This is a genomic window from Lysobacter koreensis (assembly GCF_042677045.1).
Taxonomy (GTDB): Bacteria; Pseudomonadota; Gammaproteobacteria; order Xanthomonadales; family Xanthomonadaceae; genus Lysobacter_K; species Lysobacter_K koreensis.
Genome location: NZ_JBHTIH010000004.1, coordinates 113,756 through 168,978, shown reverse-complemented (window position 1 = coordinate 168,978; position 55,223 = coordinate 113,756). Strand labels below are relative to the sequence as shown.

Below are 55,223 nucleotides of genomic sequence, written 5' to 3'. Positions count from 1 at the left end.
ACATGACGCCGAACACGATCGGCATCAGCTGCATCATCTTGGCCTGCATCGGGTCCATGCCGACCGCCGGGGTCAGCTTCTGGGTCGCCCACATCACCGCGACGTTGATCAGCGGCAGCACGAAGAACGGGTCGCGCGCGGTCAGGTCGGTAATCCAGCCGATCCACGGCGCGTGGCGCAGCTCGACCGACTCGGACAGCATCCAGTACAGCGCCAGGAACACCGGCATCTGCAGCAGCAGCGGGAAGCAACCGCCGACCGGGTTGATCTTCTCCTTCTTGTACAGCTCCATCATCGCCTGCTGGAACTTCTGCTTGTCGTCGCCGTAGCGCTCCTTGAGCTGGGCCAGGCGCGGCTGGAACTTGCGCATCTTCGCCATCGACTTGTACTGCGCGGCCGACAGCGGAAACATCAGGATCTTCAGGATCACCACCAGCCCGACGATCGCCCAGCCCCAGTTGCCGAGCAGGCCGTGCAGGCGCTCGAGCACCCAGAACAGGCCGTTGGCGATCGTGGCCATCACCGACCAGGTGCTGAAGTCGACCGCGCGGTCGAGTCCGGGCACGTTCTGCGCGTCGATCTGCTTGACCAGCTTGGGGCCGACCCACAGCCGCGCCTGGGTGCTCGCGGTCGCGCCGGGAGCGACGCTGACGCCGGGGCCGACTTCGCGGATCAGGTACTGGGTGCCGCCGGTGCCGGCCGGGGTCGCCAGCGAGAACGTGGTCGCGTCGTTCGCGGCGGGGATCCACGCCGCAAAGAAATGGTGCTGCAGCATCGCGATCCAGCCGCCGGTGGCCGGCTTGTCGAGCGTGCCGTCGTCGACGAAGTCGTCGAACTGTCGCTTCTCGTACTTGTCGGCCGCGCTGTACCACGCCGCGCCCTGGAAGCTGTACTGCTCGGCGCTCATCGGCCCGCTCTTGACCAGCGCACGCGGCACGCGGCTGAGCTGGCGGTAGACGAAGCCCTGCCACGGCGCGCTGCCGGCGTTGACGACCTCGTCGCGCACCTGCACCGCGTAGTCGCCGCGGTTGAAGGTGTAGCTGCGGCGGATGCTGACGCCGTTGGCACCGGTCCACACGAACGGCACCACCACACTGGCCGCGCCCGGGGCGAGCGTGAACTCGCGCTGGCTGCCCTCAAGCACGAACCCGGACTCGTGGCTCGGCGCGGCGCCGGCGTTGCTGACCCAGCCGCTCTGGGCGACGAAGTAGTTGGCCGGATCCGACGCCAGCAGGCGCACCGGCGCGCTGCCGGCGTCGGCGGTGCTCGGGTAACCGAGCAGGTCGGCCTGGCGCAGCTCGCCGCCATCCAGAGTGGCGCGCAACACGTCGGTGGTGACGGTGACCGCCGGCGTGGCGGTCGACGCGACGGTGGCGCCGGGGACGGCGGCGGACATCGCCGCCGGAACCGCGGGCACGCCCGAGGCGGTGGCCGGCACGGCGACGCTCGGCACCGTGCTGCCGGGCACGGCCGCGGCGCTCGCCACCGTCGGTGCAGGGGCGGCCTGCTCCTTGCCCCACTCCATCCACAGCAGGGTCGCCACCATCAGCCAGGCGAAGATCAGGAAGACACGGGTCTGGTTCATGGGCAGCAGGCAGGCTCGGCCGACGCGCGTTGGCGGCGTGGCATCAGGGGGACGGGGACGGCGACAGACACGGGTCGGCGACGGCGGGCATTGTGCCGGGCGCGGGGGGTGCGGGCAACGCGAATGCCCCGGCGCGGCGCAGCAGGGCCAGGAACGCGGCACGCAACTCCTCGCCGCTGCAACGCGACGCGCCCGGACGCGCTACCACGACGTAGTCACCGTCGGCCAGCGCATGCCGGTGGTGGCGGAAGCTGTCGCGCAGCACGCGCTTGATGCGGTTGCGACCGACCGCATGCGGGTCGACCTTGCGCGACACCGCCAGGCCCAGCCGCGGCGGCACGTCCACGGCCTGCCAATGCAAAGCCAGCACGGGCAGCGCCACGCGCCGGCCTTGCTTGAAGATGCGGTCGAAGTCCGAGCGCGCGCGAACCCGCGCGGTGCGCGGGAAGCGGGTCGAGTTCATCGGGAGCGAGCGGCCGCCGATCGCGGCCGCTGGGACGGGCAAGTGCCGCGCTTACGCGCAGAGGCGCTTGCGGCCCTTGGCACGACGACGGGCGAGGATCTTGCGGCCGTCGGCGGTCGCCATGCGGGCACGGAAACCGTGATCGCGCTTGCGCTTGAGGTTGCTGGGCTGGTAGGTGCGCTTGGTGGCCATGGTCCGGCTCTGTATGTACAGCGGAAAAGACCGCGGAGTCTAGCGACTTTGCCACGGAGCGGTCAACTGTGGCGTTGGATGGCCGCCCCTTCGCGGGCGGCGCGGGCGTGGTCGCTGTCCACGGCAGGCCCGAGTGCATGGGCTGGGTGGCGGTGATAGTCTGGCCGACCCCCGCACACTACGCGCGGCGCGATGCTCGCCATCGCGCCCGTCTCGTCCTTTGTCGGCACCACGTTAATGTCACTCCTTGAAGTAGCCGCACCTATGGACGCCTGGCCCCGCTGCCTCGAACGCCTTGAAGCCGAGTTCCCGGCCGAGGATGTTCACACCTGGCTCAAGCCGCTGCAGGCGACCCGCCGCGACACCACCACCGTGCTGTACGCGCCCAACGCGTTCGTGGTCGAACACGTGCGCGAACGCTACCTGGCGCGGATCCGCGAGCTGCTCGCGCACTTTGCCGGCAGCGACGACGTCAGCCTCGAGATCGGTTCGCTGCCGCGCGCCGCCGCGCCGGCGGCGGTGGCGGCAACGCCCGAGCGGCCCGCCGCGCCGCGCGCGATGACTCCGCTGGAGTCGTTCAACGGCCACCTCGACAGTCACTACACCTTCGACAACTTCGTCGAGGGCCGCAGTAACCAGCTCGGCCGCGCCGCCGCCTGGCAGGCCGCTCTCAAGCCCGGCGAGCGCGCGCACAACCCGTTGCTGCTGTACGGCGGCACCGGCCTGGGCAAGACCCACCTGATGTTCGCCGCCGGCAACGCGATGCGCGCCAACAACCCGGGCACGCGGGTGATGTACCTGCGTTCGGAGCAGTTCTTCAGCGCGATGATGAAGTCGCTGCAGGACAAGACCATGGACGCGTTCAAGCGCCAGTTCCAGCAGGTCGACGCGCTGCTGATCGACGACATCCAGTTCTTCGCCGGCAAGGACCGCACGCAGGAGGAGTTCTTCCACACCTTCAACGCGCTGTTCGACGGCAAGCAGCAGATCATCCTGACCTGCGACCGCTACCCGCGCGAGGTCGAGGGGCTCGAACCAAGATTGAAGTCGCGCCTGGCCTGGGGCCTGTCGGTGGCGATCGAGCCGCCGGACTTCGAGACCCGCGCCCAGATCGTGCTGGCCAAGGCCAGCGAGCGCGGCGCGGCGATCCCTGAGGAGGTCGCGTTCCTGCTCGCCAAGAAGATGCGCAGCAACGTGCGCGACCTGGAGGGGGCGCTCAACACCCTCACCGCGCGCGCCAACTTCACCGGCCGGCCGATCACCGTCGAGTTCGCCCAGGAGACGCTGCGCGACCTGCTGCGCTCGCAGCAGCAGTCGATCTCCATCCCCAACATCCAGAAGACCGTGGCAGACTACTACGGCCTGCAGATCAAGGACTTGTTGTCGAAACGGCGGACCCGCTCGCTCGCCCGTCCGCGCCAGATGGCCATGGCGCTGACCAAGGAACTGACCGAGCACAGCCTGCCCGAAATCGGCGACGCGTTTGCCGGGCGTGACCACACCACGGTGTTGCACGCCTGCCGGCAGATCCGCACGTTGATGGAAACCGACGGCAAGCTGCGCGAAGACTGGGACAAGCTGATCCGCAAGCTCAGCGAGTGACGGCCCGCCCCGAAACCCCGTGGACGAGTCGCGTACAAGCTGTGGACAAGTGCAGGTCGCGGTTTGCGCCCAAAAGTTGTCCACAAGTTGTAGGGCCGTCACCGGCGCACTTGTACAAGGCTTGGCGGTGGCGAAAAACGTAGTTGAATCAGCGGCTTGCTTGGGTTTTCCCGGGTTTTCGCCGACACCATCACCACCAAGATTTAGATTTATCCAACTCTTTAGTACTGGGGATCGGGGATGCGCTTCAGCCTGCAACGCGAAGTTTTTCTCAAGCCGCTCGCGCAAGTCGTCAACGTCGTCGAACGGCGCCAGACCTTGCCGGTGCTGGCCAACCTGCTGGTCCAGGTCAAAGACGGGCAGCTGTCGCTGACCGGCACCGACCTCGAGGTGGAGATGGTCTCGCGCATCGCCGTCGACGACGCCAAGGACGGGGAAACCACGATCCCGGCGCGGAAACTATTCGACATCGTTCGCGCCCTGCCCGACGGCAGCAAGATCTCGGTCAGCCAGACCGCCGAGAAGGTCACGGTGCAGGCCGGGCGCTCTCGCTTCACCCTGTCCAGCCTGCCGGCCAACGACTTCCCCTCGATCGACGAGATGGAAGCGACCGAGCGGGTGCAGGTGCCCGAGGCCGCGCTCAAGGAGCTGATCGAACGCACCGCGTTCGCGATGGCGCAGCAGGACGTGCGCTACTACCTCAACGGCCTGCTGTTCGACCTGCGCGAGACCAGCCTGCGCTGCGTGGCCACCGACGGCCACCGCCTGGCCTTATGCGAGACGCCCTACGAGGGCGGCGGCCAGACCAAGCGCCAGATCATCGTGCCGCGCAAGGGCGTGTCCGAACTGCAGCGCCTGCTCGAGGGCGGCGACCGCGAGATCGAGATCGAGATGGGCCGCGGCCACATCCGGGTCAAGCGCGACGACGTCACCTTCACCAGCAAGCTTATCGACGGCCGCTTCCCGGACTACGAGGCGGTGATCCCGATCGGCGCCGACAAGGAAGTGCGAATCGAGCGCGAGGTGCTGCGGGCGTCGCTGCAACGCGCGGCGATCCTGTCCAACGAGAAGTACCGCGGCGTGCGCATCGAGGTCTCGCCGGGCCAGCTCAAGATCAGCGCGCACAACCCGGAGCAGGAAGAGGCACAGGAGGAAGTCGAGGCCGAGACCAAGGTCGACGACCTGGCCGTCGGCTTCAACGTCAACTACCTGCTCGAGGCCCTGGGGGCGCTGCGCGGCGAGCACATCGTGCTGGCGCTGCGCGACGCCAACTCGTCGGCGCTGGTGCGCGAGGCCGCCAACGACCGCTGCCGGCACGTGGTGATGCCGCTGCGGCTTTGACGCGGGCGCCTGCGCTATCCGGATCCGCTTTGTTCCACGTGGAACCTCAGAACCAGTGTGACGACACGCCCGGCCTGCCCGGGCGTGTCCATTTCCGGCCCTGAGCCATGCACGTGACCCGCCTCGAGATCCGCAACCTGCGCCGCTTCGCGGACGTCAGCCTGGCGCCAGCACCCGGTCTGAACCTGATCACCGGCGACAACGGCGCGGGCAAGACCAGCGTGCTCGAAGCCCTGCACCTGATGGCCTACGGGCGCAGCTTCCGCGCCCGCGTGCGCGACGGGCTGGTGCGGGCGGGTGCGGAGGCGCTGGAGGTCTTCGTGGAGTGGCAGGAGACGCCCCAGCCACCCCGCCCCGGCGATGCGGCCACGACCGATGGCGCGGTCCAGCATGCGCTGGTGCGCAAGGCTGGCCTGCGCCACAGCGGCCGGGAATGGGCGGGTAGGCTCGACGGCGCGCCGGTCGCGCATCTGGGCGAGCTCTGCGCGGCGCTGGCCGTGGTGAGCTTCGAACCGGGCAGCCATGCGTTGATCACCGGCGGTGGGGAGTCGCGGCGGCGCTACCTCGACTGGGGTTTGTTCCACGTGGAACCAGACTTCCTGCCGCTGTGGCGGCGCTACGCTCGGGCGCTGAAGCAGCGCAACGCCCTGCTCAAGGCGCGTTCCCGCGACGCCCAGCTCGACGCCTGGGATCACGAGCTGGCCCAGGCCGGCGAGCCCCTGAGCCAGCGCCGCCAGCTGTACCTGGAGGCGTTGCAGCCGCGCTTCGCGGCGCTCGCGGCCGAACTCGCGCCTATGCTCGGCAATACCGCACTCGAGTACCTGCCGGGCTGGCGGCGCGAGGAGCTGCCGCTGGCCGACGCCCTGCTGCTGGCCCGCGACCGCGACCTGCAGCTGGGCTACACCTCGGTGGGCCCGCACCGTGCCGACTGGAAGGTCGAGTTCTCGCAGGTGCCGGGCCGGGACGCGCTCTCGCGCGGACAGGCCAAGCTGGCGGCGCTCTCGGCCCTGCTCGCCCAGGCCGAGCACCACGCCGCGGTCCGCCGGCAGTGGCCGGTGATCGCGCTCGACGACCTGGCGTCGGAGCTCGACCGCCACCACCAACAGCGGGTGCTCGCACGGCTGCTGGCCAGCGGCGCGCAGGCGCTGATCACCGGCACCGAGGCTCCCCCGGGTCTGCTCGACCTCGGGGTAGCGATCCACAGGTTCCACGTGGAACATGCCGAGCTGCGGGACCTCAACCGAGCGGACTGATCCCCCGTCTGCGCATTCCCGACCGCGCGCGACCGCGAGCATCGGTGAAGGGCCATAGAACCCCGCCGCGACGCCATCGCCCCGGGTCTGGCCGAGACCGGTCGCGCCGACCGCCCTGCTATACTTCGCGCACGTATATCTAATGTGTCATGACGCGCCCGGCCCCGCCGTTGCCGCGTCGCTGGAGCCTGTTGCCGCATGACCCCGAACGATCAGCACGCTGAGCACGATCCCTCGCAAGACGTCGCGTCCGTTGCCCCTTCCAGCCAGACCTACGACTCGACCAGGATCACCGTCCTGCGCGGGCTCGAGGCCGTGCGCAAGCGCCCGGGCATGTACATCGGCGACGTCCACGACGGCACCGGCCTGCACCACATGGTGTTCGAGGTGGTCGACAACGCGATCGACGAGGCCCTCGCCGGCCACGCCGACGACGTGGTGGTGACCCTGCACGAGGACGGCTCGGTGTCGTCCTGGGACAACGGCCGCGGCATCCCGGTCGACATCCACAAGGAAGAAGGCGTGTCCGCGGCCGAGGTGATCCTCACCGTGCTGCACGCCGGCGGCAAGTTCGACGACAACAGCTACAAGGTTTCCGGCGGCCTGCACGGCGTCGGTGTGTCGGTGGTCAACGCGCTTTCCGAGCACCTGTGGCTCGACATCTGGCGCGACGGCCACCACCACCAGCAGGAGTACGCGCTCGGCGAGCCGCTCTATCCGCTGAAGACGCTCGAGGCCTCCGACAAGCGCGGCACCCTGTTGCGCTTCAAGCCGGCGGTCGGGATCTTCACCGACGTCGAGTTCCATTACGACATCCTCGCCAAGCGCCTGCGCGAGCTGTCGTTCCTGAATTCCGGGGTCAAGATCACCCTGGTCGACGAGCGCGGCGAAGGCAAGCGCGACGTGTTCCAGTACGAGGGCGGCATCCGCTCGTTCGTCGAACACCTCGCCCAGCTCAAGACCCCGCTGCACCCGAACGTCATCTCGGTCACGGGTGAGATGAACGGCATCACCGTCGACGTCGCGATGCAGTGGACCGATTCCTACCAGGAAACGATGTTCTGCTTCACCAACAACATCCCGCAGAAGGACGGCGGCACCCACCTGATCGGCTTCCGCGCCGCGCTCACCCGCACCCTCAGCAACTACATCGAGCAGAACGGCATCGCCAAGCAGGCCAAGGTCGCGCTGTCCGGCGACGACATGCGCGAGGGCATGATCGCGGTGCTGTCGGTCAAGGTGCCGGATCCGAGCTTCTCCAGCCAGACCAAGGAAAAGCTGGTCAGTTCCGAGGTTCGCCCGGTCGTTGAGCACACGTTCGGTGCACGTTTGGAGGAGTTCCTGCAAGAACACCCGAACGAAGCCCGCGCCATCGCCGGCAAGATCGTCGACGCCGCGCGCGCCCGCGAGGCCGCGCGCAAGGCCCGTGACCTGACCCGGCGCAAGGGCGCGCTCGACATCGCCGGCCTGCCCGGCAAGCTCGCCGACTGCCAGGAAAAAGACCCGGCCAAGTCCGAGCTGTTCATCGTCGAGGGCGACTCCGCCGGTGGCTCCGCCAAGCAGGGCCGCAACCGCAAGACCCAGGCGATCCTCCCGCTCAAGGGCAAGATCCTCAACGTCGAGCGCGCACGCTTCGACCGCATGCTGGCCAGCGCCGAGGTCGGCACGCTGATCACCGCGCTGGGCACCGGCATCGGCAAGGACGAGTACAACCCGGACAAGCTGCGCTACCACCGCATCATCCTGATGACCGACGCCGACGTCGACGGCTCGCACATCCGCACCCTGCTGCTGACGTTCTTCTACCGGCAGATGCCGGAGCTGATCGAGCGCGGCCACATCTACATCGGCCTGCCGCCGCTGTACAAGATCAAGCAGGGCAAGACCGAGCTGTACCTCAAGGACGATGCCGCGCTCGACGTCTACCTCGCCGGCAACGCGGTCGAAGGCGCCTCGCTGATCCCGGCGCAGGACGAACCGCCGATCACCGGGCTGGCACTGGAGAAGCTGCTGCTGGTGTTCGCCGGCGCGCGCGACACCATCGCCCGCAACGCGCACCGCTACGACCCGAACGTGCTCGAGGCGCTGATCGACTTCAGCCCGCTCGACGGCGCGCACCTGGCGCAGAACATCGACGAGCGCCACGAACTGGACGCGCTTGAGAGACGCCTCAACCGCACCGGATTGGGCAAGCCGCGCTACAAGCTGCAGCTGCAGCCGGCGACCGAAGCGCGCGGCGCGGCGCTGATCGTCACCCGCGATCACATGGGCACCCAGCTGATCCAGGTCTTGCCGCTGGCCGCGTTCGAAGGCGGCGAGTTGCGCGCGCTGCGCGAAGCGGCATCGCAGCTGCACGGCCTGGTCCGCGAAGGCGCGCAGATCGTGCGTGGTAATCGCGCGCAGCCGATCGACAGCTTCGCGCAGGCGCAGGCGTGGCTGCTCGAGGAGGCCAAGAAGGGCCGCCAGATCCAGCGCTTCAAGGGCCTGGGCGAGATGAACCCCGAGCAGCTGTGGGACACCACGGTGAATCCGGAAACCCGGCGCCTGCTGCAGGTGCGGATCGAGGACGCGGTCGCCGCCGACCAGATCTTCAGCACGCTGATGGGCGACGTGGTCGAACCGCGCCGCGAGTTCATCGAGGACAACGCGCTCAAGGTCGCCAACCTCGACGTCTGATCGCCCGCCGATGGCGATCGATCCGGCGATCGACCGCGGCCTGTCGCGGCCAATCGGTGCGCACGCCGCCGCCGCCGCGCCCACCCGGCCGTCGCGTCTGGCCGCCGCATTGCTCGGCTTCGCCGCCGATGCGCTGCTGCTGGGACTGCTGACCGCGGCGCTCGCGTTCCTCGGGTTGGCGCCGCTGCTCGCCAGGCGGGTCGACTTGGACGCGCACCTGCTGGCGGTCATGAGCCTCAGCTTCGTCGCGATGGCGGTCGCGGCCTGGCCGTTGTGGCAGCGGTCGCGCCGGCACGCGGCGGTGCAGCCGCTGATGGCGTTGCGACCGAGCTTGGGCCTGGCGGTCGTGGTCGGGCTGGCCACGTTCGCCGTCAACGCGTTGCGCAGCTGGCTGGAGCCGCAGCTGGTCGGCGAGGTGCCGGAACCGAGCAACGTCGCGCCGATCCTTGCCGCGCTCGCCTCGCAGCCGTGGCCGGCGATGGCGGTGTTCGTGCTGCTCGGGCCGTGGGTCGAGGAACTGCTGCTGCGGCGGGTGCTGCTCGGGCGCATGTTGGCGCGCGGCTGGCCGTGGCTGGGGGTGCTGTTGACCACCAGCGTGTTCGCCTGGCTGCACGAGCCGCTGCCGCGTGCCGACCTCGTGACCGGCCAGTGGTTGTGGCTGCTGTCGGGCTACTGGCTGATGGGGGCGCTGTTCGCGTGGGTGTATTGGCGCACCCGGCGCCTGTCGGCGGCGTTTGCCGCGCACGCGATCAACAACGCGCTCGCCTGCGGCGTGCTGCTGGTGACACCGGGGTGATCGTGGCGAACCAACCGGCGGCGGCTGAACGGCTGGCCGGCCTTTGTCCCACCGTGACCGGGAAATTGACGAAGCGTTAATCCCCGCCCGGCTACAACCGCGGTAACGAACATGAATCGGGGATCCACCATGAAGCCACTGCTGCTCGCCTTGTCGATCGCGACCCTGGTCGCCGCCTGCGCCACCACCACCTCCCCGACCGGGCGCACCCAGCGCGTCGGCGCGGTCTCGCAGGAGCAACTCAACCAGCTTGGCGCGCAGGCGTTTACGCAGGCCAAGGCACAAAACCGGCAGAGCACCGACGCCCGCCAGAGCGGCTACGTGCGCTGCGTGGTCAACGCGATCACCCGCGAGCTGCCCTCCGGCTGGCAGGCGCAGTGGGAAACCGCGCTGTTCGCCGACGCCTCGCCCAACGCGTTCGCGCTGCCGGGCGGCAAGGTCGGCGTCAACACCGGCATCTTCACTGTCGCCAAGACCCAGGACCAGCTCGCGGCGGTGATCGCGCACGAGATCGGCCACGTCGTCTCGCGCCACCACGACGAGCGCGTGACCCGGCAGATGGGCGCACAGGCCGGCCTCGGCATCGTCGGTGCGATCGTCGGCTCGGCCTACGGCCAGGGCGCGGCCAACGCGACCAGCCAGCTCGGCGGCGCCGCGGTGCAGGCGGCGTTCCTGCTGCCCAACAACCGCACCCAGGAAACCGAGGCCGACGTGGTCGGCCAGCAGCTGATGGCCAGTGCCGGCTTCGATCCGCAGCAGGCGGTCAACCTGTGGGAGAACATGATCGCCGCCAGCAGCAGCCGTGCACCGCAGTTCCTGTCCACCCACCCGGACCCGCGCGCGCGCATCGCCGAACTGCGCGGCCGTGCCGGCGCGTTGGCGCCGACCTACCAGCGCGCGCGCGCCAGCGGGCGCACGCCCAATTGCGGGTAAACACGATTGGGCGGTTGAGCGCAACCCGGTTTCGCCGGCCCCGGCGTTTCTGTTAGCGTGACCGCCCCGTCCGGCCCAGCGCCATCCCCCGTTGTCTTTCTAGTACGCCGGCAGCGTCCCGCACCTGCCGTCGGCTCGTACCGGTAACCCGAGGTGATCCGATGAAGCATTCCATGACCCGCCGCAACGTGCTGGCCGCCACCGTTGCCACCGTGCTCGCGTTCGGCGTCCTGGCCCAGGCCCACGCGCAGTCCGCCCAGGACCGTGCGCAGGCGCGTCGCGATCGCCAGGCCCAGAAGGGCGAGTCCAAGCAGGAGACCGCCAAGGTCGCCGACCAGTACCCGGACGCGACTCGCCAGTCGCCCGACGCCAAGGCGTCGGCCAAGGTCACGCCCAAGCTCAAGAAGATGATGGACCTGTACGACGCCGACAAAGGCGCCGAGGCGCGCGCCATTGCCGACGAGATCATCGCCAACGCCGCGGCCAACGCCTACGACCACGCCTTCGCCGCGCAGATCGGCGCGCAGATCGCCTACGACGCCGACGACACCGCCGCGGCCATGGCGTATCTCAACAAGGCGCTCGAGTTCAACGGCCTCGACAACAACGGCCACTTCGGCGCGATGCTGATGCTGGGCCAACTGCAGCTGCAGGAAGACCAGTACCCGCAATCGCTGGCGACCTTCGACCGCTTCTTCGCCGAGACCAAGAGCAGCAAGCCCGAGCACCTGGTGCTCAAGGGCAACGCGCTGTACCGCATGGACCGCTTCCCGGAAGCGGCCGCGGTGCTCAAGCAGGCGATCGACGCTTCTCCCGAGCCCAAGGCCGACTGGCAGCAGCTGCTGATGGCGGCGTACGCCGAGGGCGGCCAGGGCGCCGAGGCGGCCAAGATGGCCGAGGCCGTCGCCGCCAAGAACCCGACCGACAAGCGCGCGCAGACCAACCTGGCCGTGGTCTACCTGCAGAACGACATGTACGACAAGGCCGCCGCGGTGCTGGAGAAGCTGCGCGCCGCCGGCCAGTTCACCGAGGACAAGGACTACCGCCAGCTGTACTCGACCTACCTCAACCTGGACGGCAAGGAGAAGCAGGCCGCCACGGTGATCAACGAGGGCCTCGAGAAGGGCGTGATCAAGCCCGACTTCCAGACCTACCTCGCGCTCGCGCAGTCGTACTATTTCTCCGAGCAGGTCGCCCCGGCGATCGACGCCTACAAGAAGGCGGCCCCGCTGGCGCCCGATGGTGAGACCTATCTCAACCTGGCCCGCGTGCTGTGGCAGGAAGACCGGGTTCCGGAGGCCAAGGAAGCGGCCAAGCAGGCCATCGCCAAGGGCGTGAAGAAACCCGACGACGCCAAGAAGATCATCGCGTTGCCCGGCAAGTAACCGGCAGCACGGAAATGGCATTGAAATGCCAACCCGCGCGTGGAACGAAGCGCGGGGATTGGTATATGCTAGGAGGTTCACGCCGCTGTAATAGCGGTATGAACCGAAACGACGGCCCCGTGGCGCCCTGGCGTCCGGAATACACTTCCCGAGCTGACGGCGCATGACGCAAGACCTCGAAATCCACGCAAAACAAGACGACCGCGACGCAGGTCTGAACTGGGCACGCATTGCCGGTATCACCGCCGCGATCGCCGTGCACGTCGCGGCGCTGTTGCTGCTGCTCGCGCCGATGGCGCCGCCGGCGACCGACAAGGCGGAGGAAGACGTCACCATCGTCAACCTGATCAAGCCGCCGCCGCCGCCGCCACCCCCACCGCCGCCGCCGCCGGACGAGCCCAAGCCGCTCACTCCGCCGAAGACCCTGGTGCCGCCGCAGCCGACCCCGTTGCCGCCGCCGCCGGAAGATCCGCCGATCCTGGTGGACGACCCGACCCCGGTCGACGTCCCCGCGCCGCCGCCGGCGCCGCCGGCGCCGCCGAGCACGGTCAGCGACATTGGCTCCAGCGTCGACGCGTCGTCCAAGCGCATGAACCCGCCGAAGTACCCGCCGACCGAGCTGCGCCAGGGCGTGGGCGGCACGGTGACGCTGGTCATCAGCATCGACGGCCAGGGCAACGTGCTGGACGTGCAGGTCGAGAAATCCAGTCGCAATCGCGCCCTTGACCGCGCCGCGATGGACGCGGCCCGCAAGTGGCGGTTCAATCCGGAGATGCGCGGCGGTGTCGGCGTTGCCAGCCGCGTCCGCGTCCCGGTCGTATTTACCCCGCAGTGATCGGCATTACGGGGTTGTTGTAGGCACCACGTTCCTAACTATTCCTTTCCACGACATCAAAGGTAAGCGTCATGCTGCAGGAAACCACCACCGCTGCTGCGGCCGGAGGCAACAACGCCGAAGCACTCAACCAGATGAGCTTTGCCCATCTGTTGCAGAACTTCGACTTTGTGGGCTGGGTCGTGTTCATCACCCTCGCGCTGATGTCGATCCTCTCGGTCTACTGGATCGTCATCAACTTCATCAAGAACATGCGTCTGCGCGGTACCTCGGACCGTGTCATCGGCACGTTCTGGGAAACCCCGAACGCGCAGGACGCGATCCGTTACATGGAAGAGCAGTCGCGCGCCGAGCCGTTCTCCAAGATCGCGCTTGACGCCGCCCAGGCCGCGGCCCACCACCAGCGCCACGAAGGTTCGCGCCTGGTCGAGTCGCTGAACCGCTCCGAGTTCGTGGACCGCGCCCTGCGCCAGGCCGTGACCCGCGAAAGCATGCGCCTGGAAAGCGGCCTGACCGTGCTCGCCACCGTCGGTTCGACCGCGCCGTTCGTCGGCCTGCTCGGCACCGTGTGGGGCATCTACCACGCGCTGATCAAGATCGGTGCGACCGGCCAGGCGTCGATCGACGCGGTTGCCGGCCCGGTGGGCGAGGCGCTGATCATGACCGCGATCGGCCTGTTCGTGGCCATCCCGGCGGTGCTCGCGTACAACTTCTTCATCCGCCTGAACCGCGTGACGAACAACAAGTTCGACACCTTCGCGCACGACCTGCACGACTTCTTCGCCACCGGCGCCCGCGTCGGCGAGCTGCCCGCGAAGCGCTAAGTACCAACGTCTTCACTTCTTTGCAGTTGGAGTTCCACGATGGCCTTCAGTTCAGGCAATGAAAGCGGCGGCCCGATGGCCGAGATCAACGTCACGCCGTTGGTGGACGTGATGCTGGTGCTGCTGATCATCTTCATGATCACCGCGCCGTTGATGTCGCATAAGGTCAAGGTCGAATTGCCCGAAGCCAATCTGGACAAGCGCGAGGAGAAGGCGCCGCCGGTGCCGCCAATCACTTTGGCGGTCACCGAGGACGGCAAGCTGTACTGGAACGACGAGGCGATCACCAACGAGCTGCTCGAGAGCCGTCTGGCGATCGAGGCACAGAAGACGCCACAGCCGCAGGTCAACGTTCGCGGCGACAAGACGACCAAGTACCGGATCGTCAATGACGTGGTGAAGATCGCCCAGGCCCAGGGCATGCGCAAGGTTGGCTTCGTCGCGATCCGCGACCGGTCAGAGTAATCCGGAGACTTACGTCATGGCTTTCAGTTCCAACTCCAGCGGCGGACCGATGTCCGACATGAACGTCACGCCGCTGGTCGACGTGATGCTCGTGCTGCTGATCATCTTCATGGTCACCGCGCCGACCCTGTCGTACCCGATCGACGTCAACCTGCCGCAGCGCTCGGTCAATCCGCCGCCGCAGCTGAAAGAACCGCCGCCGCCGATCCGGCTGCGGATCGATGCCTCGGGCCAAGTGTTCTGGAATGACACGCCGCAGCCGATGACGGCGATCCAGAACATGATGGAAGTCGAGGTCAACCGCGACCCGACCAACCAGCCGATGCTCGAGATCGACACCAGCAACGACGCCGACTACGGCCTGCTTGCCAAGGTACTGGCGCATGCCAAGAACGCGCAGATGGAAAAGATCGGGTTCGTCCAGGCGGACTGAACCCGGTCGACGCTTACCGTCGTGATGTCTTGAAGCGCCGCCTCCGGGCGGCGTTTTTTTGTGCGCGTACGCTCAAGCGATTGCGGGCGGCTCGCCGACGGGCGTAGCGTGGACTCGGGCAGCCCGCCCGCCAGGAGGTGCACATGGCCGTCGTCTCCGCGTTTTCCGAACCCCCGTCCGAACGCCGTGGCGATCATGCCATCGCCCAGATCAACATCACCCCGCTGATCGACGTGATGCTGGTGTTGTTGATCATCTTCATGGTCGCCACGCCGATCCTGAGCACCCGCCTCGACCTGCGGCTGCCGCAGCCCGGCCCCGATACCGGCCAGAAGCCGCCGCCGCGCCTGACCCTGGAGGTGCTGGCCGGTGATAGCTACCGCCTGGCGGGGCAGGCGTTGCGCCGCGATGAGCTGCAGCCGGCACTGGACGCCCAGGCCGCGCGTGTGCCCACGGCGATACTGGAGATCGCCGCCTCCGGTGACGCTGATTACCAGGGTTTCGCGCGGGCGCTGTCGGCGGCGCGCAACAGCGGGATCGAGCACGTCGCGCTGGCGCCCTGAACCGGCCAGCGTTTGGCCGCAGGCGCTTGGCAACCGGGCTCGCTGTCGGCCGCGGCTGTCGCGGCGGCGCGCGCAGCCGCCAGTGCCGGGCCAGTGCCGGGCCGGGTCGTCGAAGGCGCGGCACTGGCGCAGGTTAGCCTGTCGCGCCGCCGAGGATCGCCAGGTAACGGCGAACGGTCTGGTCGAGCCCCGCGTACAGCGCCTCGCTGATCAGCGCGTGGCCGATCGAGACTTCGAGCACGGCCGGTACCGCCGCCAGGAACGCGCCGAGGTTGTGCTGGCTGAGGTCGTGGCCGGCGTTGATGCCGAGCCCGGCCGCCTGCGCGCGCCGCGCGATTGCGGCGAAGCGGGCGAGCATCGGCTCGGCGTTGCCGGCGGCGAAGGCCTCGGCGTACGGGCCGGTGTAGAGCTCGAGGCGGTCGGCGCCGGTGGCGGCGGCGCGCTCGATGCTGCGCTCGTGATCGAGCGTTGGGTCGCCATGGGCGTCGGCGAACAGGCTGACCCGGCAGCCCAGTTCCTTGAGCCGTGCGACCAGCGGCCGCAGCGCGGCGCCGTCGCGGGCGAAATCGAAGCCGTGGTCGGAGGTGAGCTGGCCGTCGCCGTCGGGCACGAGGGTGGCCTGCGCCGGGCGTGCGAGCTCGCACAACGCCAGGAAGCCCGGGTAGCCGGGGCGGGGCGGGGCGAACGGGTTGCCCTCCAGGTTGAACTCCACGCCGCGCGCGCGGGTCAACGCCGCCAGCGCGTGGACGTCGTCGGCGCGGATGTGGCGCGCATCGGGACGCGGGTGCACGGTGATGCCGTGCGCACCGGCGTCGAGGCAGGCCTGCGCGGCGCGAACCACGTCGGGCTCGCGCTCGCCGCGCGAGTTGCGCAGCACCGCGATCTTGTTGACGTTGACGCTGAGGACGGTCATCGCCACAGCTTAATGCGCGGCGCGAGTTCTGTAGAGCCGGGCGGACGCGACCGCGGTTGCTTGCCCCGATCCAAGCTTGGGCGGAGCTTTGCAGGCAATCCGAGCAGGCTCGGATCTACAACACAATCCGGTCAGCGCTGGGGTTCGCCCTGCGCGGGGGACGCGGCGGCGAGTCGGCGCGCCTCGGCCTGCTCGCGCAGCCGCTGCATCTCCGCCGGGTCGAGCATCATCGCTTCGCTGCGGCTGCTGCTGTCGACGCGGCTCGCGAGCAGGGCCATCACCCAGGCCAGCATCAGCGCGAACGCGACCAGCAGGCAGACCACGAGCAACGCCACCGAGGTGGTCTTGAAGGCGACCGCGAGCGCGGCCAGGGCCAGCAACAGGTAGAGCCAGGGCATCGCGATCGCTCCTAGGACGGGCGCGAAAAGTGTAGCCGCAGATCGGCGGGGGCAGGATCCGGCCACGCCGCGCAGGCGACCGCCGGTCTGCCTGCGGCCGCGCCGCGCCGGCTCACAGCAACGGCGACACCAGCCGCGCCAGCGCCTCGGGCAGGCGCGAGCGCCACAGCGGCCGGGCGCGGTCGTCGCGGATGCGCGGCGCGTGCGCGCATTCGCGCTGGATCAGCTCGGCCAGCGCGGCCACCAGCGCCGCGTCGCGGAACAGCACCGAGACCTCGAAGTTGAGGCGGAAGCTGCGGTGGTCGAAGTTGGCGCTGCCGACGATCGCCAGGTCGTCGTCGCACAGCAGCGCCTTGCTGTGCAGCAGGCGCGGGCCGTATTCGTGGATCCGGACGCCGGCCGCGAGCAGGTCGTCGAAGTACGAGCGCGCGGCGTAGGTGACCAGCTTGCTGTCGCTCATCTTGGGCACGAGCAGGCGCACGTCGAGGCCGCCGAGCGCGGCCGAGGTCAGCGCCATCATCGCCGCCTCCCCGGGCACGAAGTACGGCGTCACCAACCACACCCGCCGGCGCGCGGCGTGGATCGCGCCGACGTGCAGGCGGTGGATCGCCTCCCACGGCGAATCCGGCCCGGAGACCAGCACCTGCGCCGGCACCGGCCCGGGCTGCGGCGCCCGATGCGGCAGTGCCAGCGGCGGCTGCCCGGTCGCGTAGGCCCAGTCCTCGATGAACACCAGTTGCAGCGCGCCCACAATGTCGCCTTCCAAGCGCAGGTGCAGGTCGCGGTAGGCATCGCCGCGCAGGCGCTCGTCCTCCTCGTCGGTGATGTTGATGCCGCCGGTGAACGCGACCGCGCCGTCGATCACCACGATCTTGCGGTGGGTGCGCAGGTTCAGCCACGGCCGCTTCCAGAACCAGCGCAGCCGCATCGGGTGGAACCACGCGACCTCGCCGCCGGCGTCGAGCAGCGGCTGCAGGAAGCGCTGCTTGGTCGGGCCGGAGCCGACCGCATCGAGCAGCAGGCGCACCTTGACCCCGGCGCGCGCGCGTTCGACCAGCGCGTCGCGCAACGCGGTGCCGGTGCGGTCGGGCAGGTAGATGTAGTACTCCAGGTGGACGTGCTCGCGCGCCTGCGCGACCGCGGCCAGCAGCGCGGTGTACTTGGCGGCGCCGTCGATCAGCAGGTCGGCGCGGGTCGCGGTGGTCGGCGGCAGGCCGGTGGTCGCCTGGCCGATCTTCGCCAGCTCGATCGCCTCGGGGCTGGGCAGGTAGCCGTGCGGCGGGGGTGGCAGCGCCGCGCGCGAGCGGGTGCGGCGCAGGCGCTGGCGCTCGATCCGCTGCGGACCCAGGAAGAAGTAAATCAGGAAGCCCAGGTAGGGCAGTGCGGCCAGGCTGATCAGCCAGCTCAGGGTCGCGGCCGGCTCGCGCTTCTGCAGCGCGATCCACCCACCCAGCCACAGCAGGTAGCCCAGCCAGCCCAGCGTGAGGTACAGGCCGATGTGCGGGATCGTGGCCACGGCCTGCCACAGGTCTTGCAACGCGTCGCGCATGCGGGTTCCAGGGTTTAGTTCAGTCGCGTCGTCGCGGATGCTGCGACGCCCCGCGGCTAGCCTAGGGCGCATGGCCGATTCGAGCAAAGACGACGCACGCAAGGCGCAGGCGCCGATCAAGGGCCGCGGCGCCGCTTCCCTCGTGCCGGGCCGCTACGCCAAGTCGATCGCGGTCGGTGTCGACGACGGCTGGGGCTCGGTCTACGAGGACCTCGTTGATGCGCCACGGCCGCAGACCCAGGTCACGCAGGAACGCGCGCGCAGCGTGATCAGCCGCAACGACTCCCCGGACATCGGCTTCAGCCAGTCGCTCAACCCGTACCGCGGCTGCGAGCATGGCTGCGTCTACTGTTTCGCGCGGCCGTCGCACGCCTACCTGGACCTGTCGCCAGGGCTCGACTTCGAGACCCGCCTCTACGCCAAGACCAACGCCGCCGAACGCCTGCGCCACGAGCTGGCCAAGCCCGGCTACGTGCCGTCGCCGATCGCGTTGGGCATCAACACCGACGCCTACCAGCCGATCGAGCGCCGCTACCGGGTCACCCGCGAGGTGCTCGAGGTGCTGGCCGAATGCCGGCACCCGGTCAGCCTGATCACCAAGAGCGCGCTGATCGAGCGCGACCTCGACCTGCTCGGCGCGATGGCGCGCGAGCGGCTGGTGACGGTGTACTTCTCGGTGACCACGCTCGACAACCATCTGGCCGCGCGGATGGAGCCGCGCGCTACCGCGCCGCACGGCAAGCTGCGCGCGATGCGCGCGCTCAGCGACGCCGGGGTGCCGGTCGGGGTGATGGTGGCGCCGGTGGTACCGATGATCACCGACGCCGAGATCGAGCACATCCTCGCGTCCGCGTACGAACACGGCGCGCGCGCCGCCGGCTACGTGCTGCTGCGGCTGCCGCACGAGCTCAAGCAGGTCTGGCGCGAGTGGCTGGAACTGCACTATCCCGAGCGCGCTGCGCATGTGATGAGCCTGATCCGGCAGATGCGCGGCGGCAAGGACTACGACAGCGCTTTCGGCACGCGCATGCGCGGGCAGGGGCCGTTCGCGCAGCTGATCGAGCAGCGCTTCCGCAAGGCGCACCAGCGCCTGGGTTATGGGCGGCTGCCGCCGCTGGATACGAGCCGGTTCGTGGCGCCGCGCAAGCCGTCGCCGCAGGGCGATCTGTTCTGATCGCGCTTTCGCTTTCGCTTTCGCTTTCGTTTTTGCCTTTGCCTTTGCCTTTGCCTTTGCGCCTGTTGCTGTGGACCTTGATCCCGCAACCCCAACCTCAAGAAAGACTTAAGTCGCTGGATCCCCGCCTTCGCGGGGATGACGAGCAAGAACAACTGCGACCGCAGCGGCAACGGCAGCAACAAGCGCGATGGCAACCGCGCTTTCATGGCGGTGTGCTTGCTGTGGGTCATGCCAAAAAAAGCCCGGCCTGAGCCGGGCTTCTCGTTTCGCGATCGCGGCCGCGTCAGCCGGAGATCGCCAGTTTTTCCTGGTGGTAGCGGCGCACCGCCGCGAACCACAGCACCGCGGCCAGGCCGAAGCCGGCCGCCAGGTAGATGCCCCAGGTCTGGGCGTCGATCGCCTCGCCGCGGATCACCTTGAGCAGCAGCTGGTTCTGCGCCAGGAACGGCACCGCGAACTGCCACAGCTGGGTCTTGATCGGGTTCACCAGCAGCACGAAGGTCGGCAGCATCGGCAGCAGCATCAGCCAGGTCATGTGGCTCTGCGCCTCCTTCATGCTTTTCGCCGACGCGGCCAGGTAGGTCAGCAGCGAGGTGCCGATGAACACCATCGGCAGCAGCACCAGCAGCATCTTGCCGATCGCAACGAAGCTGACATCGAGCATTGCCCCGGCGCTGGTCGCCATCTGCGCACTGAGCTTGAATGCCAGCAAAGTCAGCAGCAGCGACAGCAATCCCAACGAGCAGGCCGCAGCGATCTTGCCGCTGACGATCGCGCCGCGCGTGGCCGGGGTCGCCAACAGCGGCTCCAGCGATTGCCGTTCGCGCTCGCCGGCGGTGGCATCGAGGATCAGGTACGCGCCGCCGATGAACGAGGTCAGGATCAGCAGGTAAGGCAGCAGCACCGCGAGCAGCTGGCCGCGCTTGGCGTCCTCGGTGGCGAGGTCGCGGTTGCCGAGGTTGACCGCGCGCGTGACCGACGGGTCGATGCCGCGCGCCATCAGCCGCAGCGCCCCGACCTGGTCGCGGTAGGCGGTGAGCGCGGCGCGCAGGCGCGCGCTCGGGATCTCGGCGTTGCGGCGGGTGCTGTCCTGCACGACCTGGATCAGCGCCGGCCGGCCGGCACGCCAGTCCTTCGCATAGTCGGCGTCGATCTGCAGGGCCACGTCGATGTCCTGGCGCGCGATCGCGGCATCCAGGTCGGCCGGTGGCTTGGTCGCGACGATGCCGTGGGTGGCCAGGAACGCGACCAGGTTCGGCGCGCGTTCGGCGCCGATCACCGGCACTTCGAGCACCTTGTCGAGCTGGGTCTTCTGGCGGTTCTCGGCCAGCGCGCCCATGCCGAGCATCAGCACCGGGTACAGGATCGGACCGAGCAACAAGGCAAGTGCGAGCGTGCGACGGTCGCGCGAGACGTCGAGCAGTTCCTTGCGCATCACCGCCCACAGCGCGGCGAAGACGTTGCTCTTGTGGTGGGTGGAAGTCATGCGTGCAGGCCCTCCTCGGAACCGATCGCCTGGACGAAGGCGTCCTCGAGGTTGTCCTCGCCGAAGCGCGCGCGCAGTTCGTCGGCGCTGCCGGCGGCGACCACCTGGCCCTTGGCGATGATGACGATGCGGTCACACAGCGCGGCGACCTCCTGCATGATGTGGCTGGAGAAGATCACGCAGCGGCCCTCGTCGCGCAGTTGCTTGAGGAAGCCGCGCATCGCGCGCGTGGTCATCACGTCCAGGCCGTTGGTGGGCTCGTCGAGGATCACGTTCTTCGGGTCGTGCACCAGCGCACGCGCGATCGCGGTCTTGGTGCGCTGGCCTTGCGAGAAGCCCTCGGTCTGACGGTCGAGGATCTCGCCCATGTCCAGCGCCGCCGACAGCGCCTGCGTGCGCTGCGCGATGGTGGCCTTCGACAGGCCGTGCAGTTCGCCGAAGTAGGTGATGTTCTCGCGCGCGGTCAGGCGCTTGTAGACGCCGCGCGCATCGGGCAGCACGCCCAACGCGCGCCGCACCGCGGCCGGGTCGCGCGCGGCATCGATGCCGTCGACCAGCACCTGGCCGCTGTCGGGCTTCATCAGCGTGTAGAGCATGCGCAGCGTGGTGGTCTTGCCGGCGCCGTTGGGGCCGAGCAGGCCGGTGATCTGGCCGTCGCGGGCCTCGAAATCGACGCCATCGACCGCCTTGACGGTGCCGGTCTTGGTCTTGAAGGCCTTGTGCAGGTCTTGTGCGGTGATCATGGGTGGGGGCTCGAGAAGAGGCGGGAACAGAGGATAGGGAACAGGGAAGCAAAAGCCGGAAGCGAGGGAATCGGGTCGGGACGCAATCGCGCTATTGCGGTTGCTTCCCTGTGCCCTGTTCCCAGTTCCCGCTGTTGCTTCCTCACGGTTCCCAGCCGTTGAAGGTGGTGAACGGCGGCACGTAGCCGATCGCGTCGAGGCACTTGGTATCGAGCGCCTTGGCGTCGGCCGCTTCGATGAACTGGCCGACCAGCTTGGGCATGCAGCCCACGCCGAGCACGTTGTGGCCCTGGCCATCGAGCACCAGGTGGCGGCCCTTGGGCAGGCCCTTGAGCACGCGCTCGCCGTAGGCGGGCGGGGTGACCGGATCGATCTCGCCCGACACCAGCAGCGCCGGCACCGGCGACTGCAGCGGTGTGGTGAAGTTCTTCGCGCGCGTGCCGGTCGGCCACGACTTGCACGCGGCGAAGAACGCGTCGCCCATGGCGCTGCCGAGCACGGTGTCGGCGTCGGCCGGATCGGCGCGGTAGCGGTCCGCGTCCTCGGCGCAGATCACCGACCACTGCATGCCGCGGGTCATCTGCTCGCCGACCTCCTGGTTCATCATCTGCGCCAGCGACATCAGCGACGCGTAGCGGCCGTGCTCAGCCTCGTCGAGCACCAGCGGCAGCAACGCGGCCATCTGCGGCATGTACGAGAACAGGTGGGTCAGGCCGACCACGGTGTCGGCGTTGAGCGTGTCGCGCTTGCTCGCGCCGGTGGCGGGGTCGCGGTACTCGACCTCGACCGGCGCAGTCTCCAGGCGGGTCTTGAGCGTGCGCAGCTGCGCACGCAAGTCGGTGGGGAAGCGCGCCTTGCAGCTGGGCAGCGCCTGGCATTGCTGTACCTGCAGGCGCAGTGCGCGTTCGAACGTGCGCGCGAACTCGCCACCGACCACCAGGTCGTTGGGCGCCACGCCATCGAGCACGATCGCGCGGGTGTGCGCCGGGTAGCGCGCCGCGTACTGCTGGGCGACGCGGGTGCCGTACGACACGCCGATCAGGTTGACCTGCTCCGCGCCGAGCGCGGCACGGATTGCGTCGAGGTCGGCGATCGCCTCGCCGGTGGTGTAGAAGCGCGGGTCGGCCTTGCCAGCCAGGCCTTGCGCGCACTGCGCGGCGAACGTGGCGACCGCGCTGGCATCGGCGTCGTCGGCGATCGTTAGCGCCTTGCCGGTCGCGTCCTGGCAATCGAGCGGGTTGGACTTGCCGGTGCCGCGCTGGTCGACGAACACCACGTCGCGCTGCTTGAGCACGTCGCGCAGCGGGCCGGCCACCGTGCCGGCCAGTTGCGCGGCGGCCTGGCCGGGACCGCCGGCGAGGAACAGCACCGGGTCGGCGGTCGCGCCGCCCTTGTCGGTGGCCGGCAGCCAGGCCAGGTTCAAGGCGATCTTGCGACCGTTCGGTGCGGCGCGGTTCTCGGGCACGGCGAACGTCGCGCAGTGCGCATCGATCGCCGCGGCCGCGCCGGGGCTGGTCAGCGAGCACGGCGCGAACGCGATCTGGCCGAACTGGCGGGTCACCGCGGGAGCGGCCGTGGCTTTCTTGTCCGCGGGCTTGCTGTCGCAACCAGCCAGCAGCGCGGCCGCGGCAAGGGCCGCGGTCAATAGTCGGGTCGTGCGCATGGGTCCCTTTGCGTCCTGAGGCGTATCGCCTTCAAGGATGACAGACGCAGGCGGCGCGGAAAATGTGACCGATGGCGGCGGCGCTGTGCGCTGGCGAGCCGCGGGCGACGACCTTCGCGGCGGGCGCAACGCGCGCCGCGTGGCCGGCGATGCGCGATCGCCTACTTGCTGCTGACGTACTTCTCGCGGCGAATCTGCGGCACCGCCAGCCCGTGGCCCTTGAGCGCCTCGAAGCAGGCGTCGACCATGTTCGGGTTGCCGCACAGGTAGGCGATGTCGCCCTCGGCGCTGGGCGCGAACTCGTCGATGAACTGCTGCACGTAGCCGTGGCGCACGTCGGCGTGCGCGTGCGCCGATCCGGCCGCCGGCAACTCGCGCGAGAAGCACGGCACGAAGCGGAAGTTCGGATGGGCGTCGGCGAACGCGCGGAACTCGTCGCCGTACAGCAGCTCGACCGGGGTTCGCGCGCCGAACAGCAACACGACTTCGATATTGCGGTCGCGAATCAATGCTTCGAGCTGCGGCAGCATCGCGCGGTACGGGGTCACGCCGGTGCCGGTGCCGATCAGCAGGTAGCGCCGGTTGGCATCGGCCGGCATCAGGCAGAAGCGCCCGAACGGCCCGCTCGCGTCGATCGTGCCGCCATCGCCGAGGCCTTCGAACAACGCTGTGGCCGCGCCGCCGGCGACGTAGCTGACCGCGATCTCGACCGCCTCGCCAGGACCCATCGCGTGGTCGTGGATGGTCGCCAGCGAGTAGCTGCGCTTGGTCGGGGTGCCGTCGGCGTAGTGGAAGTGCACCTGGATGAACTGGCCGGGGATGTAGTCCAGCGGCTGCCCGTCGTCGCGCACGAACGCGTAGTGGCCGACCGTGGGCGCCAGCATGCGGCGCGATACGAGCTTCAGGGGGAAGTGCTGGATGGCCACGCGGAACCTGGGAACACGGCGTGGCCAGAGCGTCGCCACGGGGCCGCCTATACTACCGGCAATCGCCGCGCGGCTCGCGGCGCAGGCCTTCCAGATGACCCAGAACCAGGCGGTTTCGACCGCTGCACCGGCGCTGTCGGTGCGCGATTTGCGCAAGACCTACGACAACCGCGTGGAGGCGCTCAAGGGCGTGTCGCTCGACGTCGCGCCCGGCGATTTCTTCGCCCTGCTCGGTCCCAACGGCGCCGGCAAGTCGACCCTGATCGGCATCGTCAGCTCGCTGGTCAACCTCAGCGCCGGCTCGGTGAGCATCTTCGGCACCGACCTGGTCGCCGACCGCAGCGCCGCGATGCGCCTGATCGGGCTGGTGCCGCAGGAACTGAACTTCAACATGTTCGAGAAGCCGCTCGACATCCTCACCAACTACGCCGGCTTCTACGGCGTGCCGCGCGCCGAGGCGGTGCTCCGCGCGGAGGAAGAACTCAAGCGCGCGCAGCTGTGGGACAAGGCGCAGATGATGAGCCGCACGCTGTCGGGCGGCATGAAGCGGCGACTGATGATCGCGCGCGCGATGATGACGCGGCCACGCCTGCTGATCCTCGACGAGCCCACCGCCGGCGTCGACATCGAGATCCGCCGCGGCATGTGGAAGACGCTCAAGGAGATCAACGCCGCCGGCACCACGATCATCCTCACCACCCACTACCTCGAGGAAGCCGAGAGCCTGTGCCGCAACCTGGCGATCATCGACCGCGGCCGCATCGTCCAGCAGGGACCGATGAAGGCGCTGCTGGCGATGCTCGACATCGAGGGCTTCGTGCTCGACATCGACGGCACCCTGCCGGCGACGCTGCCGCGGATCGAGGGCACCACGCTCGTCGCCAGCGACGACCACACCCTCGACCTGGAGATGCCGCGCGCGATGGACCTCAACCGCGTGTTCGCCACCTTGGGCGACGCCGGCATCCGCGTGCGCTCGATGCGCACCAAGTCCAACCGCCTGGAGGAACTGTTCGTGCGCCTGACCGGCGAGAACGCGGACAAGGGCCCGCTCGGCAACGACGTCCCCGCCGCCCCGGAGCAGGTCGCATGAGCACCGCCCACCCGCCCGCCGCGCGCAGCGACGCGCAACGCAACCTGGTCGCGCTGGGCACGATCGTGCGCCGCGAGATCAACCGCATCCTGCGCATCTGGGGCCAGACCCTGGTGCCGCCGGCGATCACCATGACCCTGTACTTCCTGATCTTCGGTGGCCTGATCGGCTCGCGGATCGGCGACATGGGCGGCTACAGCTACATGGAGTTCATCGTCCCGGGCCTGGTGATGATGAGCGTGATCCAGAACAGCTACGGCAACATCTCCTCGAGTTTCTTCGGCGCCAAGTTCGGCCGCCACGTCGAGGAGCTGCTGGTCAGCCCGATGCCGAACTGGGTGATCCTGACCGGCTATGTCGCCGGAGCGGTGCTGCGCGGGCTGATGGTCGGCGCGATCGTGCTGTGCATCGCGATGCTGTTCACCAAGGTCCGGGTGCCGCACCCGCTGGTGACGTTCACCACGGTGCTTTTGGGGGCGACGATCTTCGCCCTGGCCGGCTTCGTCAACGCGGTCTATGCCAAGAAGTTCGACGACATCGCGATCGTCCCGACCTTCATCCTGACCCCGCTGACCTACCTGGGGGGCGTGTTCTATTCGGTCAAGCTGCTGCCCGACTGGGCCGAGGCGGCGACCCACGCCAACCCGGTGTTCTACATGGTCAACGCGTTCCGCTATGGCCTGCTCGGCACCAGCGACGTGCCGGTCGCGGTCGCGTACGCGCTGATGCTCGGCTTCGTGGTCGTGCTGGCAGCGCTGGGGCTGTGGCTGCTCAAGCGGGGGGTCGGGTTGCGCAGCTGAAACAGGCAGGCCGCCCGGAAAATCCAATTGCCGGCCCCGGCACTTGTACCGAAGTAAGTTTTGCGTTATCTGGCGAGAACACCGTGACGGTGTGGCCAGTTCGTTAACTGATTCGGTTCAGGGAGAAGGGGCATGTCGAGCACTCGCTTGGTCGGGCCGTCGTTCCGTCGCCGCCCGCTGATGTTGGGAATCGTGTTGGTCCTGGCCGCGCCGGCCTACGCACAGCAGGCGCCGCAACCGCCTCCTGCTGAGGACAGCCCGCAAACCGCCGAGCAGGCGACCGATCTGGACGCGATCGTCGTCACCGGTTCACGCATCCGCCGCGCCGGCTTCGACACCCTGGAGCCGGCGACCGTGGTCACGCGCGAGTACATCGACGAACGCGGCATCACCAATGTCGCCGATGCGCTCAACGAGATTCCCGGCTTCGGTGTCGGCGTGACGCCGGAGGGGGCGCAGTCGGGCTTTGGCGTCGGCGTCAACTTCGTCAACCGCTTCGGCCTGGGCAGCAACCGCACGCTGACCCTGGTCAACGGCCGCCGCTTCGTTTCCAGCAATGCCCCCAGCCTGTTTGGTCCCGGCGCTCCGGGCATCCAGGTCGACCTCAATGCGATTCCGACCGCGATGGTCGAGCGCGTGGAGAACCTCGCCATCGGCGGCGCCCCGACCTACGGCGCCGACGCCATCGCCGGCGTGGTCAACGTGATCCTGCGCAAGGACTACGAGGGCGTGGAATTCGGCACCAGCTACGGCGTGACCGAGGAGGGCGACAACCACCGCTACAACGCGTTTGCAGTGATTGGCAGCAATTTTGGCGAGGACGACCGCGGCAACGTGACGTTCTCGCTGTCCTTCGACAATGTCGACGGCGTGCTGCAGAAAGACCGCGACTTCTTCGCCGCCGGCTTCTTCAACGCCACCAATCCGACGGCCGGCCAGCTGGCGCAGTTTCCGGGGCGCACGCCGGGCAACGACGGCCGCTTCAACCCGAACGTTCCCTTCAACACGCCCACCGCCGGCGACGGCATCCCCAACGGCGTGCTGATCACCAACCGCCGCATCTGGACCACCCCGTTCGGCGGCCTGATCTCGCCGATCTCCGGCCCGTTCGCGCCGGGATCGTCCAACCTGCGGCCCGGCGGCTTCGGCCCCGGCGGCAACACCGTCCTGGCCTTCGACCCGGGCGGCAACCTGGTGCCCTACAACCCCGGCAGCACGTTCTCGGCGGTCGACGCCAGCGGTGGCGATGGCCTGGACCTGGTCGAGGCCGGCCAGATCACCTCGGACCTGGAGCGGATGTCGTTCCTGACCACCGCGCGCTGGGGCCTGACCGACGCGGTCGACCTGTTCTTCGAGGGGCAGTTCTATTCGGCCGAGAGCAAGGAACTGGTGGCCCAGTACGCGTTCAATTCGCCGTTGTTCGGTGGTCTGAGCGGCCAGATTCGATTCCCCAGCACCTACCCGACGCTGACCGACCAGGCGCGTGCCACGCTGGCGGGGTTGGGCGTTACCGCGTTTAACCTGTCGCGGGCCTCGCGCGACCTGGTGACCAACAACGGCAGCGGCACCACCGAGCTGGGACGCGCGGTGGTCGGCCTGGAAGGCGACTTCGAGCTCGCCGACCGCGTGTTCTATTGGGAAGCGTCGGCCAACTACGGCCGCAGCGATGCGAAGTCCTACGGCACCTCGCTGGTCCAGCAGAACTTCATCAACTCGCTCAACGTGGTGCGCAACGCGAGCGGCCAGGTGGTGTGCGCGGGCGTGCCGATCCCGGGGCTGGTGATTCCCGGCGGCAACACGCCGCGGCCGGACCCCAACTGCGTGCCGCTGGACCTGTTCGGTGAAGGCCGGCCCAGTGCCGCCGCCCGGCAGTACGTGACGCGGACCACACAGACCCAGGCATTGCTCGAACAGGAGGTCTACAACGTCAACCTGTCGAGCACGCTGTTCGACCTGTGGAGCGGTCCGCTGCTCTACAACATCGGTTACGAGCACCGCAAGGAAAGCGGCCTGTTCGACCCGGACGATTTCCTGGAGGCGGGCCTGGGCCGCTCGGTGCCGATCACGCCGCTGCGCGGCAGCTACAAGACCGACGAGTTCTTCGGCGAGTTCATCTTCCCGCTGGTCAACCCCGATGCCGACCTGCCGCTGCTGAAGAAGCTCGACCTGATCGGCAAGTACCGCTCGGTCGACAACACCATCAACGGCAAGGCCGACATCTACACCTATGGCCTGCAGTTCAAGCCGATCAACGACCTGGAGCTGCGCGGCAACTTCACCCGCTCGATCCGCGCGCCGGCGATCACCGAACTGTTCCTGCCGCAGGCGACGTCGTTCCAGATCGTCACCGGAGACCCCTGCGATTCTCGCTTCATCAGCGGCGGCCCGAACCCGACCGCGCGCGCGCGCAATTGCCAGGCGTTCTTAGGCTTCTACGGCCTGAGCACGTTCACCTCCAATGCCGCTGGCGCCACGATCCAGGGCGTTTCCGGCGGCAATCCCAACCTGCAGAACGAGTCCGCCGATTCGTTGACCTACGGCTTCACCTGGGCGCCATCGTTCCTGGAAGGCCTGACGGTCGCGGCCGACTACTACAAGATCGAGATCGAGGACGTCATCACCAGCCTGCTCGCATCGCAACTCGCGTCGGCCTGCTTCGACAACGAAGACTTCAACGCCGCCGACGTGCCCAATGCCAACGCGTTCTGCAGCCAGATCGTCCGCAACGCGCCGGGCAGCGCGGCCCCGGGCCAGGCCACCACGTTCACCAGCGGCTTCGTCAACGGCAAGTTCTTCGACATGGAGGCGTACTCGGCGGAAGTCCGCTACGCGTTCGATACCGACCGGTTTGGCCGCTTCGCCGTCGGTTTTTCCGGCTACTTCCCGAAGGAGCTGACCATCGATGCGACCGGCGTCAGCCCGAATCCGGCCGTGGGCGAGATCGGCACCTCGGAACGGCAGTACCAGTTCAGCGGCGCCTGGGAGGGTCGCAAGCTGGGGCTGAACCTGTCGGCCAACTACCAGAGCAGCGCCGCCTTCAATGTGCAGGACACGCCGGAGACCCGGGACATCCCCCGCGTCGACAGCTACTGGCTGCTCAATGGCGGCGCCAGCTACAAGTTCAGCGACCAGATGATGGTGCGGCTGGCGATCAGCAACCTGCTCGACGAGGAGCCGCCGTTCCCCGGCTTCGGCGCCGGCATAGGTGTCTACGACATCCTCGGCCGACGCTATAACCTCGCGTTCGAGTGGAAGTACTGAGCGCTCGCTGAGCCGTGGCTGGACCAGGCCCCGGTGCCAGGCACCGGGGCCTTCTTGTGTCTGGGCGGCATGCCCGGGCGCGCGGCTGGAGTGCGAGCACGGCACCGTCGCGTATGCAGCGTTCGGGCGGTCCCGGGCGACCGCGCGCGGCGCGCGCTGGCGACCCGGATGCGCGCGCTGGGCCGGTGGTAATCGTGGCGCGGGTTTCCGCTACCGCAGGGGGAGTCGACCCGATTCCCTCCGGAGCCCCCGCAATGAACGCCAAGATCCTGATCCTCGCCCTGGCCGGCGCCCTCCCGCTGGCCGCCTTCGCCACCCAATCGTCGGCGGAATCGACCACGATCCTGATCGATTGCGCCAACCCGACCCTGCCCAGCCAGCAGCAGGTCGCGCGGCTGACCGGCCACGACAACCTCGGCCAGGTCTACAACGCGCGCTCGCGGTTGATGGTCAACAGCCAGCGGCTGTGCCAGCGCGGTGTCGACGAAGTCCACCTGGTGCTGGCGCCGGCGCGCGAGGCGCGACGGACCGAGCGCCCGGAGCGGCGGCTCGCCGGTCGTTGAGGCGCGCCGACTGGCGCCGTCCGGGCGGTTCGCCTGGAGGCGGCGCCGGTGTATTCAGCCGGGTTGCGCGCGCCGCAGCCGGGCGCTGGTCGCGCGCACCAGCACCCACGCCAGCAACGGGCAGGCCAGCAGCAGCGCGCCCGCGAACATGCTGACGCCGGTGGAACCGGCGTGGCGGAGCAGGAACGGCGATCCCCACGCGATCCCCAGCAACAGCGGCCCGACCAGCGCCGCCGACCAGAACGCCGGCCACGCGCCACTGCCGTGCCGCGCCGGGGCCACGCCCCAGGCCAGGCCGTGCACCGCGCCAAGGGTCACCGCCAGGAATGGCAGCCCGTTCTGCAGCAGGTCCAGCGAGACCACGTCGAGCATTGCCAGCAGCCGGCCCTGCAGCGGCAGCAGGCCGATGCAGGCCGCGAACCCGACCACTACGCCAAACGCGCGCCGCGCCCGGATCGACCATCCCTGCGGCAACGGCCCGCGGCCGCCGAGCCGCCAGGCCAGCAGCAGCCCGAGCGCCGCCACCAGCAGCATCTGCAGCACCGACACGAACGGCAACCACGCCATCGCCAGGCGCGTGCTGTCCGGGTGCGCGGCGACCCACGCCTGCAGCGCCCAGCCGCGCGCCAACGACAGCGCGAACGAGCCGGCGTAGAACACCAGCGCCGCGGCCACCAGCGCCAGCGCGAACCGGCGCGGGCTGCCGCGGCGCGCGACCAGGCTGGTGGCCAGCGCGACGTTGATCGCGACCAGCAGGCCGACCCCGCAGAACCAGCCCAGCCATTGCCCGACCGTCTGCACCGCGGTCATGCCGGTGGTCGGCGTCAGCGCGCCGACCACGACCGCGGTCAGCAGCGAGATCGCCAGCAGGCAGGCGCCTAGCGCGAGCGGAAACGCGGCCGGCGGGCGCGCTGCGGCGACGGGCGGTGTGGCAACGGTGGAGGCGCTCATGCGTTGGGCTCGGGCAGGCGGAAGAACGCGCGGGTGGTCGCGGTGCAGGCGGCCGCGGTCACCGCGACGTCCTCGCCGCGGTCGCGCGCGAGCTCGGCGACGATGTGCGCCAGGTACATCGGCTCGTTGCGGCGGTGCGAGGGCGCCGGTTTCACCGTGCGCGGCAGCAGGTACGGCGCATCGGTCTCGATCATCAGCCGGTTCGCCGGAATGTGTTTCACCAGCTCGCGCAGGTGCTGGCCGCGGCGTTCGTCGCACAGCCAGCCGGTGATGCCGATGTGCCAGTCCTGGTCGAGGCAGTCGAACAGCTCCGCGCGCGTGCCGGTGAAGCAGTGCACCACCGCCGGGCCGAGGCGGCCGTCGAAATTGCGCAGCATCGACACGAAGTCGGCGTGCGCGTCGCGCTGGTGCAGGAACAGCGGCTTGCGCGTGTCGACCGCGATCTGCAGCTGCAGTTCGAACGCGCGCCGCTGTGCCGGTCGCGGCGAGAAATCGCGGAAGTAGTCCAGCCCGCATTCGCCGACCGCGACCACCTCGGCATGCGCGTGCAGCTCGCGCAGCTCGGCGTCGCATTCGGCGGTGTACTCGCTGGCGTGGTGCGGGTGCACGCCGGCGGTCGCGAACAGCTCGCCGGGGTGCTGCTGGGCGAGCTTGAGCGCTTGGGGCGAATGCTCGCGGCTGGCGCCGGTGACCACCATCTGCACCACGCCGGCGTCGCGGCCGCGCTGCAGCACCGCGTCGCGGTCGGGGTCGAAGGAGTCGTGGGTGAGGTTCGCCCCGATATCGATTAATTGCATGTCCGACATCATCAAGCAGTGTCCAGGTGGGCGGGTGTCACGGCGCGCTGCGGCGCGTTGAGCTACTCGGCATGCGAGTGCCGTCGCGGCGCGCCGGAAGTCTAGCAATCCCGTCGCTGGCGCCCTTGTCCCCCTAGGGGACTGCCTTCGGGGCGTCCCCCAAGAGGACTCGCTGCGCAGCGTAGGAGCGGCTTCAGCCGCGAGCTCTGAGGCCCTCGCCGGCAACTGCAACCGCAACCGCTCGCGGCCGAAGCCGCTCCTACGTCGGCCGGTTTGCGGCGCCGCGTATCCTGCCCGCGTGCAATCCCCGACCTTCCCCATCGACGACCTGCTGCCGCAAATCCACGCCAGCCTCGCCGTGCACCCGCGGCTGGTGCTGGAGGCGCCACCGGGCGCCGGCAAGACCACCCAGGTACCGCCGGCGCTGCTCGACGCGCCGTGGCTGCAGGGCCGCCGGATCGTGATGCTCGAGCCGCGCCGGGTCGCCACGCGCGCGGCCGCGACGTTCATGGCCGCGCAACGCGGCGAGCAACCGGGCGCGACGGTCGGCTACCGGATCCGCTTCGAGAACAAGGTCTCCAATGCGACCCGGATCGAGGTCGTCACCGAGGGCATCCTCACCCGCATGATCCAGGACGACCCGACCCTGGAAGGCGTCGGCGCGTTGCTGTTCGACGAGTTCCACGAACGCCATTTGGCCGCTGACCTCGGCCTGGCGCTCGCGCTCGACGTGCAGGCCAGCGTGCGCGACGACCTGCGGATCGTGGTGATGTCGGCGACCCTCGATGGCGAGCGGCTGGCGACGTTCCTCGACGCGCCGCGATTGAGCAGCGCCGGACGCAGTTACCCGGTGTCGATCGCGCACTTCCCCGCGCGTCGCGACGAGAAGCTCGAGCAGCAGACGCGGCGCGCGGTCGAGCACGCGCTGGCCAGCCATCCTGGCGACGTGCTGGTGTTCCTGCCGGGCCAGCGCGAGATCGCGCGCGCCCAGGCGGCGCTCGCCGCCGCCGCCGATGTCGACGTCGACGTCGACGTGCTGCAGTTGCATGGCGAGCTGCCGGTCGAGCAGCAGGCACGCGTGCTGCAACCCGACCCCGACGGCCGCCGTCGGGTGGTGCTGGCGACCAACGTCGCCGAGTCCAGCGTGACCCTGCCCGGCGTGCGCGTGGTGATCGATGCCGGGCTCGCGCGCGAGCCGCGCTACGACCCCAACAGCGGCTTCGCGCGTCTGGACGTGGTCGCGATCGCGCAGGCCTCGGCCGACCAGCGCGCCGGCCGCGCCGGGCGCGTCGCCGAAGGCTGGACCTACCGGCTGTGGCCGCAGTCGCAACGGCTGGAGCCGCAGCGCCGGCCCGAGATCGCCCAGGTCGAACTGGCCGGGCTGGCGCTGGAGCTGGCCGCATGGGGCGATGCGAACCTGCGCTTCGTCGACGCGCCACCGCCGGGCGCGCTGGCCGCCGCGCGCGAACTGCTGCAACGGCTCGGCGCGCTCGACGGCAGCGCGCCCGACGACGGCCGGATCACGGCGCTGGGCCGGCGCATGCTCGCGCTCGGCACCCACCCGCGGCTGGCAGCGATGCTGCTCGCTCCGAGCGACGTCGGCGAACGCGCGCTGGCCTGCGACTTGGCCGCGCTGGTCGAGGCCCGCGATCCGCTGCGACAAGGCGGCGATGCGCTTGCCGCGCGCTGGCAGGCGCTCGCCGCGTTCCGCGCCGGCCGCGCGCCGGTCGACGCTACGCGTTCGGCGCTGGCCGCGATCGACCAGGCCGCGAAACAGTGGCGGCGCCGGTTGCGCATCGACGCCGCGCCGCCGGGCAGCGTGCCCGCGCACGCGCTCGGCGACCTGCTGCTGCACGCGTTCCCAGACCGCATCGCGCGCCAGCACCCGACCGACGCGCAGCGCTACCAGCTCGCCAACGGCCGCAGCGCGCGGCTGTTCGACGACAGCGCGTTGTACGGCGAGCCATGGCTGGTGATCAACGAACTGCGCGACGACCCGCGCGATGCGCGCGTTCTGCGCGCCGCGCCGCTCGACGAGGCGCGACTGCAGCGCGAGTTCCGGCAGCGCTTCGTCAGCGAGGACCGGGTGCTCTGGGATGCGGCCACGCGCGGAATCTCGGCCGTGCGCGAACGCCGTTACGACCGGATCGTGCTCGAGTCCCGGCCGCTGGCGAAACCCGATCCGGCGCGCTACGCCGACGCGCTGCTCGATGCGGTGCGCCAGCTCGGACTCGACGCCTTGCCATGGAGCGAATCGTTGTCGCAGTGGCGCGCGCGCGTGCGCAGCCTGCGCGCGTGGCTGCCGGAACTCGCGCACGGCGACGCCGCGCTGCCGGACCTGTCCGACGCCGCCCTGCTGGCGACGCTGGAGCAGTGGCTCAAGCCGGCGCTGGCGGGCAAGACCCGGCTCGACGCGCTCGGCGAGGACGCGCTGAGCGAGGCGCTAAAGGCGCCGCTGGCCTGGGCCGCGCGGCAGCAGGTCGACGCGCTCGCGCCAACGCGCATCACGGTGCCGTCGGGGATGGAGCGGCGCATCGCGTACGGCTTCGATGACCCCGCCGGCAGCGCAAACGCGCCGGTGCTCGCGGTCAAGCTGCAGGAGCTGTTCGGGCTGGCCGACACGCCGCGGATCGCCAATGGCCGGGTGCCGCTGACGCTGCACCTGCTGTCGCCAGGCGGCAAGCCACTGCAGATCACCGGCGACCTGCGCGGCTTCTGGGATCGCACCTACCCGGAGGTCAGGAAGGAGATGAAGGGGCGGTATCCGAAGCATCCGTGGCCCGACGATCCGTGGTCGGCGACCGCCACGCATCGCGCCAAGCCGCGCGGTACGTGAGATTCGATTCCGTGCCGGTAACGTCGCCCGCGGCGGCGGTGATAGTGGACGGCGGCGATGGGTGCCACCTGGCGCGGTCGGCGACGGCGACTCACCGCGCCAAGCCACGCGGGACTTAGTGTCGCCGCTGCGCTGTCCAGCCCGTTATTCGCGCGCCCGGCGTTCGCCACGATCGGCGCGTTTGCGTTCGGGATGACAAACTTGCATTTCCTTTCGCGCCTAGCCGCCGCATGTCGCCCTCCCCGCTGACCGACCCCGAGTTCCTGCCGTTCAAGCTCGACCTCGTCGGCCGCCGCGTGCTGTGGCTGCGGCTGACCGCCGTGCAGCGACGCGAGGCGGCGTTCCTCGACGACCGCGCGTTACCGGCCAACGTCGACGGTGGCTGGCTGCCGCTGGACACGTGGCTCGCCACGCCCGCGGCCGTCGCGTCGCCGGCCGCGGCGATCTTCCATATCGGCCATTGCGGTTCGACCCTGCTCAGTCGCGTGCTCGACGCCTGGCCGCAGGTGCAGGGCCTGCGCGAGCCGCTGCCGCTGCGCACCCTGGCCGAGGCCTGGCCAGCGCTGGCGCAACCCGAATCGCGGCTGTCGCCGGATGAAGCCGGACGCCTGCTGCAGGCGGCGTGGACGCGCTGGTCGCAGCCGCTGCCGCCGGCGACACGCAGCGTGGTCAAGGCCACCAGCAGCTGCAACGGCCTGATCGCGCCGCTGCTGGAGAGCCAGCCGGGCATGCGCGCGGTGCTGCTCGACATACCGCTGCGGCCGTACCTGGCGACCCTGCTGAAATCGCCCGGCTCGGTGCTCGACGCGGCGAGCGCCGCGGGCGAGCGCCTGCGCGACCTGCAAGCGCGCGGCATCGGCGAGGACCTCGCGCTCCACGGCCTGTCGCTGCCGCAGCAGTGCGCGCTGGGCTGGCTGGCCGAGCGCCTGCGTTTCGACGCGCTGGCGGGTGGCGAGCACGCCGCGCGCGTGCTGCGGGTGGATTTCGAGGCGCTGCTCGCGCAGCCCGAGGCCACCTTGCACGCGATCGCCGCGCATTTTGTGCTGGCGCCGGGCGGCGTGCCTGCGGCGCTGGCCGCACCTGCCTGGGGCCGCTACTCCAAGGCGCAGGCGCACGATTACGGCCGCGACGACCGTGCCCATGATTTGGCGCTCGCGGCGGAGCGGCATCGCGACGAAATCGCGCAAGGGGTCGCGCTGGTCGAATCGTTGCTGCAGCGGCATCCGGCGCTGCGCGCGATCACCGGATGACCAAGCTCTTGTAGTGCCGAGCCTGCTCGGCACGCTCCTCGTATGTGGATGACGGTGCCGAGCGGGCTCGGCACTACAAGGGCCCCGGTATCGGCACCTTAGCTCCTCGAGCGCGGACGGAAGGTGCCGAGCAAGCTCGGCACTACAACGACGGCTGGCCGCTACCGGCTAGGTATCGGCCCACATCCGAAACAGGTTGGTTTTCAGCGATTCCAGCAATACCTGCAGGCGCGGGTCGATCGTGCTCGGACCGCCATGGGCGGCGAGCGCGCGCGCCTCTTCCAGTTGGATCAGCAGCTCGCGGCGGCCGCTGTCGGCGACCCAGCTCTGCAGCCAGGTGATCGCGGCGAGGCGCACGCCGCGCGTGACCGGGGTGACGCGGTGGATCGTGGTCGACGGGTACAGGATCGCGTTGCCGGCTTCGAGCTTGTACGCCAGCTCCTGCGCGCCGAGCTGGATCGTCAGCTCGCCGCCGTCGTAGTCGGCCGGCGGGTTGAGGAAGATCGTGCACGACAGGTCGCTGCGCATCGGCGGCGTCGACGGGAACAGCGCCTCGTCGACGTGCCAGCCGTAGTTCATGCCCGGCTCGTAGCGCACCACGGTCGTGCGCGCCATCTGCCGCGGCTGCGCGAACACGCGCAGCTCGGCGTGCCGCACCAGCGCGTCGCGCGCGATCTGGGCGATGCGCGCGTTGGCCGGGTCTTCCTGCGGCGCCTGCAGGTTGAGTTTGATGGTGGAATCGGGATTGGTCGCGCGGCCGTCGCCGAAGCGCACCTGCGGCAGCAGTTCGCGCACCGCTTGCAGGTCGGCGGCGCCCAGCACGTTCGGCAGCACTCGGATCATGGCGGTGGCGACGCTTCGGGGATGGTGGCGGCCATGATCGGCATTCAGCCGCGAGCCGGCAACCGCTCACGCGTTGTCAACGGCGCCGCGTCGACACTGGACGCCAGTTCCGTCCCCCAGGATTTACCACGATGAGCAAGTTGACGTCCCTGCCCGAGCGCGCGCTGGAGCTGGCCAACCAGGTCGGCGACGGCCTCAAGCACGTGGTCCCGCATGCCGGCAAATGGCTCGAGACCGGCGCCAAGTTCGGCGTGCTCAAGAGCGGCGTGCGCGTCGCCGGCATGTTCGTGCGCCGCAACCCGGCGATCGCGGTGGCCACGGCCGCCGGTGCCGGGCTGCTGTGGTACGCGGCACGCCGCAAGGCCAAGCAGGCGCAGAACGGCGGCGCGATCGAAGGCAGCGCCAAGCGCGTCGATGCGCGTCGCGGCGATGCCACCGCCACCCGCCGCAAGTCCACCACCGCGCGCAAGCGCAGCAGCACGCGCAGCAACGGCGACAGCGCCGATTGATCGGCCGTCGCTTTGCGGTCGCGGAGAAGGCAGCGGGCAGCGGGCAGCACGCAGCACCGCTGCGGCTGGGACAGTCGAAGGATTCTGGCTCGTCGTTCCTGCGAACGCAGGAACCCACCGACTTTATGTCACCCGGTGAAGTCGTTGCATCGCCGCTTGCGCGGGGCAGACGGAATCAGGCTTGCGGCAACTCGATCACGAACCGCGAGCCACCGCTCCGGCGCGCCTCGTACCACAGCTGGCCGCCGGCGTTGACCACGATCTGCTTGGCCAGCGACAGGCCCAGGCCGGTCGACACGCCGTCGTCGACCGGGTTCTCGTGCAGGCGCACGAACGGCTTGAACAACTCGCGCTGACGGCCCGGCGGAATACCCGGGCCGCGATCGGCGACCACCAGCTGCCAGAACCCCGGCGCCCCGCTGCGCGCGGCCAGCGTCAGCTCGCCGCCGGGCGCGTACTTCATCGCGTTGGTGATCAGGTTCTCGCTGACCTGGCGCAGCACGCGCTCGTCGATCGCGACGCGCGCCGGGGTCGACGGCCGCGACAGCTCGATGCGGATCCCGCACGCGTCCAGCTGCATCTCGTAGCGGTGTACCAGCCAGTCCAGGGTCTCGCCCAGATCGGCCGAGGTCGCGGCGCGCCCGGCGGCCTGGCCGGCGCGGCTTTCCAGATAGTGGCGGATGTAGCCGACCGCGTCGGTCGCGCTCTCGTAGATCATTTCCAGGTAGCGCGGCACGCGGTCGGGCTTGCAGGCGCCGGTGCGTAGCATGTCGCTGGCGAACAGCACGCTGCTCAGCGGGTTCTTGAGGTCGTGCGCGACCAGGTTGACCAGCTCCTCGCGCTCGCGCGCGACCCGCTCGAGGCGGTCGCGGGTCAGCTTGAGGCCGATGTGCGCGTTGACGCGCGCGAGCAGTTCCTCGGGCAGGAACGGTTTGGTCACGTAATCGACCACGCCGGCGTCGAACGCGCGCAGCAGCATGTCGCGGTCGTGCGCGGCGGTCACGAACACCACCGGCGCGCGCAAGGGGATGTCGTGCGTGCGCAGCGCCTGCAGCACCTCGAAACCGTCCATCCCCGGCATCATCATGTCGAGCAGAATCAGGTCGGGCGGCAGCTGCGCGTACTGCGCCAGCGCCTCCTCGCCGGTCGCGGCGATCACCACTTCGTAACCCTGCCGCGACAGCAGCATGCTGACCACGCGCAGGTTCGCCGGCTGGTCGTCGACGACGAGAATGCGACCCGAGCTGGTCGTGGCGGTGGGCATGGCTTGGAAACGTTTCCCGCAGCGTGAGGACCCCGCCGTGTAGCCGCGGGCCGATTCGCAGCAACTTAACAGAAAGACGCGAGCATGAATGCGGGCCGCGCGCGCGTAGATGAACGGTTTATCTCACAGATTTTCGAGAATACCGCCGGGTCAGGGCGCGACCAGCCGCCACGCCCCCGGCGCGAGGCCATCCACGCGCACGCCCCCGATTGCCACCCGCACCAGACGCAAGGTCGGCAGGCCCACCGCCGCGGTCATGCGCCGTACCTGGCGGTTGCGCCCCTCGCCCAGGGTCAGCTGCAGCCACGCGTCGGGCACGGTCTTGCGGAAGCGCACCGGCGGATCGCGCGGCCACAACGCCGGCGCGGCGATGCGCGCGGCGTCGGTCGGCCGGGTCGGGCCGTCGTTGAGTACGACACCGCACCGCAACGCCGCCAGCTGCTCCTCGTTCGGCTCGCCTTCGACCTGCACCCAGTAGGTCTTGGGCTGCTTGTGGCGCGGGTCGGTCAGGCGGTGGGCGAGGCCGCCGTCCTCGGTCAGCAGCAACAGGCCTTCGCTGTCGTGGTCGAGCCGTCCGGCCGCGTACACGTCGGGCGGCAGCCCGAACCCGGCCAGCGTCGGCCGGGGCGGCTCGCTGCGGTCGGTGAACTGGCACAGGACGCCGTAGGGTTTGTTGAAGGCGATGAGCATGCGGCGGTGATGGTGTGGGTTGGCCGGTGGATCGGCAACCGGCGATGCATCGATCGGCGGGCGCGGTGTCCGTCATCCCCGCGGAGGCGGGGCTCCAGTAACGCTGCCGTTGCCCGTCGCATTGCAGTTGCTGTTGCAGTTGCCTGTGCCTTTGCTCGTCATTCCCGCGAAGGCGGGAATCCAGCGACGTTGTCGTTGCTCTTGATCCCTCCTCCGCAACCGCAGGCATGCGACCCCAACCCGAAGGGCGCCCGGCATGGATGCCGGTCGTTTTCCGACGGAGGCAGGATGCCGACTCGGAAAATCCGCGCAGGGCTTCGCGTGTGTCGGGAGTTCTGTCAGGGAAGGGCCTTTCTTTGGTTACTTTCTTTGGCCCTCGCAAAGAAAGTAACTCGCCTTTAGGCGAAAGCTTTTGCTGTTGCTCTTATGGGTTTGATTCAAGCAACCAGAGCGAAGCAAGTTCAGCAACAGGATCAAGGGCTTTCGCACGCTGCGCGCGCGAGTCACTTTTGTCTTGGCAAAAGTAACCAAAACCGTTGGCGCCGGACGCTCGCCGGAGACGATGAAGCCGCTCCCCATCGCCGCAGTGCGGCGATGACCTGTGCTCCTCGAGCAAAGGGTACGGCGCCCCAACTCGCTGCGCTCAGACAAGGGCGCCTTTTCCCCCTTTGCCCTCCGGTGCTCGGCGAGCTCTACGGCGCGGGTAGGGCGAGAGCAAACGCAACAGCAAGTGCAACAGCAAGTGCAACAGCAAGTGCAACAGCAAGTGCAACAGCAAGTGCAATAGCAAGTGCAACAGCAAGTGCAACAGCAAGTGCAACAGCAACAATCAACCGTAACCGCGCTGCCCCACGGCAGCGCGGTTACGCGTCTGGATCAGCCCGGCTTCTTGAAGCGCAGCGTCATCCGGTCGCTTTCGCCGATCGCCTGGTACTTGGCGGCGTCGGCCGCGTCGTGGCGGTTGTTCGGCGGCAGGGTCCACACGCCGTTGGGGTGGTCGGCGGTGTCGCGCGGGTTGGCGTTGACCTCGCTCTTGGCGTCGAGGGTGAAGCCCGCGCCCTGCGCCAGATCGATCACCAGCGCCTCGGTCAGGTAGCCGGACTTCTTCATTGTCGCCAGGTCGGTGCCCGGCTTGGCGCGGTGGTCGACCACGCCGAGCGTGCCGCCGGGCTTGAGCACGTCGAAGTACGCCTTGAAGTAGGCCTCGGCGGTGCCGTCGGCGACCCAGTTGTGGGCATTGCGGAAGGTCAGCACGGTGTCGGCCGACGCGGCGGGGCCAAAGCTCGGCGCCTTCGGGTCGAACACCCGCACCTCGGGCGCGCCGTACACCGCGGCGTTGCGGGCGAACTTCGCGCGCAGGGTCTTGTTGAGGTCGTAGCGGTACTTGGGCTGGCCGGGGATCGCGTCGTCCCAGACCGCGGCGACGTAGCGGCCGTCCTTCAGGTAGGGCGCGAGGATCTCGGCGTACCAGCCACCGCCGGGGGTGATCTCGATGACGGTCTGGCCCGGCGCCACGCCGAAGAACGCCAGGGTCTCGCGCGGGTGACGGTGCTGGTCGCGCTGGACGTTCTTCGGGTCGCGCCAGCTGCCGGCGATCGCGCTGTCGAGCGCGGCCTGGTCCGTGGCGCTGGCGCCGACTTCCGCGCTGGCCTGGGCGTCAGCCTCGGTGGTCGCGGCGGCGTCATCGACGGGCGTGCCGGCGCAGGCGGCGAGCAGGGCGGGAATCAACACGGCGAGCAGCAAACGGTTCATGCGGCGAGCTCCGGCAAATGGGCCGCCAGCCTAACCCCACGGGGCGCGCGCGGTCATCACGCTAGCGCTTCGCCGGTCGCCGCTGGCGTGACGGCCTGGTCGCGCCCGGAATTTTCGCCGCTTGGTCGGCGTCGGCTTCGGCTTCCACGTACGCGCGCGCTTCGCCCAGCAACCAGTCGCGGAACGCGGCCAGCCCGGCGTGGTTGCGCGAGCGCGGCGGAAACACCAGATAGTGCGCGAACTCGGCCTTGAGGCGCTCGTCGAACAGCGCGACCAGGCGGCCGGCCTCGATCATCGGCCGCGCCAGCGTCATCCGCCCCAGCGCGATGCCCAGGCCTTCGGCGGCGGCGCGGTGCAGGTTCTCCGAGTCGTCGAAGCTGGCCACGAAGCGCGACGGCAGGGTGCCGCCGAAGTGCTCGAACCAGCCGCTCCAGCGTCCGCCCGGCGCGCCCAGCAACGGGAAGTCGCCGAGCGTCTGCAGCGTCGGCCGGCCCAAGCGTTCGATCAGCGCCGGGCTCGCGGTCGGGATCACCCAGTCGTCGAACAGGTGCACCGCGTCCAGGCCCGGCCATTGCCCGGGGCCGAAACGCACGCCGGCATCGAGCGAGGTCTCGCGCCCGAAATCGACCACGCCGACGTTCGATTGCAGGCTGATCTGCAGCTGCGGGTGCGCGGCGAGGAAGCGCGGCAACCGCGGCATCAGCCAGCTCGAGGCGAACGACGGCATCAGGGTCAGCGTCAGCGCGTCGTCGCGACTCACTCGCAGCGGTCGCAACGCCAGCTCGATCGCGTCCAGGTGCGGGGCGACGCGTTCGAACAGCGCGCGGCCGTCCTCGGTCAATGTCACCCCGCGCGCACCGCGCACGAACAGGCGCTGGCCGACGCGCTCCTCGAGGCCGCGGATCTGGTGGCTGAGCGCGCTCACGGTCAAGTGCAGCGCGTCGGCCGCGCGCGACAGGTTGCCGCTGCGGGCGGCGGCGATGAAGCCCTGCAGGGCGTGCAGTGGCGGGCGGGTCATGACGGATCCTGCCTTGAGCTCAGTTCAAGTCTAGCTTGCAAAAGCGTCGCTTTTTAGCCGCTTTCGTGTGGACTATCTTTCATCCCACTCAAGGAGTTTGTCCATTGCCAGCGACGGCGGCCACCCACGGAGTCAGCCATGAGCATTTTCAAGAACATCCTTTTCCTGCAGGGCTACCTGACCGATCCGCGCGATGCGGACGATGCCGACGGCACCAGCTACGCCCGGGGCTACGGCAACCGCATTGCGTCGGAGAAGGCGCTGGGCCGGCTCGGGCATGGCCACGCGGGCCAGCGCGATGCGGTCGCGGAGACGGAAGAGCTGTGCACCGCCGGCGGCTGCGGCTGAGGCGGCTCAAGTTGCCAGTGAGTCACCGGCTCGCTTTGCCGTCGCTCGTCATTCCTGCGTACGCAGGCTCTGCTTCTCTTCGGTGGAGCCGAACATCCAGTGCCTTTGCACCGACAGCTCACGTCACTGGATTCTCGCTTTCGCGGGAATGACGAGCGTGGAGTGACGATGCGGCGTCACGGTTACCCCAGCCGCGCGCTTTCCGGGTACGGCGCCACGTCCAGGTATTCGCCGCGGCGCAGGCGCGCCTGCACCTGCCGCCACCACGCTGGGTCGAAGATCTCTCCGTGCGCGTGCCGCAAGGCCTCGCGCAGCGGCGCGGGCAGGCCGAGGAACTGCGGGAACAACTCCGGGAACACGTCGTCGCGAGCGGCGTACAGCCATTCGTCGAGCGGCCGGGTCTCGTCCTCCTCGCGCACCGGCGGCACATGGCGGAAGCGGCACTGCTCGAGCAGGCACAGCTCGTCGTAGTCGTAGAACAGCGCGCGCCCGGTGCCGGACACACCGAAGTTCTTCAGCAGCAGGTCGCCGGGAAAGATGTTGCTGCGCGCCAGGTCCTTGATCGCTTGGCCGTAGTCGAGCACCGCGCGCCGCGCCGCATCGTCCGGCGCCTCGCGGGCGTAGCGGTCGAGCGGCCGCAGCCGGCGCTCGACGTAGCAGTGCGCGACCAGCACGTCGTCGCCGTCCACGCGCACGCCCTGCGCGCACTCGCCCAGCAGTTCGTCGAGCAGCTCCGGCGCGAACTGCCGGCGTGGAAAGCGCAGGCGGCGGAACTCCTGCGCGTCGACCAGGCGGCCGACGCGGTCGCGGCGGAACACCATTGCGTAGCGGTCCTCGACCACGCGGCGCTCGATCTGCTTCGGGTACGCGAAGCGGTCGCGGATGACCTTGAACACCACCGGGCAGTCGCGCGGGGTGAACACCGCCATCACCATGCCGCGCTCGCCGTCGGCGCGTTGCAGGCGCTCGTCGGCGTGCCGGGCCAGGTGCCCGAACACGCGCCGGTAGCGTTCCGTTTTGCCCTGCTTGGCGCGGCCGAGCACGGTGTAAAGCTCGTCCAGCGGCTTGGCCGGCAGCAGCGCCTGCAGGTAGGCGACCGCATCGCCGACGCGCGTCAAGTCGGCATGGAAGTAGCTGCGCGCGTAGCCGAACAGGCTCGACAGCTGCGCCGGTTCGGTCAGCAACGCGTCGGCGCGCACGCCTTGCGGGTCGCTGACCAGCGCCACCACCAGCGGCCATGCCTGACTGGTGCCGCGGGCCTGGCCGACCAGATAGGCGCGGCGCTCGCGGTAGAACACGGTGCGCAGCAGCTCGACGCCGAGCCCGGCGTCACCGTGCGCCGCCAGCCGCGCGTGCAGCGCGTCGGCGATCGCCGCGGCGCTGCCGGCCAGGTCGGCGTAGCCATTGGCGAACGCGCGCTCGGCGAGGATCCGCTGCCACGCCGCGTGCGCACCGCCGTCGGCATACGGGTAGTGCGTGAGTTCGCCGCGGCAGGCCGGGTCGCCGGCCGGCTCGATCTCGAGCGCGAGGAACTCCAGGTCCGGCGCCACCCCGTCGACCCTGAAGAAGCGCCGCGCGAGCGAGTTGAAGAAGGTCTTGTCGAGCTCGCGGTCGGGCAACGCCGCGATCCTGGCGGCGAACGCGCGCTTGGTCGCGCCCCACAGCGGCCGCGAGCGCACGCGGTCGTCGAGCAGCGCCTCCAGCCGGCCGAGCGTCTCGTGGATGCAGGGGTCGTAGAGGTCGATGCGCGCGACCGCGTCGGCCTGCGCGTGGCGCCAGTCGCGGCGCTCGAAGCGGCGTCGCGCGCGGCGGGTGAGGTCGGAGAAGCGCGCGTTGTAGTCGTCGAACGCGTCGTGGATCAGCGCCGCCGCGCGCGACGCCGGGTCGGTGACCGGCGACGGCTGGGACGGGGGCGCCATGCCGGCAGTCTAGTCGCGGCTCCGGCCGCCGGTGCAGGCGGCACGGGGTGGTCGCCCCGCCGCGGTGAAAATGACTATCCCGTCACACCCCCGGCCACTACCATCGCCGGCGTCGGACCGGGGAATCACGGTGGGGAAGCGGGCAATGCTGCAGAAATTCATCATCGCGCTGTTGTCGCTGACGCTGGCCGCGGTGTGCGGGGCGTGGGGCTATTCGGCGTGGTCGCGCGGCACCGTGGCGCTGGTGGTGACGCCGGCCGGTGCGTCCGCCCCGGTGCCGGTCGCCGAGGCGGCGCCGAAGCCCGTCGCCAGGTTCGCCGCCGCCAACAGTGCCAGCGGCGCCGACTTCAGCTACGAGTACGTGGCACCGCGCAGCGCGGCGCTGCTGCCGGTCTACGAGCGCGTGCGCGACGCCGACCTGCTGCGCAAGCTGCCCGAGATCGACACCCTCGACGGCCTGCTGGTATTGCCGCGGCCGCTGCGCTACGTCACCGCCGAGTGCAAGTCGGCCGACGCGTTCTACCTGTCGGCCAAGGGCGAGGTGGTGCTGTGCTACGAGACCCTGCAGGTGCTGCACGAGCAGGGCCAGGCGCTGGGCCGCGACAACAAACTTGGCGATGAATTCGCGCGCCAGTACGTGCTCGCCAACACCCGCTTCATCGTCGCCCACGAAACCGGGCACGCGCTGATCGACCAGCTCGACCTGGCAATCACCGGGCGCGAGGAGGACGCGGTCGACCAGCTCGCGACCACCCTGATGCAGCGCTTCGCGCGCGCCGACGAATCGCCGCAGCAGGTCGCCGAGAACCTGCGCATGGCCGGCAACTGGTTCCTCGCGCGCGCGCAGGGCCAGTACAACCTCGATGCCTACGCCGACGAGCACGCACTCGGCGAGCAGCGCTACTTCAACCTGCAGTGCCTGATCTACGGCGGCAACCCGGCGCGCTTCGTCAACATCGTCACCGACGGCGACCTGCCCGAAGCGCGCGCGCAGAAGTGCCCGGACGAGGCGCGCCGCGCGGGGCGCTCGTGGCTGCGCCTGTTGCTGCCGCACGTCGCGCCCAAGTACGCGATGACCGAGGCCAAGGCCAACCGCTTCTTCATGCAGCAGGAGCACGCCCGAGCGCGCAACGCCGAAGGCCCGTACCTGCGCTAGCCGCGCAGGCGCGGCATCGCGGTCGCACGAACGAGAAGGGCCCGGTTCCCCGGGCCTTTTCCTTTCTCGTCCGGTCCAAACGCAATGGCGCGACTACATCGCCTCGATCAGCTTGTCGGCGAACCCGCTGCAGCTGACCTCGGTCGCCCCGTCCATCAGCCGCGCGAAATCGTAGGTCACGTGCCTCCCCGCGATCGCTTGGTCCATTGCCGCCAGCACCGCGTCGGCCGCCTCGGTCCAGCCCAGGTAGCGCAGCAGCATCTCGCCGGACAGGATCAGCGAGCCCGGGTTGACCTTGTCCAGGCCGGCGTACTTCGGCGCGGTGCCGTGGGTCGCCTCGAACACCGCGTGGCCGGTGATGTAGTTGATGTTGGCGCCCGGCGCGATGCCGATGCCGCCGACCTGCGCCGCCAGCGCGTCGCTGAGGTAATCGCCGTTGAGGTTGAGCGTGGCGCAGACGTCGTAGTCGCGCGGGCGCAGCAGGATCTGCTGCAGGAACGCATCGGCGATCGCGTCCTTGATCACCAGCCCGGCGCCGGGCCGACCCTCGGGGATCACGTGCCACGGCCCGCCGTCGAGCTCGACCGCGCCGAAGAAGTCGCGCGCGACCTGGTAGCCGAAGTCGCGGAACGCGCCCTCGGTGAACTTCATGATGTTGCCCTTGTGCACCAGCGTGACCGACTTGCGCCGGTTGGCGATCGCGTAGCCGATCGCGCTGTGCACCAGGCGCTCGGTGCCCAGGTACGACACCGGCTTGATGCCGATGCCGACCTGCACCGGCAACTGCCGGTGCGGCGCGCCGATGGCTTCGAGCTGCGTCAGCCACTCGGCGTTGCGGGCCGGGGTGCCGAAGCGGATCTTGTTGAAGCCCTTGGGGAACTCGCGGGCGAGGAAGTCGAGCACCTTCTGCGCATCGGCGCTGCCGGGCTCGAATTCGATGCCGGCGTAGATGTCCTCGGTGTTCTCGCGGAAGATCACCATGTCGACGTCGCCGGGCTGCTTCACCGGCGAGGGCACGCCTTCGAACCAGCGCACCGGGCGCAGGCACACGAACAGGTCGAGCAGCTGCCGCAGCGCGACGTTGAGCGAGCGGATGCCGCCGCCGACCGGCGTGGTCAGCGGGCCCTTGATGCTGACCAGGTACTCGCGGCAGGCGTCGACGCTGGCGTCGGGCAACCAGTTGCCGGTGGCGTTGAACGCCTTCTCGCCGGCGAGGATCTCCATCCACGCGATCTGCCTGGCGCCGCCGTAGGCCTTGGCGACCGCCGCATCGAGCACGCGCACCGTCGCGCGCCAAATGTCCGGGCCGGTGCCGTCGCCCTCGATGAACGGGATGATCGGGTGGTCCGGCACGTCCAGGCCGCGCGGGCCCTTGACGATGCGGGCGCCGCCCGCGGGCGGCGTCGGGGTGAACGCACGATCGACATCGGGGGCCATCGCACTCTCCGGCAAGGGGCACAGCAGGCCGCGCGGCGCACGGCGGCTACACGATAACCGCGATGCCACGAGCTTGCCGGTGGTGCGTTGCCGGAGGATGGCAACGTCGCTGCGTTCGCCACCCGGCATTGAGCATTGGGCTCCCTCCTTTGGAAAAGGGTGAGCCGGCGCGTTTGCGAACCGCAGGTTCGCGCGTCGTCGAACGACCGCAGGCTGCGCCTGCGGGCCGGGCGGGTTGGGGAGGATTTGCTGTTGCTGTTGCCGTTGCGCACTGGAAGCAAAGGCAAATCCCCCTTGATCCCCCTTTTTCAAAGGGGGAAATCAACCCCCCAAAAGACAAAGGCCCGGAATGCCCGGGCCCTTGTAAGTGTTGTCAACAGCCGTGGCCCCTTGGAGCCGCCCGAACTAGGCCGAGCCGCGAAGCTGCCTCCATTCGGATGAATTGCTAGGCAGCAGCGACACGCTAGCCACCCAAAGACTTTGCCAACAGAAGGGCAGCCACGCCTGTCCAACAAATGGTCAGCCCTCCGACCCACAACGCTACGCCGACAGGTGTCAGATACTCGCTGGCGCGCCAGACCGGTGCAAAAGTCCAGAAGCGAACACCAGGAAGACGAAAGAAGAGCCAGCCAACGAAGACCTGAGCAAATCCGGCCAGAGCAAGAGCAAATCCGCTATGCATGTGTGCTGTCCCAATCACGCGGCCAGCGTAGCCAGCGCCGCGTTGAACGTCGCGCTCGGACGCATCGCCGCGCCCAGGCGCTTCAGGTCGGGCTGGTAGTAGCCGCCGATATCGAGCGGCTGGCCCTGCACCGCGGCCAGCTCGGCCACGATCGTCGCCTCGTTCGCTTCCAGGCTCGCCGCCAGCGGCGCGAACCTCGCCTTCAGCGCGGCGTCGTCGTCCTGCGCCGCCAGCGCCTGCGCCCAGTACAGCGCCAGGTAGAAGTGGCTGCCGCGGTTGTCGAGCCCGCCGACCTTGCGCGACGGCGACTTGTTGGTGTCGAGGAACTTCGCGTTCGCCGCGTCCAGCGCATCGGCCAGCACCTGCGCCCGCGCGTTGTCGGTGGTGTTGGCCAGGTGCTCCAGCGACGCGGCCAGGGCCAGGAACTCGCCCAGCGAATCCCAGCGCAGGAAGTTCTCCTGCACGAACTGCTGCACGTGCTTGGGCGCGGAGCCGCCGGCGCCGGTCTCGAACAGGCCGCCGCCGGCCATCAGCGGCACGATCGACAGCATCTTGGCGCTGGTGCCCAGCTCCATGATCGGAAACAGGTCCGTCAGGTAATCGCGCAGCACGTTGCCGGTGACCGAGATCGTGTCCTCGCCGCGGCGGATGCGCTGCAGCGACAACTTCATCGCGTCCACCGGGGCCAGGATGCGGATGTCGAGACCGCTGGTGTCGTGGTCCTGCAGGTAGGCCTCGACCTTGGCGATCACCTGCGCATCGTGGGCACGCGCAGGATCCAGCCAGAACACGGCCGGGGTGTGGCTCAGGCGCGCGCGGTTGACCGCCAGCTTGACCCAGTCGCGGATCGCCGCGTCGCGGGTCTTGCACATGCGCCAGATGTCGCCGGCCGCGACCGCGTGCTCGAGCAGCACGTTGCCGGCCTCGTCGAGCACGCGCACGGTGCCGTCGCTTGCGAGCTGGAAGGTCTTGTCGTGCGAGCCGTATTCCTCGGCCTTCTGCGCCATCAGGCCGACGTTGGGCACGGAGCCCATCGTTGCCGGATCGAGCGCGCCGTGCGCCTTGCAGTCGTCGATCACCGCCTGGTAGATGCCGGCGTAGCAGCGGTCCGGGATCACCGCCTTGGTGTCCTGCAACTGGCCCGCGGCGTTCCACATGCGGCCGGAGTCGCGGATCATCGCCGGCATCGACGCGTCGACGATCACGTCGCTGGGCACGTGCAGATTGGTGATGCCCTTGTCGGAGTTGACCATCGCCAGGCCCGGGCGCGACGCGTACACGGCCTGCAAATCCGCCTCGATTTCAGCGCGCTGTTCGGCCGGCAGCTCGGGCAGGCGCGCGTACAGGTCGCCGATGCCGTTGTTGGCGTCGAAGTTGATCCGGTCGAGGACCGCGGCGTGCTTGGCGAGCACGGCAGCGTAATAGCGCTTGACCACGACGCCGAACATGATCGGGTCGGAGACCTTCATCATCGTCGCCTTCAGGTGCAGCGAGAACAGCACGCCGCGCGTCTGCGCATCGGCCAGCTGCGCGTCGACGAACTCGCCCAGCGCGCGCGTGCTCATCACCGCCGCGTCGATGATGGTGCCGGTGTGGACGATGACCTTGTCCTTGAGCACCAGGTGGCTGCCGTCGGCGCCGGTGAACTCGATGTGCAGCTTGCCGCCGTGCGCGACCAGCGCGGAGCGCTCGCTGCCGTAGAAGTCACCGCCGTCCATGTGCGCGACGTGCGACTGCGACTCCGCACTCCACGCGCCCATCTTGTGCGGGTGGCGGCGCGCGTACTGCTTGACCGAGGCCGGCGCGCGGCGGTCGGAGTTGCCTTCGCGCAGCACCGGGTTGACCGCGCTGCCCTTGGTCTTGTCGTAGCGCGCCTTGATGTCGCGCTGCCGGTCGTTAGCGGGCTCTTCCGGGTAGTCCGGCAGGCCGTAGCCGTGCTGCTGCAGCTCGGTGATCGCGGCCTTGAGCTGCGGCACCGAGGCGCTGATGTTGGGCAGCTTGATGATGTTGGCTTCCGGCGTGGTCGCCAGCGCGCCGAGCTCGGCCAGGTCGTCGGCGGTGCGCTGCGCGTCGGTCAGCGCCTCGGGGAAGTGCGCGAGGATGCGCGCCGCCAGCGAGATGTCGCGGGTCTCGACCGCGATCCCGGCGGTGCCGGCGAACGCCGCGACGATCGGCAACAGCGACTGGGTGGCCAGGAACGGGGCTTCGTCCGTCAGCGTGTAGAGGATCTTCGGGGTGCTGGACATGTCGGGGCGTGCTCGCTTGCGGGTCGTGAGGGGGGATGGCGGCCGCGGCCGCGGGTGTCACGCCGTGGCGGAGGCGGGCGCGGCACCGGGCCGGGCATTGTCGCGGTTCGCGTGGGCAGGGGCAAAGCGGCGGGTCGCCGCCGGCGCGGGAGGTTGGCGACGCCATGCGAAGGGTCGGCGATGCCAACGGAGAGGTCCGCGACCCTAAGAGAGGGTTGGCGACCCCTACGGAAGGGTCCGCGACCTCATGGGAAGGGTCGGCGACCCTTACGGAAGGGTCCGCGACGTCATGAGAAGGGTCGGCGACGCCTACGGAGAGGTCCGCGACGTCATGAAAAGGGTTGGCGACCGCAATGGAGAGGTTCGCGACCTCGTGAGAAGGGTCGGCGATGCCAACGGAGCGGTCCGAGAACTCATATACGGCGGGCTTAGCGGCCCAGCGCCTGAACTAATCCGACCCTCGAAGCGGGTTCAGTTTGAATGAATTGTTTGGCGCGTCTGCGGGCAGTGTCTGGTGTTGAAGCAACCCATCCATCGAGGACACCACCTTGTAATGTTCCTCGTCAACGCGGAACGCCAATAGAAAACTCTCACCGGGCGCGACATGCTCGGCCGCCCATTCTTGAGCGAAACCTTCTTGATCGATCCCTGCGGGTACGCCCTCTAAGACCATTACATGATCCCTTGCAGGAACTAACAAAGTGGGCAAATAACAATCTAGCCCGTCCTCGCGTATCACCTGATCGGTGATAGCAATGAAGCTTCTAATCGTTTGCTGAGCATCCATGTGAGCGCCTAACTAGAAGTTGACCAACTCGACGCCGCCAGGGCCGGCAACCCATGCGCGGCCCGCGCGCGGTCACATTGCGGACTCGCGCCGCCGTGTTCCCACGCCGGCTGCAGCTCGCGGCACGGCGACGGACGCTGCGCGTAGACGCTGCAGTGCGCGTCGCGACCGACCGTGCCGCGCAACGCGGTGCAACGGATCGGCGCGGCGAAGGTGCCGCGCATCGCCACTCGGTGCGGGTCGAGCGGCTGGGTCAGCGCCGCATCCACGCCGCCATCGCTGGCCGCGTCGGTCTCGGACCAGTGGAAAGCGACGCGGAACGCGGCGCAGCAGGCGCCGCAGGAAAGGCAGGGGTGGCGCGTATCGCCCGAATGAAGAAAGGTGCGACTGCTCGGTACCGTGGCTGGATTCATTGTTTAAAAAGATGTGTGTGTGATGCCGCCTGAAGCAAGCCGGGCCGAAACGCGGGTTTGGCTTGGATGAACATTAGACGGCCGATCCGACAGCGTGCCGCACTGGCGTTTCGGCACGTGACCACCGGTAGACGAGGACGACACGAAATAATTCGGTGATGGCGAGAAGTGCGAATACAGCCCACGGGTTCGACGCGATGCCGATAGCCGACATGGCGGCAAACAATGGAAACAGCGTAGGCAGGACCAAGGCGACGCGGAGCGGAAGAAGCCAGTAGTTGAGCCAGGCAAGCCGTCGCCGGCGCAACAGCAGGGCCAAGCCACAGGCAAGAATGGCGAGGTAGATAGCTGCGACTGCGCCGACCTGCAGTGCAGGAAAAGGAAGCCCGAAGGCCACTGTGCTTTGCCATATCGCGCTGAAACCAGCGCCGCGCAACGTGCCCACCAGCACCCAGGCGATATACGCCAGATCGAGAGCGCCAATGACAACGATGATTCGTTCGAGAGACTTCACTGGCACTCCGATGGATGGCGCTGCCTGAATTACGCCGATCCGCGAAGCGTCTTCGGCTTGAATGAATTGTTGGCCGCGCTCACGGCAACCGAGCCGGATTGCAGACTAAAGGGGTAGCTCCCGAGGATGCGATTTGCAGCCAATAAGTTCTTGGCCGGCAGGACAAGGCCGGACTCGAAGGGGCTGAGAACTACCGTTGTGACCAGGACGGGAATCCAGCCGACAGTGCGGGCTCTTGGATCGATAGCCTTGCAAAGCGTATGCACCCGAACTGTGTAAATCAGCAAGGGTGGAACGGTGATGAGCGTAAGAAGCACTGACCATTTAAGGCCATGTCGACTCCACTGCAGGGCGACGTACGCGCACATCACCACGAACCAGACAACATGCAGCACGTAAGCGCGAACGAGGGCGGTTCGTGTCGCCTTGAGCTGCCGAATGAGGTCGTCCATGTCCTGGTGGGCCTATCGCTTCGAACGTGGTTGTCGAACCCGCTGCGCTGGGTTGGTGGAGCCAACCCAGCCTACGGCCGCTAGCGGCCTACGCCCCGCAGCACTTCTTGTACTTCTTGCCGCTGCCGCACGGGCAGGGCGCGTTGCGGTCGGGGGTGTCGGCGCGCTTGAGCGGTTCGCGCGGGGTCAGCGCCTCGATGCGGTGGTGGTGCAGGTCGGCGAGCATGCCCGGCAGGCCGGCGATGATCTCCAGCCGCTCGCGGTAGGTGATCGGGGTCGGCGGCGCGGCCGGGTCTTCGCCGAGCACCTCGCCACTGGCGAGGCGGTCGAACAGCGCGAAGATCTCGTCCATCCACTCGTTGTCGTCGAGCCACTGGTCCCACGCCGCCTCGCGCAGCTCGACGCCGCGAAAGAAGCCGAACGCCCAGTCGCGGCCGACGTCGAGTTCGTCCTCGCCTTCGGCTTCGGCCTGCTCGGCCTCCGGGTCCTCGGGCAGCCACAGCAGCGGCGCGAGGTGGTCGGGCAGGTCGTCGTCGCCGTAGCGCACGCGCTGCGAGGCCATGTTGTGGTGGCCCTGCAGCAGCGCCTCGACCTGCTCGCGTTCGGCCTCGTCGGCCCAGCGCGGGGGCGTGCCCCAGACCGGCGGCTGCCACTCGGCCATCGGCACGGTGTCGGGGCTGACCGCCAGCGCCGACAGGAAGCCGTCGAGCGCCTCCAGGTTGAAACCCTTGAACGGCACCGCGCGCTGGTCGAGCAGGTTGGCGAGGCGTTCGATCTGGTCGTCGTCGAGGTAGCTGGGGGCTTTCATGGGGGCAGCCGTGCGGGTCGCGGGTGGCTAGGGTAGCCGGGCGGGCGCGGTCTGGCCGAGAATTCCGCGATGTCGCCTCCCCGTCATTCACCCGATGCCTGTCCCTGCGGCTCTGCCCGCGCGTACGCGTACTGCTGCGGCCCGCTGCACGCCGGCACCGCGCTGGCGGCGAGCGCGCAAGACCTGATGCGCTCGCGCTACAGCGCCTACGTGCGCGCCGACGCCGAGTACCTGCTCGCGACCTGGCACCCGAGCACGCGCCCGCCGGCGCTGGAGTTCGACCCGGCCACGCGCTGGCTGGGACTGCAGGTGAAGCGGCACGCGCTGACCGGCGAGGACAGCGCCGTGGTCGAGTTCGTCGCGCGCTGCAGGACCGGCGGCGCGGCGGCGGTGCGCCTGCACGAGATCAGCCGCTTCGTGCGCGAGGACGGCCGCTGGTACTACCTCGATGGCGAGTTCCCGCGCGGCTGAGCGACGCGGTAGGGCGGGTTTCAACCCGCCATCGCCATCCCGGAAGGCGGGTTGAAACCCCCGAAGGCGGGTTGAAACCCGCCCGACGACGGGCGGCACGCCGCGCCAAGATCGGACGGCCACTTCGCCAATCCGGGGCTGCGGTCGCGCGGCCGCGCCGGGGCACGATGCCGGCATCCTTCCCTGGAGATCGACCATGCGCTTGGCTTCCTTCCGCAACGCTTGCGCGCTCGTATTGAGCGCCTGTGCCGCAACCGCCTCCGCCCAGACCGCACCCGCGCCGGCAGCCCCGCCAGCGCCGTGCACCGCCGCCGAGCACCGCCAGTTCGATTTCTGGCTCGGCGACTGGGTCGTGCACGGCGGCCCGGACGGCACTGCGTTGCAGGGCACCAATCGCATCGAACGCAGCGGCAACGGCTGCTGGCTGGTCGAGCACTGGCGCAGCGCGAAGGGCAACGACGGCACCAGCCTCAACGCCTGGGACGCGCAGCACCGGGTGTGGCGGCAGTTCTGGGTCGGCGCCGACGGCGTGGTGGTGCGGTTGCAGGGAGGCCTGCGCGGCGACGGCGCGATGGAAATGACCGGCGAGCTGGCCAAGGCCGACGGCGGCGTGCAGCGGCAGAAGATGAGCTGGACCGCGGCCGCCGACGGCAGCGTGGTGCAGCGATGGGACACGTCCGACGACGACGGCAAGAGCTGGCAGACCAGCTTCCTGGGCACCTACCGGCGAGCCAGCCGCAAGCCACTGCGGTGACACGGCACGATCGTGGTCTGGGCTGGCGCCATCCACCCAGCGATGGCGTGGCGGGTCGATGCTGCTGGGTTGATGAGGCCAACCCAGCCAACGAGCTGGGCACCTAACGGCGCGCGCCGGCGACGCCGTAGGGCGGGTTGAAACCCGCCCTACAAGGGCTCCGACCCAAAAAAAAAGCGCGACCGGTGAAGGTCGCGCCCTGCTTGCCCTATAGCCGACGGAGAGAGGCGTCGGCCGCCTGGCGCTTACTTGACCTCGAACTGCTTGCTCTGCACCAGCATGCCGTTGAGCGAGATCTCGACCGTGTACTTGCCGGTCGGCCAGCCGCTGGGCTTGGTGGCGTGGAACTCGGTCACGGTCGGGCCGGTGGTGTTGAGGGTCTTGGTCTCGGTGCCGACGGTCTGGCCGTCCTGGTAGGTCCACTTCGCGGTCAGCGGCACGTTGGTCGCGGTGCCGTCGGTGGCGACCGAGGTGTAGATCGTGTCCTTGGTGCCGAACGTGGTCATCATCGTGGTGACCTTGTTGTCCGGGCCGATCGCGTTGCCCAGGTCGACCATGGTCACGCTGACCGGCGCGGTCGTGGTCGGCATCGGCGCCGGCATCGGTGCCGGTTCGGTGGCGGCCGGGGGCGGGGTCACCACCGCGACTTCTTCCTTCTTCTTGCAGCCGACCAGCGCCACGGAGGCGAGCAGGACGGCGGCAACCGCGGTGTGCAAGTGAGTACGGGTCATAAGTGTCTCCAGAAAGGATGGGGAACGCGGTGTCTTGCGAGGGACGCTCAGTCGAAGTGGTTGGAATCGTCGAGCGCGGGGATTTTCAGCACTTGGCCCGGGAAGATCTTGTCCGGGTCGTCGAGCTGGTCGCGGTTCGCTTCGAAGATCGCGTTCCACTTGCCGGCCTTGCCATAGAACTGCTTGGAGATGTGCGACAGCGTGTCGCCGCTTTCGACGGTGTAGGACTGTTCGCCGGTGGCGCCACCGCCCTGCACGGTGCTGCTGCCGGTGCGCACGTCGGAGAAATCGGCCTTGCCGCCGGTGCCCTGCACGGAGCTGCTGCCGGTGCGCACATCGGAGAAATCGGGTCGCTTGCTGCTCATGGATTCGCGCTCCTGCCGGATTGGCCGAGGCACCATGACACGCGACTTGTTAAGGAAACATGCTGCCGGCGTGAACCGTCAAAGGCCGTGCGCAGGTCGTGAGAAACCCCGCACACAGGCCGCCATTACTGGCGTTGGTCGCGCCCCGGCAACGGCGCGACGGTGCCCGGCGTCGCCCGCCACGGGTTGATGTCGAGGCCGCCGCGACGCGTGTAGCGCGCCTCCACCGACAACGCCTGCGGGCGTGCGTGGTGCAGCAGGTCGGCGAACACACGTTCGACGCATTGCTCGTGGAACTCGGCGTGGTCGCGG

At 69.2% G+C, this 55,223-nt stretch carries 52 protein-coding genes (2 of these 52 running past the window's edge); 24 read left to right on the top strand and 28 right to left on the bottom strand.

The features are described from left to right. The 3 genes in view from yidC to rpmH are tightly spaced (at most 51 nt apart) and all read right to left on the bottom strand, a layout consistent with a single transcriptional unit that may run on beyond the window. Positions 1 to 1,585, bottom strand: the 5' portion of a protein-coding gene (yidC, locus tag ACFQZQ_RS10425; protein ID WP_386812724.1) for a membrane protein insertase YidC. It extends 119 nt beyond the left edge of the window; the window shows 1,585 of its 1,704 coding nt (coding positions 1-1,585); it begins with the start codon at positions 1,583 to 1,585; its stop codon lies off the left edge, out of view. Between the two features lie 43 nt (positions 1,586 to 1,628). Next, positions 1,629 to 2,048 (bottom strand): ribonuclease P protein component, encoded by a 420-nt coding sequence (gene rnpA, locus ACFQZQ_RS10420; RefSeq protein WP_386812723.1) that lies wholly within the window; start codon positions 2,046 to 2,048, stop codon positions 1,629 to 1,631. Between the two features lie 51 nt (positions 2,049 to 2,099). Continuing rightward, complete coding sequence (gene rpmH / locus ACFQZQ_RS10415) at positions 2,100 to 2,240, bottom strand: 50S ribosomal protein L34 (RefSeq protein WP_031374044.1); 141 nt, start codon at positions 2,238 to 2,240, stop codon at positions 2,100 to 2,102. 264 nt (positions 2,241 to 2,504) lie between these two features. Between rpmH and dnaA the strand changes: the two genes are divergently transcribed. The 12 genes from dnaA to ACFQZQ_RS10355 all read left to right on the top strand — a co-directional run bounded on the left by dnaA (position 2,505) and on the right by ACFQZQ_RS10355 (position 15,346). Next, positions 2,505 to 3,842 (top strand): chromosomal replication initiator protein DnaA, encoded by a 1,338-nt coding sequence (gene dnaA, locus ACFQZQ_RS10410; RefSeq protein ID WP_386812722.1) that lies wholly within the window; start codon positions 2,505 to 2,507, stop codon positions 3,840 to 3,842. A 240-nt stretch (positions 3,843 to 4,082) separates the two neighbouring features. Then, entirely contained in the window at positions 4,083 to 5,183 is a 1,101-nt protein-coding gene (dnaN, locus tag ACFQZQ_RS10405) for a DNA polymerase III subunit beta (protein ID WP_386812721.1), read from the top strand. Between the two features lie 107 nt (positions 5,184 to 5,290). Next, entirely contained in the window at positions 5,291 to 6,436 is a 1,146-nt protein-coding gene (recF, locus tag ACFQZQ_RS10400) for a DNA replication/repair protein RecF (protein WP_386812720.1), read from the top strand. A 198-nt stretch (positions 6,437 to 6,634) separates the two neighbouring features. Beyond that, entirely contained in the window at positions 6,635 to 9,112 is a 2,478-nt protein-coding gene (gyrB, locus tag ACFQZQ_RS10395) for a DNA topoisomerase (ATP-hydrolyzing) subunit B (RefSeq protein WP_386812719.1), read from the top strand. Positions 9,113 to 9,122: 10 nt separating this feature from the next. Beyond that, positions 9,123 to 9,908: a CPBP family intramembrane glutamic endopeptidase gene (locus ACFQZQ_RS10390; protein ID WP_386812718.1), complete on the top strand. Its 786-nt coding sequence runs from the start codon at positions 9,123 to 9,125 to the stop codon at positions 9,906 to 9,908. Between the two features lie 129 nt (positions 9,909 to 10,037). Next, positions 10,038 to 10,841, top strand: coding sequence for a M48 family metallopeptidase (locus tag ACFQZQ_RS10385; RefSeq protein ID WP_386812717.1), 804 nt, complete (start codon positions 10,038 to 10,040; stop codon positions 10,839 to 10,841). A gap of 161 nt (positions 10,842 to 11,002) precedes the next feature. Next, entirely contained in the window at positions 11,003 to 12,226 is a 1,224-nt protein-coding gene (locus ACFQZQ_RS10380; protein WP_386812716.1) for a tetratricopeptide repeat protein, read from the top strand. A gap of 163 nt (positions 12,227 to 12,389) precedes the next feature. Beyond that, positions 12,390 to 13,061, top strand: coding sequence for an energy transducer TonB (locus ACFQZQ_RS10375; RefSeq protein WP_386812715.1), 672 nt, complete (start codon positions 12,390 to 12,392; stop codon positions 13,059 to 13,061). A 71-nt stretch (positions 13,062 to 13,132) separates the two neighbouring features. Next, positions 13,133 to 13,885: a MotA/TolQ/ExbB proton channel family protein gene (locus tag ACFQZQ_RS10370; protein ID WP_386812714.1), complete on the top strand. Its 753-nt coding sequence runs from the start codon at positions 13,133 to 13,135 to the stop codon at positions 13,883 to 13,885. A 39-nt stretch (positions 13,886 to 13,924) separates the two neighbouring features. Then, complete coding sequence (locus ACFQZQ_RS10365; RefSeq protein ID WP_386812713.1) at positions 13,925 to 14,350, top strand: ExbD/TolR family protein; 426 nt, start codon at positions 13,925 to 13,927, stop codon at positions 14,348 to 14,350. 16 nt (positions 14,351 to 14,366) lie between these two features. Beyond that, on the top strand, positions 14,367 to 14,783 hold the full coding sequence (locus ACFQZQ_RS10360) for an ExbD/TolR family protein (RefSeq protein WP_386812712.1): 417 nt from the start codon (positions 14,367 to 14,369) through the stop codon (positions 14,781 to 14,783). Between the two features lie 143 nt (positions 14,784 to 14,926). Next, complete coding sequence (locus ACFQZQ_RS10355) at positions 14,927 to 15,346, top strand: ExbD/TolR family protein (protein ID WP_386812711.1); 420 nt, start codon at positions 14,927 to 14,929, stop codon at positions 15,344 to 15,346. A gap of 133 nt (positions 15,347 to 15,479) precedes the next feature. Here ACFQZQ_RS10355 and ACFQZQ_RS10350 read toward each other — a convergent pair whose 3' ends face one another. The 3 genes from ACFQZQ_RS10350 to cls form a co-directional block, all read right to left on the bottom strand. Continuing rightward, the gene (locus ACFQZQ_RS10350; RefSeq protein ID WP_386812710.1) at positions 15,480 to 16,259 is read right to left on the bottom strand and encodes a pyridoxine 5'-phosphate synthase; all 780 of its coding nucleotides are present in this window, start codon (positions 16,257 to 16,259) and stop codon (positions 15,480 to 15,482) included. Positions 16,260 to 16,390: 131 nt separating this feature from the next. Then, positions 16,391 to 16,657, bottom strand: coding sequence for a hypothetical protein (locus tag ACFQZQ_RS10345; RefSeq protein WP_386812709.1), 267 nt, complete (start codon positions 16,655 to 16,657; stop codon positions 16,391 to 16,393). A 112-nt stretch (positions 16,658 to 16,769) separates the two neighbouring features. Continuing rightward, positions 16,770 to 18,206 (bottom strand): cardiolipin synthase, encoded by a 1,437-nt coding sequence (gene cls / locus ACFQZQ_RS10340; RefSeq protein WP_386812708.1) that lies wholly within the window; start codon positions 18,204 to 18,206, stop codon positions 16,770 to 16,772. A 70-nt stretch (positions 18,207 to 18,276) separates the two neighbouring features. Here cls and ACFQZQ_RS10335 point away from each other — a divergent pair, with 70 nt between their 5' ends. Continuing rightward, entirely contained in the window at positions 18,277 to 19,380 is a 1,104-nt protein-coding gene (locus ACFQZQ_RS10335; RefSeq protein WP_386812707.1) for a PA0069 family radical SAM protein, read from the top strand. A gap of 286 nt (positions 19,381 to 19,666) precedes the next feature. On the opposite strand, the gene ACFQZQ_RS10330 is transcribed toward ACFQZQ_RS10335, so the two are convergent. From ACFQZQ_RS10330 to ACFQZQ_RS10315, 4 genes are all read right to left on the bottom strand, one after another. Then, the gene (locus tag ACFQZQ_RS10330) at positions 19,667 to 20,869 is read right to left on the bottom strand and encodes an ABC transporter permease (RefSeq protein WP_386812706.1); all 1,203 of its coding nucleotides are present in this window, start codon (positions 20,867 to 20,869) and stop codon (positions 19,667 to 19,669) included. Continuing rightward, a complete protein-coding gene (locus ACFQZQ_RS10325; RefSeq protein ID WP_386812705.1) occupies positions 20,866 to 21,612 on the bottom strand; it encodes an ABC transporter ATP-binding protein in 747 nt (248 codons plus the stop codon). The genes ACFQZQ_RS10330 and ACFQZQ_RS10325 overlap by 4 nt, the downstream gene beginning before the upstream one ends. Positions 21,613 to 21,754: 142 nt before the next feature. Beyond that, complete coding sequence (locus ACFQZQ_RS10320; protein ID WP_386812704.1) at positions 21,755 to 23,275, bottom strand: alpha/beta hydrolase; 1,521 nt, start codon at positions 23,273 to 23,275, stop codon at positions 21,755 to 21,757. Positions 23,276 to 23,436: 161 nt separating this feature from the next. Further along, positions 23,437 to 24,240 carry an FAD-binding oxidoreductase gene (locus ACFQZQ_RS10315; protein WP_386812703.1) on the bottom strand — a complete coding sequence of 268 codons (804 nt, stop codon included), beginning with the start codon at positions 24,238 to 24,240 and terminating at the stop codon, positions 23,437 to 23,439. 55 nt (positions 24,241 to 24,295) lie between these two features. On the opposite strand from ACFQZQ_RS10315, the gene ACFQZQ_RS10310 reads away from it, so the two are divergent. The 4 genes from ACFQZQ_RS10310 (at position 24,296) to ACFQZQ_RS10295 (ending at position 29,918) form a co-directional block, all read left to right on the top strand. Continuing rightward, complete coding sequence (locus ACFQZQ_RS10310) at positions 24,296 to 25,294, top strand: ABC transporter ATP-binding protein (protein ID WP_386812702.1); 999 nt, start codon at positions 24,296 to 24,298, stop codon at positions 25,292 to 25,294. Next, positions 25,291 to 26,094, top strand: a complete 804-nt coding sequence (locus ACFQZQ_RS10305; RefSeq protein WP_386812701.1) for an ABC transporter permease — start codon at positions 25,291 to 25,293, stop codon at positions 26,092 to 26,094. The genes ACFQZQ_RS10310 and ACFQZQ_RS10305 overlap by 4 nt, the downstream gene beginning before the upstream one ends. A 132-nt stretch (positions 26,095 to 26,226) precedes the next feature. Further along, entirely contained in the window at positions 26,227 to 29,355 is a 3,129-nt protein-coding gene (locus tag ACFQZQ_RS10300; protein WP_386812700.1) for a TonB-dependent receptor domain-containing protein, read from the top strand. Between the two features lie 254 nt (positions 29,356 to 29,609). Continuing rightward, positions 29,610 to 29,918 (top strand): hypothetical protein, encoded by a 309-nt coding sequence (locus ACFQZQ_RS10295; protein ID WP_386812699.1) that lies wholly within the window; start codon positions 29,610 to 29,612, stop codon positions 29,916 to 29,918. Between the two features lie 54 nt (positions 29,919 to 29,972). Here the strand turns inward: ACFQZQ_RS10295 and ACFQZQ_RS10290 are convergent, their stop codons facing one another. Both ACFQZQ_RS10290 and ACFQZQ_RS10285 read right to left on the bottom strand, forming a co-directional pair. After that, positions 29,973 to 30,869 (bottom strand): hypothetical protein, encoded by an 897-nt coding sequence (locus ACFQZQ_RS10290; protein ID WP_386812698.1) that lies wholly within the window; start codon positions 30,867 to 30,869, stop codon positions 29,973 to 29,975. Then, positions 30,866 to 31,666, bottom strand: coding sequence for a TatD family hydrolase (locus tag ACFQZQ_RS10285; RefSeq protein WP_386812697.1), 801 nt, complete (start codon positions 31,664 to 31,666; stop codon positions 30,866 to 30,868). The genes ACFQZQ_RS10290 and ACFQZQ_RS10285 overlap by 4 nt, the downstream gene beginning before the upstream one ends. A 298-nt stretch (positions 31,667 to 31,964) precedes the next feature. On the opposite strand from ACFQZQ_RS10285, the gene hrpB reads away from it, so the two are divergent. Beyond that, positions 31,965 to 34,502 (top strand): ATP-dependent helicase HrpB, encoded by a 2,538-nt coding sequence (hrpB, locus tag ACFQZQ_RS10280; protein ID WP_386812696.1) that lies wholly within the window; start codon positions 31,965 to 31,967, stop codon positions 34,500 to 34,502. A gap of 230 nt (positions 34,503 to 34,732) precedes the next feature. Beyond that, a complete protein-coding gene (locus tag ACFQZQ_RS10275) occupies positions 34,733 to 35,752 on the top strand; it encodes a hypothetical protein (protein ID WP_386812695.1) in 1,020 nt (339 codons plus the stop codon). Between the two features lie 168 nt (positions 35,753 to 35,920). On the opposite strand, the gene ACFQZQ_RS10270 is transcribed toward ACFQZQ_RS10275, so the two are convergent. Continuing rightward, positions 35,921 to 36,595 carry a Fe2+-dependent dioxygenase gene (locus ACFQZQ_RS10270; RefSeq protein ID WP_386812694.1) on the bottom strand — a complete coding sequence of 225 codons (675 nt, stop codon included), beginning with the start codon at positions 36,593 to 36,595 and terminating at the stop codon, positions 35,921 to 35,923. A 131-nt stretch (positions 36,596 to 36,726) separates the two neighbouring features. On the opposite strand from ACFQZQ_RS10270, the gene ACFQZQ_RS10265 reads away from it, so the two are divergent. Continuing rightward, entirely contained in the window at positions 36,727 to 37,104 is a 378-nt protein-coding gene (locus ACFQZQ_RS10265) for a hypothetical protein (RefSeq protein ID WP_386812693.1), read from the top strand. Between the two features lie 175 nt (positions 37,105 to 37,279). Here ACFQZQ_RS10265 and ACFQZQ_RS10260 read toward each other — a convergent pair whose 3' ends face one another. The 4 genes from ACFQZQ_RS10260 to ACFQZQ_RS10245 all read right to left on the bottom strand — a co-directional run bounded on the left by ACFQZQ_RS10260 (position 37,280) and on the right by ACFQZQ_RS10245 (position 41,828). After that, entirely contained in the window at positions 37,280 to 38,368 is a 1,089-nt protein-coding gene (locus ACFQZQ_RS10260; RefSeq protein ID WP_386812692.1) for a hybrid sensor histidine kinase/response regulator, read from the bottom strand. Positions 38,369 to 38,518: 150 nt separating this feature from the next. After that, on the bottom strand, positions 38,519 to 39,058 hold the full coding sequence (locus tag ACFQZQ_RS10255; protein WP_386812691.1) for a pseudouridine synthase: 540 nt from the start codon (positions 39,056 to 39,058) through the stop codon (positions 38,519 to 38,521). Positions 39,059 to 39,934: 876 nt separating this feature from the next. Next, positions 39,935 to 40,786, bottom strand: a complete 852-nt coding sequence (locus tag ACFQZQ_RS10250) for a class I SAM-dependent methyltransferase (RefSeq protein WP_386812919.1) — start codon at positions 40,784 to 40,786, stop codon at positions 39,935 to 39,937. Between the two features lie 85 nt (positions 40,787 to 40,871). Beyond that, positions 40,872 to 41,828, bottom strand: a complete 957-nt coding sequence (locus ACFQZQ_RS10245; RefSeq protein WP_386812690.1) for a LysR substrate-binding domain-containing protein — start codon at positions 41,826 to 41,828, stop codon at positions 40,872 to 40,874. A gap of 138 nt (positions 41,829 to 41,966) precedes the next feature. On the opposite strand from ACFQZQ_RS10245, the gene ACFQZQ_RS10240 reads away from it, so the two are divergent. Then, a complete protein-coding gene (locus ACFQZQ_RS10240) occupies positions 41,967 to 42,176 on the top strand; it encodes a hypothetical protein (RefSeq protein ID WP_386812689.1) in 210 nt (69 codons plus the stop codon). A gap of 182 nt (positions 42,177 to 42,358) precedes the next feature. Here ACFQZQ_RS10240 and aceK read toward each other — a convergent pair whose 3' ends face one another. Further along, positions 42,359 to 44,095 (bottom strand): bifunctional isocitrate dehydrogenase kinase/phosphatase, encoded by a 1,737-nt coding sequence (gene aceK / locus ACFQZQ_RS10235; RefSeq protein ID WP_386812688.1) that lies wholly within the window; start codon positions 44,093 to 44,095, stop codon positions 42,359 to 42,361. Positions 44,096 to 44,240: 145 nt separating this feature from the next. On the opposite strand from aceK, the gene ACFQZQ_RS10230 reads away from it, so the two are divergent. Continuing rightward, complete coding sequence (locus tag ACFQZQ_RS10230; protein WP_386812687.1) at positions 44,241 to 45,251, top strand: DUF4344 domain-containing metallopeptidase; 1,011 nt, start codon at positions 44,241 to 44,243, stop codon at positions 45,249 to 45,251. Positions 45,252 to 45,344: 93 nt separating this feature from the next. On the opposite strand, the gene icd is transcribed toward ACFQZQ_RS10230, so the two are convergent. The 7 genes from icd to ACFQZQ_RS10195 all read right to left on the bottom strand — a co-directional run bounded on the left by icd (position 45,345) and on the right by ACFQZQ_RS10195 (position 52,590). After that, the gene (gene icd, locus ACFQZQ_RS10225) at positions 45,345 to 46,688 is read right to left on the bottom strand and encodes an isocitrate dehydrogenase (NADP(+)) (RefSeq protein WP_386812686.1); all 1,344 of its coding nucleotides are present in this window, start codon (positions 46,686 to 46,688) and stop codon (positions 45,345 to 45,347) included. A gap of 696 nt (positions 46,689 to 47,384) precedes the next feature. Next, on the bottom strand, positions 47,385 to 49,616 hold the full coding sequence (locus tag ACFQZQ_RS10220) for an NADP-dependent isocitrate dehydrogenase (protein ID WP_386812685.1): 2,232 nt from the start codon (positions 49,614 to 49,616) through the stop codon (positions 47,385 to 47,387). Between the two features lie 448 nt (positions 49,617 to 50,064). Continuing rightward, positions 50,065 to 50,403, bottom strand: coding sequence for a hypothetical protein (locus tag ACFQZQ_RS10215; protein WP_386812684.1), 339 nt, complete (start codon positions 50,401 to 50,403; stop codon positions 50,065 to 50,067). 8 nt (positions 50,404 to 50,411) lie between these two features. Then, on the bottom strand, positions 50,412 to 50,816 hold the full coding sequence (locus tag ACFQZQ_RS10210) for a YkgJ family cysteine cluster protein (RefSeq protein ID WP_386812683.1): 405 nt from the start codon (positions 50,814 to 50,816) through the stop codon (positions 50,412 to 50,414). Between the two features lie 73 nt (positions 50,817 to 50,889). Then, a complete protein-coding gene (locus tag ACFQZQ_RS10205; RefSeq protein WP_386812682.1) occupies positions 50,890 to 51,330 on the bottom strand; it encodes a hypothetical protein in 441 nt (146 codons plus the stop codon). Positions 51,331 to 51,359: 29 nt separating this feature from the next. Then, positions 51,360 to 51,782, bottom strand: a complete 423-nt coding sequence (locus ACFQZQ_RS10200; RefSeq protein ID WP_386812681.1) for a hypothetical protein — start codon at positions 51,780 to 51,782, stop codon at positions 51,360 to 51,362. Between the two features lie 88 nt (positions 51,783 to 51,870). Next, positions 51,871 to 52,590, bottom strand: a complete 720-nt coding sequence (locus ACFQZQ_RS10195; protein WP_386812680.1) for a UPF0149 family protein — start codon at positions 52,588 to 52,590, stop codon at positions 51,871 to 51,873. A gap of 69 nt (positions 52,591 to 52,659) precedes the next feature. Here ACFQZQ_RS10195 and ACFQZQ_RS10190 point away from each other — a divergent pair, with 69 nt between their 5' ends. Further along, a complete protein-coding gene (locus ACFQZQ_RS10190; protein ID WP_386812679.1) occupies positions 52,660 to 53,061 on the top strand; it encodes a YchJ family protein in 402 nt (133 codons plus the stop codon). 196 nt (positions 53,062 to 53,257) lie between these two features. After that, positions 53,258 to 53,815 carry a hypothetical protein gene (locus ACFQZQ_RS10185; RefSeq protein ID WP_386812678.1) on the top strand — a complete coding sequence of 186 codons (558 nt, stop codon included), beginning with the start codon at positions 53,258 to 53,260 and terminating at the stop codon, positions 53,813 to 53,815. Between the two features lie 245 nt (positions 53,816 to 54,060). Here the strand turns inward: ACFQZQ_RS10185 and ACFQZQ_RS10180 are convergent, their stop codons facing one another. The 3 genes from ACFQZQ_RS10180 to queF form a co-directional block, all read right to left on the bottom strand. Then, positions 54,061 to 54,546, bottom strand: coding sequence for a hypothetical protein (locus tag ACFQZQ_RS10180; RefSeq protein ID WP_386812677.1), 486 nt, complete (start codon positions 54,544 to 54,546; stop codon positions 54,061 to 54,063). Between the two features lie 47 nt (positions 54,547 to 54,593). Further along, positions 54,594 to 54,911, bottom strand: coding sequence for a LysM peptidoglycan-binding domain-containing protein (locus ACFQZQ_RS10175; RefSeq protein ID WP_386812676.1), 318 nt, complete (start codon positions 54,909 to 54,911; stop codon positions 54,594 to 54,596). Between the two features lie 125 nt (positions 54,912 to 55,036). Then, positions 55,037 to 55,223: the 3' end of an NADPH-dependent 7-cyano-7-deazaguanine reductase QueF gene (gene queF / locus ACFQZQ_RS10170; RefSeq protein ID WP_386812675.1), read on the bottom strand. The gene runs 638 nt beyond the window's last position; 187 of the gene's 825 nt are visible here — the last part of the coding sequence; the start codon falls outside the window, past its right edge; it ends in the stop codon at positions 55,037 to 55,039.

What these genes read in the sequence shown, in the direction of transcription:
- rnpA (WP_386812723.1), bottom strand. Translation starts at nt 2,048, where the DNA reads ATGAACTCGACCCGCTTCCCGCGCACCGCGCGGGTTCGCGCGCGCTCG.
- rpmH (WP_031374044.1), bottom strand. Translation starts at nt 2,240, where the DNA reads ATGGCCACCAAGCGCACCTACCAGCCCAGCAACCTCAAGCGCAAGCGC.
- dnaA (WP_386812722.1), top strand. Translation starts at nt 2,505, where the DNA reads ATGGACGCCTGGCCCCGCTGCCTCGAACGCCTTGAAGCCGAGTTCCCG.
- dnaN (WP_386812721.1), top strand. Translation starts at nt 4,083, where the DNA reads ATGCGCTTCAGCCTGCAACGCGAAGTTTTTCTCAAGCCGCTCGCGCAA.
- recF (WP_386812720.1), top strand. Translation starts at nt 5,291, where the DNA reads ATGCACGTGACCCGCCTCGAGATCCGCAACCTGCGCCGCTTCGCGGAC.
- gyrB (WP_386812719.1), top strand. Translation starts at nt 6,635, where the DNA reads ATGACCCCGAACGATCAGCACGCTGAGCACGATCCCTCGCAAGACGTC.
- ACFQZQ_RS10390 (WP_386812718.1), top strand. Translation starts at nt 9,123, where the DNA reads ATGGCGATCGATCCGGCGATCGACCGCGGCCTGTCGCGGCCAATCGGT.
- ACFQZQ_RS10385 (WP_386812717.1), top strand. Translation starts at nt 10,038, where the DNA reads ATGAAGCCACTGCTGCTCGCCTTGTCGATCGCGACCCTGGTCGCCGCC.
- ACFQZQ_RS10380 (WP_386812716.1), top strand. Translation starts at nt 11,003, where the DNA reads ATGAAGCATTCCATGACCCGCCGCAACGTGCTGGCCGCCACCGTTGCC.
- ACFQZQ_RS10375 (WP_386812715.1), top strand. Translation starts at nt 12,390, where the DNA reads ATGACGCAAGACCTCGAAATCCACGCAAAACAAGACGACCGCGACGCA.
- ACFQZQ_RS10370 (WP_386812714.1), top strand. Translation starts at nt 13,133, where the DNA reads ATGCTGCAGGAAACCACCACCGCTGCTGCGGCCGGAGGCAACAACGCC.
- ACFQZQ_RS10365 (WP_386812713.1), top strand. Translation starts at nt 13,925, where the DNA reads ATGGCCTTCAGTTCAGGCAATGAAAGCGGCGGCCCGATGGCCGAGATC.
- ACFQZQ_RS10360 (WP_386812712.1), top strand. Translation starts at nt 14,367, where the DNA reads ATGGCTTTCAGTTCCAACTCCAGCGGCGGACCGATGTCCGACATGAAC.
- ACFQZQ_RS10355 (WP_386812711.1), top strand. Translation starts at nt 14,927, where the DNA reads ATGGCCGTCGTCTCCGCGTTTTCCGAACCCCCGTCCGAACGCCGTGGC.
- ACFQZQ_RS10350 (WP_386812710.1), bottom strand. Translation starts at nt 16,259, where the DNA reads ATGACCGTCCTCAGCGTCAACGTCAACAAGATCGCGGTGCTGCGCAAC.
- ACFQZQ_RS10345 (WP_386812709.1), bottom strand. Translation starts at nt 16,657, where the DNA reads ATGCCCTGGCTCTACCTGTTGCTGGCCCTGGCCGCGCTCGCGGTCGCC.
- cls (WP_386812708.1), bottom strand. Translation starts at nt 18,206, where the DNA reads ATGCGCGACGCGTTGCAAGACCTGTGGCAGGCCGTGGCCACGATCCCG.
- ACFQZQ_RS10335 (WP_386812707.1), top strand. Translation starts at nt 18,277, where the DNA reads ATGGCCGATTCGAGCAAAGACGACGCACGCAAGGCGCAGGCGCCGATC.
- ACFQZQ_RS10330 (WP_386812706.1), bottom strand. Translation starts at nt 20,869, where the DNA reads ATGACTTCCACCCACCACAAGAGCAACGTCTTCGCCGCGCTGTGGGCG.
- ACFQZQ_RS10325 (WP_386812705.1), bottom strand. Translation starts at nt 21,612, where the DNA reads ATGATCACCGCACAAGACCTGCACAAGGCCTTCAAGACCAAGACCGGC.
- ACFQZQ_RS10320 (WP_386812704.1), bottom strand. Translation starts at nt 23,275, where the DNA reads ATGCGCACGACCCGACTATTGACCGCGGCCCTTGCCGCGGCCGCGCTG.
- ACFQZQ_RS10310 (WP_386812702.1), top strand. Translation starts at nt 24,296, where the DNA reads ATGACCCAGAACCAGGCGGTTTCGACCGCTGCACCGGCGCTGTCGGTG.
- ACFQZQ_RS10305 (WP_386812701.1), top strand. Translation starts at nt 25,291, where the DNA reads ATGAGCACCGCCCACCCGCCCGCCGCGCGCAGCGACGCGCAACGCAAC.
- ACFQZQ_RS10300 (WP_386812700.1), top strand. Translation starts at nt 26,227, where the DNA reads ATGTCGAGCACTCGCTTGGTCGGGCCGTCGTTCCGTCGCCGCCCGCTG.
- ACFQZQ_RS10295 (WP_386812699.1), top strand. Translation starts at nt 29,610, where the DNA reads ATGAACGCCAAGATCCTGATCCTCGCCCTGGCCGGCGCCCTCCCGCTG.
- ACFQZQ_RS10290 (WP_386812698.1), bottom strand. Translation starts at nt 30,869, where the DNA reads ATGAGCGCCTCCACCGTTGCCACACCGCCCGTCGCCGCAGCGCGCCCG.
- ACFQZQ_RS10285 (WP_386812697.1), bottom strand. Translation starts at nt 31,666, where the DNA reads ATGCAATTAATCGATATCGGGGCGAACCTCACCCACGACTCCTTCGAC.
- ACFQZQ_RS10275 (WP_386812695.1), top strand. Translation starts at nt 34,733, where the DNA reads ATGTCGCCCTCCCCGCTGACCGACCCCGAGTTCCTGCCGTTCAAGCTC.
- ACFQZQ_RS10270 (WP_386812694.1), bottom strand. Translation starts at nt 36,595, where the DNA reads ATGATCCGAGTGCTGCCGAACGTGCTGGGCGCCGCCGACCTGCAAGCG.
- ACFQZQ_RS10265 (WP_386812693.1), top strand. Translation starts at nt 36,727, where the DNA reads ATGAGCAAGTTGACGTCCCTGCCCGAGCGCGCGCTGGAGCTGGCCAAC.
- ACFQZQ_RS10260 (WP_386812692.1), bottom strand. Translation starts at nt 38,368, where the DNA reads ATGCCCACCGCCACGACCAGCTCGGGTCGCATTCTCGTCGTCGACGAC.
- ACFQZQ_RS10255 (WP_386812691.1), bottom strand. Translation starts at nt 39,058, where the DNA reads ATGCTCATCGCCTTCAACAAACCCTACGGCGTCCTGTGCCAGTTCACC.
- ACFQZQ_RS10245 (WP_386812690.1), bottom strand. Translation starts at nt 41,828, where the DNA reads ATGACCCGCCCGCCACTGCACGCCCTGCAGGGCTTCATCGCCGCCGCC.
- ACFQZQ_RS10240 (WP_386812689.1), top strand. Translation starts at nt 41,967, where the DNA reads ATGAGCATTTTCAAGAACATCCTTTTCCTGCAGGGCTACCTGACCGAT.
- aceK (WP_386812688.1), bottom strand. Translation starts at nt 44,095, where the DNA reads ATGGCGCCCCCGTCCCAGCCGTCGCCGGTCACCGACCCGGCGTCGCGC.
- ACFQZQ_RS10230 (WP_386812687.1), top strand. Translation starts at nt 44,241, where the DNA reads ATGCTGCAGAAATTCATCATCGCGCTGTTGTCGCTGACGCTGGCCGCG.
- icd (WP_386812686.1), bottom strand. Translation starts at nt 46,688, where the DNA reads ATGGCCCCCGATGTCGATCGTGCGTTCACCCCGACGCCGCCCGCGGGC.
- ACFQZQ_RS10220 (WP_386812685.1), bottom strand. Translation starts at nt 49,616, where the DNA reads ATGTCCAGCACCCCGAAGATCCTCTACACGCTGACGGACGAAGCCCCG.
- ACFQZQ_RS10215 (WP_386812684.1), bottom strand. Translation starts at nt 50,403, where the DNA reads ATGGATGCTCAGCAAACGATTAGAAGCTTCATTGCTATCACCGATCAG.
- ACFQZQ_RS10210 (WP_386812683.1), bottom strand. Translation starts at nt 50,816, where the DNA reads ATGAATCCAGCCACGGTACCGAGCAGTCGCACCTTTCTTCATTCGGGC.
- ACFQZQ_RS10200 (WP_386812681.1), bottom strand. Translation starts at nt 51,782, where the DNA reads ATGGACGACCTCATTCGGCAGCTCAAGGCGACACGAACCGCCCTCGTT.
- ACFQZQ_RS10195 (WP_386812680.1), bottom strand. Translation starts at nt 52,590, where the DNA reads ATGAAAGCCCCCAGCTACCTCGACGACGACCAGATCGAACGCCTCGCC.
- ACFQZQ_RS10190 (WP_386812679.1), top strand. Translation starts at nt 52,660, where the DNA reads ATGTCGCCTCCCCGTCATTCACCCGATGCCTGTCCCTGCGGCTCTGCC.
- ACFQZQ_RS10185 (WP_386812678.1), top strand. Translation starts at nt 53,258, where the DNA reads ATGCGCTTGGCTTCCTTCCGCAACGCTTGCGCGCTCGTATTGAGCGCC.
- ACFQZQ_RS10180 (WP_386812677.1), bottom strand. Translation starts at nt 54,546, where the DNA reads ATGACCCGTACTCACTTGCACACCGCGGTTGCCGCCGTCCTGCTCGCC.
- ACFQZQ_RS10175 (WP_386812676.1), bottom strand. Translation starts at nt 54,911, where the DNA reads ATGAGCAGCAAGCGACCCGATTTCTCCGATGTGCGCACCGGCAGCAGC.